The organism is Pseudomonas sp. TE24901 (assembly GCF_054058375.1).
In genome coordinates, this window is record NZ_JBSSAF010000022.1 from 1 (window position 1) to 57671 (window position 57671).

The following is a 57671-nucleotide window of genomic DNA, read 5'->3' on the forward strand; positions in this document are numbered from 1 at the left end:
CGTCGTTTGTCGCAGATTGGCTTGAAGGAAGAGTACCCAGGGACGACCAACCCGTTCCCTTGGATGAGCGAGATCATGGACTTGAAGAAAGAGAAAAACTTCTTCGAGACCCGTGTGATCGAGTACCAGACTGGCGGCGCGCTGAGCTGGGATTAATCATCGACGCGGATCCAGAATGTGGGAGCGGGCTTGCTCGCGAAGGCTATATGTCAATCGATGCATCCGGTGACTGACACACCGCTTTCGCGAGCAAGTCGAATCGTCGTACCGCCCTCCCACATTGGGACTGCGGTGCTCTCTAGATTTTGCAAGCAAGCCATTTATGCCCAATCAAACCATCAAGACCCCCTGCGTCGGCCTGTGCTCCACCGTTTACGGGGACCTGGTCTGCCGGGGCTGCAAGCGTTATCACCATGAGGTGATCCAGTGGAACGGCTATAACGCCGAGGAAAAGCAGGCGGTGTGGTTGCGCCTGGAGCAGTTGCTGGTGCAGGTCATGGCCAGCAAACTGGAAGTGTTCGACGCGCACCTGCTGCGCCAGCAGCTGGAAAGCCGCAAGATCCGCTTTGTGCCGCATCAGTCGCCATATTGTTGGGCCTACCAGTTGATTGCCCGGGGTGCGAGGGTGATTTCCAAGCTGGAGGCCTACGGTTTGGCATTGTTGCCGGAGTTTCGCGAGCGGCACCTGGCGGATTTGCGCGATGCGATTGACCGGGAGTTTTTCCTGTTGTCCGAGGCGCATTACGAACGCTATATCGCCCCAGGTTTCCTCAAGGACGCCTTCGGCCCTGCCCTGATTGCCACCTTCTAAGTCACACCACAAAACCCATGTGGGAGCTGGCAAGCCAGCTCCCACAGTTGATCTCTGCTGCTCAGAAGGTCCAGGACGGGTCACGCTCGGCCTGCAAGCCGTACCGTTCAATCGCCTCTTGGCACACCCTCGCGTCTAGGCTCCCCTGCTCTACCAACGCCGTCAGTGCCGCCAGCACGAGGTGATGGCGGTCCACCTCGAAGAAATCCCGCAGCGCCGCCCGTGTATCACTGCGTCCAAAACCGTCGGTACCCAGTACGGTGTAACGGGAGTCCACGTACGAACCAATCATCTGCGGCACCGCCCGCACGTAGTCCGACACCGCGATCACCGGCGCGCCCTGGGGCAAGCACGCGTTCACATGACTCACCCGCGCCGTGTCCTGCGGATGCAGGCGATTCCAACGTTCCACCTCCCGCGCATCCCGCGCCAATTCGCTGAAGCTGGTCACGCTGAACACTTCGCTGCTCACCTGCCAATCCTCCGCCAGCAGCTGCGCCGCTGCCTGGGCCTCGCGCACCAGCGTGCCAGAGCCGAGCAGGCGCACCTGGGCGTCGGCGGCGCCTTCCAGGCGATACATACCCTTGATGATCGCGGCCTCCACGCCGCCCGGTAGGCTCGGCTGCGGGTAGTTTTCGTTCATCAGGGTCACGTAGTAGAACTCATCCACATCGTGCTCCAGCATCTGGCGCATGCCGTGGTCGAGGATCACCGCGAATTCACCGGCAAACGCCGGGTCGTAGGCCCGGCAGTTCGGCACCGTCGCCGCCATGAGGTGGCTGCTGCCGTCCTGGTGCTGCAAACCTTCGCCGCCCAAGGTGGTGCGCCCGGCCGTGGCGCCCAGCAGAAACCCGCGAGCGCGCTGGTCGGCGGCGGCCCAGATCAGGTCGCCGACCCGCTGGAAGCCGAACATCGAGTAATAAATGTAGAACGGCAGCATGCGCAGGCCATGCACCGAGTAGCTGGTGGCGGCCGCGACCCAGGAACTGATGGCGCTGGCTTCGCTGATGCCTTCTTCGAGGATCTGCCCGTCGGTGGCCTCGCGGTAGCTTAGGATCGAGCCGATGTCTTCCGGCTCGTAGCGCTGGCCCACGCTGGAATAGATGCCGATCTGCTTGAACAGGTTGGCCATGCCGAAAGTGCGTGCTTCATCCGCCACGATCGGCACGATGCGCGGGCCCAGGGCCTTGTCCTTGAGCAAGTTAGTGAGCATGCGCACAAAGGCCATGGTGGTGGACATTTCCTTGCCGTCGGCCGCCGTGGCGAATCCGGCGTATCCCGTTATCGACGGCACCGCGACTGTTGCGGCCACCTGGCTGCGGCTGGGCACATAGCCGCCCAACGCATTGCGCCGTTGGTGCAGGTAACGCGCTTCCAGGCTGTCGTCAGCTGGCTTGAAGAAGCTCAAGGATTCGGTCTGTTCATCGCTCAGCGGCAACTGGAAGCGATTGCGGAAGGCGATCAGCGCGTCGCGGTCGAGTTTTTTCTGCTGGTGGGTGGTCATCTTGCCCTGCCCGGCCTCGCCCATGCCGAAGCCCTTCTTGGTCTGGGCCAGGATCACCGTGGGCTTGCCCTTGACCCGGCGTGCCGCGTGGTAAGCCGCGTGAATCTTGACCATGTCATGGCCGCCGCGCTTGAGGCGGTCGATCTGCTCGTCGCTCATGCCTGCCACCAGCGCCTTCAGGGACTCGCTTTGGCCAAAGAAGTGCTCGCGGTTGTAGGCGCCGTCTTTGGCCGCAAAGGTCTGGAATTGCCCGTCGACGGTATCTGACAGGGTGTTGACCAGCGAGCCGTCGATATCCTGGGCGAACAAGGCGTCCCAGTCCGAACCCCAGACCAGTTTGATCACGTTCCACCCGGCGCCGGCGAACAAGGCTTCCAGTTCGTCGATGATCCGCCCGTTGCCGCGTACCGGGCCGTCGAGGCGCTGCAGGTTGCAGTTGACCACCCAAGTCAGGTTGTCCAGGCCTTCGCGGGCGGCCAGGGTCAGGGCCGACATGCTTTCTGGCTCGTCCATCTCGCCGTCGCCGAACACGCCCCACACATGGCGGTCGGTGGTGTCCTGCAAGTTGCGATGCTGCAAGTAGCGCATGAAGCGCGCCTGGAATATCGAGCTGATGGGGCCTATGCCCATGGAACCGGTGGGGAACTGCCAGAAGTCAGGCATCAGCCACGGATGAGGGTAACTGGACAGCCCCCGTGCGCCGACCGCAGGGCCACCGATTTCCTGGCGATAGTGGGCCAGGTCGCTCTCGCTGAGGCGCCCCTCCAGAAAGGCACGGGCGTAAATCCCCGGTGCCGAATGCGGCTGGTAGAACACCAGGTCGCCGCCAAAGCCCTCGTTGCGCGCGCGGAAGAAGTGGTTGAAGCCCACTTCGAACAAGTCCGCCGCACTGGCGTAGCTGGCGATATGGCCACCCAGTTCGCCATAGGCCTGGTTGGCGCGCACCACCATGGCCAGGGCGTTCCAGCGCACCAGCGAAGCCAGGCGCTCTTCGGTGGCCAGGTCACCGGGGAATGGCGGTTGCTGTTCGACGCTGATGCTATTGATGTAAGGCGTGCCGTGGCGTGGTTTCCAGTCGATGTGCGGGGCGCTGCCTTCACGGGCCAGCAGGTCGAGGATCTGCCGGGCCCGGGCCGGCCCGGCGTTGGCCACCAGGGACGCCAGGGCGTCGCGCCATTCGTCCAGCTCTACCTGATCCACTGCTGTGTGATTGACTGCACTCGCAAAACCGTTCATGGGCACCTCCGGGCTTTTTTTCCAGTTTATGTCGGTGCCAGAGGATTATTTGCCTGTTATCAGGCGCAGCTCACAGCTTTTTGAGCATGAATCACTGCCAACTGGCTTTTTTCCAGCACGTTGTGCTCAAGCACCCCAAAAGCCTGCAACTGTGTTTAAAATGCCGCCCGCTCAATGACTGACGCTCAACGATGACCCCAGACGCACTCGCCACCCTGCACGCTCACCTCGCCACCGCCCTGGCCACGCCACCAGACGAAACCCGTCGCCTGTTCCACGGCCGTGGCCGTTGCTGGCCGGGCCTGGAACAACTGACCGTGGACTGGTTGCAAGGCGTAGTGCTGGTCTCGTTGTTCAAGGAGCCCGAGGCGCAGCCACTGGAAGACCTGAAACAGCTGCTGCGCACGCAACTGGCCGATCACACCGTGGCCCTGCAACACCGCTACCTGCCGCAAAGCACCACCGAATGGCTGGTGGGCAACCCCGTCGAAGAGCTGATCATCACCGAAGGCGGCCTGCGTTACCTGATCGACCTGGGTAAAAAACAGAATAGCGGGCTGTTCCTCGACATGCGCTACGGGCGCAACTGGGTGCGCGAACAAGCCAAGGGCCAGCGCGTGCTCAACCTGTTTGCCTACACCTGCGGGTTCTCCGTGGCGGCCATCGAAGGTGGCGCCGAGCATGTGGTGAACCTGGACATGGCCCGTGGCGCCTTGAGCCGCGGCCGTGACAATCACCGCCTGAACGGTCATGACCTGAGCCAGGTCAGTTTCCTGGGCCACGACCTGTTCAAGTCCTGGGCCAAGGTCACGCACAACGGCCCTTACGACCTGGTGATCATCGACCCACCGTCCTTTCAGAAAGGCAGTTTCCTGCTGACCAAGGACTACCAGCGCGTACTGCGCCGCCTGCCGGATTTGCTCACGCCACAGGGCACGGTACTGGCCTGCATGAATGACCCGGCCCTGGGTGAAGACTTCCTGATCGACGGCGTGACCCGCGAAGCACCGGGCCTGCGCTTTATCGAACGGCTGCAAAACCCGCCGGAATTTCCTGATATTGACCCGCAAAGTGGCTTGAAGGCCTTGGTGTTCCGCCAGGGCTGATGCCGAATCGTCCTACGCTTGCTACGCTAAGTGATACACCGGGGCGGTGAACCTTATCCCCCCCTTCCCGGTCGATACCTGCATTCCCCGGCCAGACTCGACGGCGTTACGTTGTCGGCTGCCCCGTTTCACCTTTTGGAGAACCGCCCGTGATATCGACCCTGCATGTAGCCAGACTCAAAGCCTGGGGCGCCCACGGCTTCACCGCCACCGGTGTGGTACTGGCCTTTCTGGCCACCCTGGCGCTGCTGGAAAACTCGCCCAAGGCCTGCCTGCTGTGGCTGGGCCTGGCGCTGGTGGTCGATGGCGTCGACGGCTCCCTGGCACGCCGGGTCAACGTCAGCACCGTGTTGCCGAGCTTCGACGGCTCGGTGCTGGACCTGGTGATCGACTACCTGACCTATGTGTTCATCCCGGCGCTGTTCATCTACCGCTACATCGACCTGCCCGACTTCACTCACCTGTTCACGGTGTCGGTGATTTTGGTGTCGTCGCTGTTCTGTTTCTGCAACGTGAACATGAAGAGCAAGGACAACTACTTCGTCGGCTTCCCGGCGGCATGGAACGTGGTGGCGCTGTGCGTGTACATCATCCAGCCGGAGGCCTGGGTGACCTTGCTCACGGTGATCGGCCTGGCCCTGCTGACCGTGACGCCGATGAAGTTCCTTCACCCGTTCCGGGTCAAGCGGTTCATGCCAATCAACATCGCCGTGACCACGATCTGGCTGCTGTGCAGCTTCCTGATGGTAGTGGACTACCCGAACACCAACCCGTGGACGTTTGGGTTGTGGTCGCTGATGTCGGCGTATTTCCTGGGGATTTGCATCTGGCGTACGGCGCTGGAGTGGCTGGAAAAGCGTCACGGTTGATCGCAGTTACCCATGTGGGAGCGGGCTTGCTCGCGAAAGCGGTGTGTCAGTGAATGCATGAGGTGACGGACACACCGTATTCGCGAGCAAGCCCGCTCCCACATGTGGTTCTCGGTACCTCCGGCAGGTAAGATGCAGGCCTTTGGCGCAGCCCCTTCGCTGCGCACCTTGCCAAGAATAAGCCCTGCCCATGCCCTTCGAACTCAGCGTTGACCTCACCACCCTCGCCATCCTGGCGCTTGTCGCCTTTATTGCCGGTTTCATCGACGCCATCGCGGGCGGCGGCGGCCTGCTGACCACGCCGGCCCTGCTCACGGCCGGCATGCCACCGCACCTGGTGCTGGGCACCAACAAGCTCAGCTCCACCTTCGGTTCGGCCACCGCCAGTTTCACCTTCTACCGCCGCAAGCTGTTCCACCCGCGCCAGTGGGTGCATGCCATCGTCGGCACATTGATCGGCGCGTTGAGCGGCGCCGTGGTCGCCCACTACCTGCCCGCCGAAACCCTGAACAAAATGCTCCCGGTGATCGTCTTCGCCTGCGGCGTGTACCTGTTGTTCGGCGGCACGCCCAAGGCGCCGCTGGACGCCGATGCGCCGATCAAGAAGAAATGGCAATCCACCCAGGGTTTCGGCCTCGGCTTCTACGACGGCGTGGCCGGCCCGGGCACCGGGGCATTCTGGACCGTGAGCACCATGTTGCTGCACCCCATCGACCTGGTGAAGGCCAGCGGTCTGGCGCGCAGCATGAACTTCGTCAGCAACGCGGGCGCGCTGACGGTGTTCATCATCAATGGTTCGGTGGACTGGATCGTCGGCCTGGCGATGGGCGTGTCGGTGATGTGTGGCGCGTTCTTTGGCGCACGCAGCGCAATCAGCGGCGGCGCCAAGTTCATTCGCCCGGTGTTCATCACCGTAGTGCTCGGGCTGACGGTGCGCCTAGCCTGGCAGCACTGGTTCAGCGTGGCCTAAGCGACGGGCCAGGTAGAGGTCGATCAGGTAGCGCGCAATCGAACGTGACGCCGGCAACGGCGGCAGGTCGTGGATGCTGAACCACTGCGCGTCTTCGATCTCGTCGGCCTGGGGCACGATGTCGCCACCGGCGTATTCGGCATGGAAGCCCAGCATCATCGAGTGCGGGAACGGCCAGCACTGGCTGCCCATGTACTGGATGTTCTTCACCTCCACCTGCACCTCCTCGCGTACCTCGCGGATCAGGCAGTCTTCGGCCGACTCCCCTGGCTCGGCAAACCCCGCCAGCGTGCTGTACACCCCCGTCACAAAGCGTGGCGAACGGGCCAGCAGGATCTCGTCGCCACGGGTCACCAGCACGATCATGCTCGGCGAAATCCGCGGGTAGCTGCGCAGGTCACAGGCCGGGCAATGCATCGCGCGCTCGCGGGGCACCTGGACCATGGCTTGGCCGCAACTGCCACAAAAGCGGTGCTCGCGGGCCCAGGTACCGATCTGCGCGGCGTAGCCCAACACTTTGTACAGCGTGTGGTCGCCTTGCAGCATGAAGGCGCGCAGGCCCTGCCAACTGCAACCTTCCACCTCGGCAGCGGCGTCCAGTTCCAGCAGGTACACCGGCTCGCCGTCGAGGTGGCCGATGCCGTGCTCGGCAAACACCGCCAAGTCCTGGCGCTTGAGCCATTCCCGGGGGAACAGCGGGCCGTTGGCGTCATGCAAGAAGCCGTCGCGGCTACGGGCGACGGCCCAGCCGCCAGGGGTGTCGTTGTCCAGAAGTGTTGTGGTAATCCAGCCTGGGGTCATGTCAGTCAATCCACGAATTCGGGTTTCTGCTTACTCATGTGGGCCGCGATGGCCACGCGCAGGTCGTTGGATTGCAACATAGCCGAGTTCCAGGTGGCAACGTATTCCAGACCGTCATTGACTGTATGGTCACGCATGTAGCTGATCATGGCCTTGGTGCCGGTCACGGCAATCGGCGACTTGGCGGCGATTTCATGGGCGATCTCCATCACCCCGGCCAACAGGCTTTCCTGATCGGGATAGACGCGATTGACCAGGCCGATGCTGCGCGCTTCCTCGGCACCGAACTGGCGACCGGTATAGGCCAGTTCGCGCAACATGCCGTCGCCGATGATGCGCGGCAGGCGTTGCAGGGTGCCGACGTCGGCGACCATGCCGATGTCGATTTCCTTGATGGAGAACTGCGCGCCCTCGGCGGCGTAGCGCATGTCGCAGGCGCTGATCAGGTCGATCGCACCGCCGATGCAGTAACCCTGCACGGCCGCCAGCACCGGCTTGCGGCAGTTGTCGACGGCATTGAACGAGGCTTGCAGCTCAAGGATCTTGCGGCGCAGCAGGCGTGCGTTGCGGCCCACGTCCTTGCCGAATTCATTGGCCACCGAGGCCAGCATCATCAGGTCGATACCAGAGGAAAAATGCTTGCCGGCCCCGCTGAGCACCACAGCGCGCACGGCGTCGGTGTCTTCGACCCACTGGAAGATATCGATGATTTCGGTCCAGAACGCGGCGTTCATCGCGTTGATCTTTTCCGGGCGGTTGATCTGCACATGGGCAACGTTGCCGGTGAGTTCGACGACGAAAGCTTGGTATTCGGACATGGCAGTGATCCCTGACTGGCGAGTGATAAGGCCCGAACTATACCAAGGGTGCAGGACGGCGCATCGGCCAAAACCGGGACTGGCAAAGGTAATGAAATGTTGTGACGCGGCGCTTCATGCAGCGGCGATACATTTCACCCAAAGCAGGCGATTTATCGGCTATACAATCAGGGCCATTGCCTGGAGTTGTGTATGCCGTCCACGTTTCGCTCATCGTTGATACTGGCCTTGGTGGTCGTGCTGACCGGCATCGGCGCGGGGCTTGGCGGCATGCTCCTGGCGTTGCTGCTGCACGGTATTCAACACCTGGCCTACGGCTACAGCCTCGACAGCCTGGTCAGCCACGAAACCTTCCTGCTCGGCGTGACGGCGGCCGCCCCCGAACGGCGCTTGCTGGTGCTGATGGCGTGTGGCCTGGTGGCCGGGTTGGGCTGGTGGTTGATTTATCGCTACGGACGGCCGCTGGTGAGCATCAAGCAGGCGGTGTCGGAGAAGATGCCGATCATGCCGCCCAAGACCACCCTCGCCCACGCCGTGCTGCAAATCATCACCGTGGCCCTTGGCTCGCCGCTGGGCCGTGAAGTGGCGCCACGGGAAGTCGGGGCCTTGGCCGCCACCTGGTTATCGCAGCGGGCGCGACTCACCCCGCCCATGCATCGCCTGATCGTCGCCTGCGGCGCCGGCGCGGGCCTGGCGGCGGTGTACAACGTGCCGTTGGGCGGCGCGGTGTTCGTGCTGGAAGTGCTGGTGGGCGTGTTCAGTTGGCCCGCCGCGGTGATTGCCTTGGCGACCTCGGCGATTGCCGCTTCGGTAGCGTGGATCGGGTTGGGTGCCGAATCCCAATACGTGGTGCCGCACTTTGTGCTGAGCCCGCCTTTGATCGCCTGGGCCGTGGTCTGCGGGCCGGTGTTCGGGCTGGCGGCTTACGGTTTCACCCGGCTCACCGGTAGCGCCCGGGCGAATGCTGCACGGGGCTGGCGCTTGCCGGTGTTGTCAGTGATCAACTTCACGGTCATCGGCGTGTTGGCGATGTGGCTGCCGCAAATCCTCGGCAACGGCAAAGGCCCGGCGCAACTGGGGTTCGACAATGAACTGAGCATCGGCCTGGCCGCGTTGCTGTTGCTGGTCAAGGTGCTGATCACCACCAGCAGCCTGCGCGCCGGTGCCGAAGGCGGCCTGTTGACGCCCGGCCTTGCCAACGGCGCACTGCTGGCGATCATCCTCGGCGGCGCCTGGAGCCTGGCGTGGCCGGGCGTACCGTTGGGGGCGTTTGCGATCATCGGCGCGGCGGCTTTTCTGGCGTCCAGCATGAGCATGCCGCTGACGGCGATTGTGCTGGTGGCGGAATTCACCCGTATCGAGCATGACTTCCTGGTGCCCATCATCCTCGCAGTGGTGGGCGCGATGTGCGTGAGCAAGCTGTGCCAGCGCCTGGAAAGTACTGGAAAAAAACCGTCCTAAGTACCATCCTTCGCGCTTTAAGCCGCCCCACCTGCGGCGCTCGACGTTTAAAGGAAATGCCCATGCACGCCCAACCCCTCACCCCGGCCGAATTCGAATTCATCGAAGACACCCTGCTCAAATACGGCGACGACCATTCCGTGCTGAACCTGGCCGAACTCGACGGCTACTTCACCGCCCTGGTGTCCAGCCCGGCCCAGGTGGACGTGGCCGAGTGGTTCCCGGCGATCTGGGGCGGGCAAAACCCCGAGTGGGAAACCATGGACGAAGCACAGCGCTTCCTCGAACTGTGCGTGCGCCACCTCAACATCCTGGCCGAACAACTGGCCACCGATGCCAGCAGCTTCAAGGCCCGCTTCGACGAAACCGACCACCAGGGCCACACCGTGACCCTCGCCGAAGAATGGTGCTTCGGCTACATCCGCGGCGCCGCCATCGGCAACTGGCCAGAGCTGCCAGCCGCCCAAGCCGCAGAGCTGGAAAAAATCTCCTGGTGCGCCGAACAAGACAACTTCGAACTGCCCGCCGACCTGGATGTACAGGCGCATCAACAACGCGCCAGCGAAATCGAACCCGCAGCACGAGCGTTGCATGATTACTGGTTGGCAAAACGCTAACCGCCTGCGACCGAGGCGCCTGCATCGCCGGCAAGCCGGCTCCTACACAACCGCGTTTGCCTTTGCCTTTGCCTTTGCTCCACACCACTCAAGCCGGCTGTCAGGCCGCTGTGCTCTTGCTTTTGATCTTAGGCGCCCCATCAAACACGCTGGCCGTAATCCGGCAGGGATTTGGGGGGTAAACCGGCAGGGATGCCGGTTTAGCCGCCCCGCGCCATGGATGGCGCGTGGCGGCGGCCCCCCAAATCACTGTCGGATTACGGGCACACCGAGCCTGGGCGAGGTGCCGAGTGTTGGGGCAAGAGCCCTTTTGGTTACTTTTGGGGCTCTTTTCCAAAAGTGACCCGCTGTAAGAGCGGAACCATAAGCAGCCGTTACCGAAGAAATGGATATGTACACCATGAGGCCGCCATCGCAGGCAAGCCAGCTCCCACAGGTGGATTGATGCACAACCAGAAAATACCGGTGGCCGTTACCCCACGCTCGACAAGCACTGCATCTATACCCGATTATTCGAGTCCGCCCGTCGGCCACTCCGTGCCACCTTGCCTTGATCAGGAGCCCTGTACCTTGAGTTCGCAAAAAACCGTGACCGTTACACCGCCCAACTTCCCCCTCAATGGCAAGGTCGCGCCCCCCGGCTCCAAATCCATCACCAACCGCGCCCTGCTGCTGGCCGCCCTCGCCAAGGGCACCAGCCGCCTGAGCGGCGCCCTCAAAAGCGACGACACCCGCCACATGTCCGTGGCCCTGCGCCAAATGGGCGTGACCATCGACGAACCCGACGACACCACCTTCGTGGTCACCGGCTCCGGCAAACTGCAACTGCCCACCCAGCCCCTTTTCCTCGGCAACGCCGGCACCGCCATGCGCTTTCTGACCGCCGCCGTGGCTACCGTCGAAGGCACCGTGGTACTGGACGGCGACGACTACATGCAGAAACGCCCGATCGGCCCGCTGCTGGCCACCCTCGGCCAGAATGGCATCAAGGTCGACAGCCCCACCGGCTGCCCACCGGTCACCGTGCACGGCGTGGGCAAGGTGCAAGCCAAGCGTTTTGAAATCGACGGCGGCCTGTCCAGCCAATACGTGTCGGCCCTGCTGATGCTCGCGGCATGCGGCGAAGCCCCGATTGAAGTGGCATTGACCGGCAAGGACATCGGCGCCCGTGGCTACGTGGACCTCACCCTGGACTGCATGCGCGCCTTCGGTGCCCAGGTGGAAGCCGTCAACGACACCACCTGGCGCGTGGCCCCCACCGGCTACACCGCCCATGACTACCTGATCGAACCAGACGCCTCCGCCGCCACCTACCTGTGGGCCGCCGAAGTGCTGACCGCTGGCCGCATCGACATCGGCGTGGCCGCCCAGGACTTCACCCAGCCGGACGCCAAGGCCCAGGCCGTGATCGCCCAGTTCCCGAACATGCAGGCCACGGTGGTCGGTTCGCAAATGCAGGACGCCATCCCGACCCTCGCGGTGCTGGCGGCGTTCAACAACACCCCGGTGCGCTTCACCGAACTGGCCAACCTGCGCGTCAAGGAATGCGACCGCGTGCAAGCGCTGCATGACGGCCTCAACGAAATCCGCCCGGGCCTGGCTACCATCGAAGGCGACGACTTGCTGGTGGCCAGCGACCCGGCACTGGCTGGTACCGCTTGCAACGCACTGATCGACACCCACGCCGACCACCGCATCGCGATGTGCTTTGCGCTGGCCGGCCTGAAGGTGGCGGGCATCCGCATCCAGGACCCGGATTGCGTGGCCAAGACCTATCCTGAGTACTGGAAGGCCCTGGGCAGTCTTGGGGTTCAACTGAGCTACTGAGCACTAGGCGCTGGAAGGGGGAGGCCTTGCACATGAACATTCGCCAGCCCTGCCCACCCGGCGCCTGTGACTGCCAGCGCGAACAGCTGTTGGAGGCGCCGGGCACCGACCAGCGCATCCTGCAGCTCACGCGCCAGGAAGAGAAAAAACTGCTCGACCGCCTCGAAGACCTCAAGAGCCTGCAAGACCTGGAGCGCATGCAACAGCTGATGTACCAGCAATTGGGCATCCGCGTGCATGTCGCACCGGGGCACACCGAGGTCAAGAGCATGCGCGGGATCCAGATCATCATCGACGACCTGCCCGGCCTGTGCCGCAAGACCCGGCAATCGATCCCGGCCGCGATTCGCCGTGGCATGGAGAAGCGCCCGGAAATCGCCTACCGCCTGCTCGACGCCCACGACCTGTTTCGCGAAGGCTAATGCCCGCTACTCATTACCCCGCCCGCCGCCAAACGACCAGTCCTCTGGCGCCGTGGTGCTGATCACGATCATTACATCCTCAGGGTCGAGACCGATGCTTGCACTCAAACGCTGGGTCAGCACGTGGTAGAAACGGCGTTTGGTCACCGTGTCACGCGGCTTGCCACCAGTGATTGCAATCAGCACGTAGTCGGCACTGCGCGGGCCGCCCAGGTAATCAGCATCGACGAACAACTCCCCCGGCTCATGCTGGTGAATGACATGGAAACGATCCCCCACAGGGATCCCGAAGGTTTCCACCAGTGCGTCATGCAGGCCTTGGGAAAGGGCCCGTAGGTAATGGGCTGGCTTACCGCGTTGCAATGAGATGCGTGCGTAGGGCATGTGCAGCGCTCCGACAATTGAGTTGACGGGCAAAAATTAGCAAGCCAGGATCATTCCGAATATCAGATTAAACAGCAGCCACCATGCCGTTTTTATGGACGATTCGATGAGCCTCCCCACCTTTGATCTGGATGTACTGCGCACCTTTGTCCTGGGCGTGGAGCTCAATAGCTTTGCCAAGGCCGCAGACCGCCTGGGGCGATCAACCTCGGCGGTCAGTGCGCAGTTGAAAAAACTTGAAGAGCGAGTCGGCACGCCGGTACTCAACAAGTCCGGCCGTGGCCTGGCGTTGACGCCGGTGGGCGAAGCCGTGCTGAGCCATGCCCGACGCCTGTTGGCACTCAACGACAGCATTTTTGATGCCCTCAACCAGACCCGTACCGAAGGCACACTGCGCCTTGGCGTACAGGAGGATTTCGGCGAGCGGGTACTCAGCGATGTGCTGCGCAGTTTCGCCCAGCTTTACCCAATGATCAGCCTGGAAGTGCGGATTGCGCGCAATGCCGAACTGTTAGCACTGGTGGACGGCGCCAAGCTCGACCTGGCGCTGACGTGGGCCACCACGCACGTCTCGCCCTACGTCACGCACCTGGGGCAAACCGCCATGCACTGGATCGGTCCCCGCGACAAACCGATGCTGCCACGTAGCTCCCTGGCACCGCTGCCGCTGGTGATGTTCGACGCACCTTGCGTGTTGCGCAGCGCCGCCACCGATGCGCTGGACCGTGCAGGCATTTGCTGGCGAATCGCACTCACCAGCCCGAGTGTCGCGGGCATCTGGGCCGCCGTGGAGGCCGGATTAGGCGTGACATTACGCACGTCAATGGGTTTGCCGCCCGCGCTCTGCAAGCTGGACGACCTGCCACCCGTGCCATCGTTGGGGTACGAATTGCACCGCAACCGCCAACAGCCCAGCGAGCCGGTGACGCAGTTGGCGAGGTTGATCCAGCGCAGCCTGGAGAAGCATCTGCTTTAGGCTTTTTCCAGCACTTCAGACTGCGCAAAAAGCCGTCGCCCCAGGTTTTCTGCTGTGTTCAGGTGCGCAAGGGCCGTTCCCGACTCCGATTCCAGCAGCAACTCAGACGTCACTACGTGCGCCCCGCAGTAATCAAAAATCCCGTAGTCGATCTGGGTGCCCATGGCCTTGGCATAACCGTGGCGTTCAAACGCGCTTTCATCAGCGGCGCCCAGCGCCAGCAGGTGCACCTGCAAGTGCCGCAGTTTTTTCACCACCGGGGTATCCGGGCCGTAATCGATGGCCCAGCCATTGACGAACACGCGGTCGACCCAGCCCTTGAGCAATGCCGGCATCGACCACCAATAGATCGGGAAGGCCAGCACCAGCGCGTCGGCGCGGTCGATACGCGCCTGTTCGGCGAGCACGTCGGCGGGAGCCGTGGCGCGGGTGCGGTGCACTAAATGGTCGGCGGCGCTGTAGCGCGGGTCGAAACCTTCGGCGGCGAGGTCGGCGATTTCGTAGGTGTGGCCTGCGGCGGCGAGCCCCGTGGCAACGTGTGCGGCCAGGCTGTGGGTGAGGGATTGCGGGTCGTGATGAGCGACAACGATGAGTGCATGCATGACAGTGGCTCCCTTTCGGCTTAAGCTACGATTAGTAAGTTACGCCGATTAAGTTACTTTTGGTATATAAGCATGTCAAGCAGTGAATCCCCTGCCCCACGCCGTCGCCTGACCCGCGAAGACCGCCTGCGCCAACTGTTGGATGTGGCCTGGCAACTGGTACGCGACGAAGGCACCGAAGCCCTGACCCTGGGCCGCCTGGCCGAACTGGCGGGTGTGACCAAGCCGGTGGTCTACGACCATTTCGTTACCCGTGCGGGCCTGCTGGCCGCCCTCTATGAAGATTTCGACGGGCGCCAGAACCAGGTCTTCAGCGATGCCATCGAAGCCAGCGCGGCCACCCTGGATGACCGCGCCTGGGTGATCGCCTCGTCCTATGTCGATTGCGTGTTGCTGCAAGGCCGGGAGATTCCCGGGGTGATCGCGGCGCTGAGCAGTTCGCCGGAACTGGAAACCCTCAAGCGCGAGTACGAGGCGATCTTCTTGGCCAAATGCCGCGACGCGCTGTCGCCGTTCGCGGCGGCTGGCAGCGTGTCACAGGCCGGCCTGCGCGCCATGCTCGGCGCGGCGGAAGCCTTGTCCCACGCGGCGGCCAGTGGCGAAATCAGCCGTGAAGAGGCGCAACAGGAGTTGCTGGCGACGATCCTGGCGATGGTCAATCGTGCGCGCGGTTAAATAATTATTCACGGGCGAGGAATAAAGCGGCGCGGCGGGTGTTTACCTGAGTACGGCGTGTGAATACAGCACATGGCCAGTACCCAAACCAGAAAAGACCCAGGAGTTTGACATGCTGAACAAACGCTCCCTTGCTGCTGCCATCCTGATTGCCTGTGCTTCGTCCATGGCCTTCGCCGCCCCTGCCAAAATCGCCGACAGCGCCAAAGGCAAAGTGCTGGTGGACAGCAAAGGCATGACCCTTTACACCTTCGCCAAAGACAGCGCCGGCAAGTCGGCCTGCAGCGGCCAATGCCTGGCCAACTGGCCGGCGTTCACCGCCTCGGCCGCCGCCAAGGATGCCGACGGCTACACCGTGATCACCCGTGACGATGGCAGCAAGCAATGGGCCTACAAGGGCCAGGCGCTGTACACCTGGGTCAAGGACAGCAAGCCGGGCGACATCACCGGTGACGGCGTTGGCGGCAACTGGAACCTGGCCAAGCCATAAGCGACCCCCGCCCCTGTAGGAGCCCGCATGCGGGCGATAGCGAATTTGAGGGCGCCATCGCCGGCAAGCCGGCTCCTACACGAATAAACCTTATACACCCGATCGCCCGCAAGCCGGCTCCTACAGGTTTTGTATGAAGCGTTGGGCTTTGTGTGTGAGCTGGTCGAGGTGGCGATCACGCTGTTTCTCGGCGTCCACCATTGCGCGCTTGCCGTGCTTTTGCAGCAGGTAGGTGTGGATCTGCCGCACTTCCAATGAGCTGTAGATCGACGCCACATCCAGCACGCCCATCAGGCCATTCGTTGCGTAATCCCGTGTGTTCATCAGCACCTGGGTACCCCGCGCGCCGCGCACTTGAAAGCCCATGGCCTCGAACGCCGGCACCTTCTCCACCGCGCAGGCCAGTTCGGCGTGGGGGTAGCGCGCCAGCACGTCTTTCAGCATCGCCCGTGCCACACCCTGGCGCCGCTTGCCGGCCTGCACGGCCATGAATGCAATGCCGCACGCCTCGGGATCGTCCTTGACCGGCAGGTACAGCACAAAGCCGATGACCTGTTCCGGGTCCTGGGTGTCGGTGGCCACCACCAACTCGACCGCAATGCCCTTGGCACCGCCCAGCGCCTCCAGGTACAGGTGCACCTCAAAGCCGATCGCGTATTGGTAGATGTTGTACAGCAGGTTGCTCGGCGGCAGCGCCACGCTGCTGATGTCGGTGAGGTTGTCCACCACCATCTGCAGGATCTGGCCGTTGATAGGCTCGGGGCACGGGGTGGTGTAACGGGTAAGGCTGAACATGCAGATTCCTGGGAGTTTCACGTCAAGACAGCGGCGATTGTACCTGCTGCAGCCCGCATACCTCACGTAAACATCCGCGCAACCAGCGATGGGCCAGGTCGGCATCCAGGCGCGGGTGCCAGAGCATCGCCACCGTAAACGTGGGGAGCACCAGCGGCAGGGCGAAACTGTGCAGGCCTTCGCGTTGGTGGACGGTGTAGCGCTCGGGCACGCTGGCGATCAGGTCGGTGTCCCGTGCCAGTGCGATGGCGGTGGAGAACCCGGCCACGATGGTACTGATCTGTCGCGGCATGCCTTGGGACTCAAGCACGTCATCGATCTGCCCTCGCGCCTGGCCACGGCGGGAGACGTACACGTGCTGCCCCTCGGCATAGCGCCGAATGCTGACAGTCCCCTGGCTCAGCGGATGCCCGCTGCGCACCACGCCGATCACGCGGTCACGGAACAGCGCCTGGGTCAGCACCTCGGGATTGGCACTGGCGTCCACCACACCGGTCTCCAGGTCGACGCTGCCGTCGCGCAGCAAGGCGGTGTCCTTGTCGGTTTTAGTGACGAAGCGCAGGCGCACCCCAGGGGCCTCCCGGGCGATGCGCGCGAGCAATGCCGGGCCGAAGTTTTCGACGAACTCTTCGCTGGTGCGCAGGGTGAACGTGCGCTCGACCCGGGCCATGTCCAGGGACTCTGCGGGCCGCAACACCGCCTGGGCCTCCTGCACCAGGCGGCTGACCTGCTCACGCAATGCCACCGCCCTGGGCGTCGGCACCAGGCCACGACCCGCGCGCACCAGCAACGGGTCGCCGGTGGTCTCACGCAGCCGCGCCAAGGCCCGGCTCATCGCCGACGGGCTCAGGCGCAGACGCTCTGCGGCGCGGGCGACGCTGCCTTCGGCGAGCAACACGTCCAGGGTGATCAGCAAATTCAGATCGGGCATCACGACTCCTCATCAGGCGTTTTATGCAGGTATTCACTGCATACCCGGCGTCTTCCGCCATGTTAGGCCACGCCGTAGAGTTGTGACAGTCGCGTTCACTCAAGGAATTCCCTATGCACACGGTTTCACGAGGCGCCCTTGTCAGCCTGTCCCTGTCCATGTTGCTGGCCGCTCTGGGCACCAGCATCGCCAACGTCGGGTTGCCAGCGCTGGCCCACGCGTTTGACGCCTCGTTTCACGCCGTGCAATGGGTGGTGCTGGCCTACCTGCTGGCGATCACGGCGGTGATTGTCAGCGCCGGCAGCCTGGGCGATCGACTGGGCCGTCGGCGTGTATTGCTCGCCGGTTTGTTGTTGTTCGCCGTGGCGTGCGGGCTGTGCGGGCTGGCGCAGTCCCTGCCATGGCTGGTGATGGCGCGTGTCCTGCAGGGCCTGGGCGCGGCGGTGATGATGGCGATGACCCTGGCCATGGTCGGCGACACCGTGACCAAGGAACGCATCGGCCGGGTGATGGGTTTGCTCGGCACGATGTCGGCCGTGGGGACTGCGATGGGGCCAAGCGTGGGCGGGATGCTGCTCAGTTTGTGGGGTTGGCAAGCGTTGTTCCTCGTGGGCGTACCCTTGGGCCTGCTGGCCGCTGCCCTCGCCTATTGCTACCTGCCGGTTGATCGCCAGCCGGGGCATCGGCCCTCGGACGAACGCTTCTGGTCCCCGCTGAAAAACCCTTCCTTGCGCGTCGGCCTGGTCATCAGTGCGCTGGTGGCCGCGGTGATCATGACCACGTTTGTGGTGGGGCCGTTTTATCTGTCTCGGGGGCTGGGGCTCGATCCAGCCTGGATGGGCCTGGCCATGGCCGTCGGGCCTTGTGTGGCCGCACTGAGCGGTGTGCCCGCCGGCCGTTGGGTGGACCGGCTGGGCAGCCAACGTATGACCCTCGCGGGGCTAGGCGTCATGGTCCTCGGCGCCCTGCTGCTGTCCCTGGTCAGCGGGCTGCCGGCCTACCTGGGCTCGCTGGTGTTGCTGACCACCGGCTACAGCCTGTTCCAGGCCGCCAACAACACTGCCGTGATGAGCGATGTAGAGGCCTCACGTCGTGGCAAGGTCTCCGGCCTGTTGAACCTGTCTCGCAACCTCGGCTTGATTTTCGGCGCATCGGCCCTGGGTGCGGTGTTCGCCTGGGCCACTCCAGATGTCACCCATGCCCTGCCACAATCAGTGGCCTACGGCCTGCACACCACCTTCGCCGTGGCGCTGGGCATGATCCTGCTGGCGGCGGGGATACGACACAAATATTGACAAGTTAAAATCGTAACGACTATTGTCTGACAACCTGATCACCAAGGCAGTCCCATGCTTGAGCTCCAACGCCCCGATTCGCTCGTCGTCCGGGTTGTCAGTGCCATCCGCGCAGAAATCGACTCCGGCCAACTGCCGCCCGAGTCGCGCATGCCCACCGAACAGCAACTGGCTGAACAACTCAACGTCAGCCGTTCCGTGGTGCGCGAAGCGATTGCCCAGCTCAAGGCCGATGGCGTGATCACCGCGCGCCGGGGCCTGGGCTCGTTCATTTCGCAGACACCGGCCGGTACGGTGTTCCGCTTCCCCCAGGCCGACGGCCGCCGCCCCGACCTGGCGCAGATGTTCGAAGTGCGCCTGTGGATCGAAACCCAAGCCGCCTCGATTGCCGCCCAGCGCCGCGATGATGCCGACCTGCAGCGCATGAAAAGCGCCCTACAGGCAATGCAGGACAACCGCGACAACTTCGAAGCCGCCGCCATCGCCGACGTGGAGTTCCACCGCGCCATCGCCGACGCCAGCAAGAATGATTACTTCGTGGCCTTCCACGACTTCCTGCGCAGCCAATTGGCCAGTGCGCGCAAGACCGCCTGGGAAAACTCGGCGTCACGCTTTGTCACAGGCTCCGCCGACGCCACCCAAGAACACCAGGCGCTCTACCAGGCCATCGCCGACGGTGACGCTCAGCGTGCCGCCGCCAGCGCCGAAGCACACCTGCGGGCTGCCGCGCGCCGCCTGAGCCTGGAGCTGCCAGCCACCCATTGATCCTTTAAGTAGCGTGTCCATGGACACGCCATTTTTTTAACAAAAACATTAGTCTGACAACCTGATAAGCAGACCAAAATGTGCAACCTTAGAGACTCCGCATCATGATTCACGACTATTGCATCATCGGCGGCGGCATCGTCGGCCTGGCCACCGCCATGGAACTGCTCAAGCGCAAACCCGGCGCGTCCCTGGTGATCCTGGAAAAAGAGTCGGTGCTGGCCAAGCACCAGACCGGCCACAACAGCGGCGTGATCCATGCTGGCATCTACTACGCACCCGGCAGCCTGAAGGCCGACCTGTGCAAGCGCGGCGCCGAACAGACCAAGCAGTTCTGCACCGAGCACGGCATCAAGTTCGAGGTGTGCGGCAAGCTGCTGGTGGCGTCCAATCCGCTGGAAATGCAACGCATGGAAGCGCTGTATGCGCGCGCTCAGCTCAACGGCATGAAGGTTGAGCGGCTGGATGCCGACCAGTTGCGCCAGCGTGAACCGAACATCGTTGGCCTGGGCGGGCTGTTTCTCGACGCCACCGGCATCGTCGACTACCGCCAGGTGTGCGAGACCATGGCTGAGGTGATCCGCCGTCGCTGTGGCCAGATCTGCCTGGACCGCACCGTGACCGCGATCCGCGAAGACACCGACAAGGTCACCATCAGCACCCGCAGCGAAACCTGGCAGGCGCGCCACCTGGTGGTGTGTGCAGGCTTGCAGTCGGACCGCCTGGCGACCCTCGCCGGGATCAAGATCGACCATCAGATCATCCCGTTCCGGGGCGAATACTTCCGCCTGCCGCCGGAAAAAAACAACATCGTCAACCACCTGATCTACCCGATTCCCGACCCGGAGCTACCGTTCCTCGGCGTTCACCTCACGCGCATGATCGACGGCAGCGTTACCGTCGGCCCGAATGCCGTGTTGGGCCTGGGCCGTGAGAATTACCGCAAGTTTTCGGTGAACTGGCGCGATGTGGCGCAGTACGCCAGCTTCCCGGGGTTCTGGAAAACCATTTGGCAGAACCTCGGCTCGGGCACCACCGAAATGAAGAATTCGCTGTTCAAGTCCGGTTACCTGGAGCAGTGCCGCAAGTACTGCCCATCGCTGACCCTCGACGACTTGCTGCCCTATGAAGCGGGCATTCGCGCCCAGGCGGTGATGCGCGACGGCAGCCTGGTACACGACTTTTTGTTCGCCCAGACCGCGCGAATGCTGCACGTGTGCAACGCGCCCTCGCCGGCCGCCACGTCAGCCATGCCCATCGGCGCGATGATCGCCGACCGCCTATTCACCCCCGCGTAACACCCGGCACCAAACGTCCATTTGACAATAACTATAAAGACTCAGAAGGAAGTAACGCATGACGGCCCCCGCCTCCATCCCCAGCACCGAAACGCCCGAGCAAACCCGCAAGCGCCTGCGCAAAGTCGCGGCCGCCACCATCTTTGGCTCAATGCTGGAGTGGTACGATTTTTACCTCTACGCCACCATGGCCGCGATTGTGTTCTCGAAGATCTTCTTCGATAACAGTGATCCGAAGACCGCCACGCTGATGGCCTTTTCCACCTTCGCCATCGGCTTTATCGCACGCCCGTTCGGCGGCATTCTGTTTGGCTACCTGGGCGACAAGTTCGGTCGCAAGCAAGTGCTGGTGCTGACCTTCTGCCTGATGGGCGTGTGCACCACGCTGATCGGCCTGATCCCCAGCTACGCCTCCATCGGCATCTGGGCGCCGATCGTGCTGGTGTTTATCCGCATCATCCAGGGCCTGGGCGCCGGTGCCGAGTTGTCGGGAGCGGCGGTGACGTCCTACGAGCACGCCTCCCAAAACAAACGCGGCAGCCAGGGTGCCTGGCCGGCACTGGGCCTGAACCTGGGCTTGCTGCTGTCCTCGCTCACGGTTTACCTGCTGACCATCAACGGCAACGAGTTCCTGCTGGCCGGCGGCTGGCGCATCCCGTTTGTGTGCAGCATCGTGCTGGTGGGCGTGGGCCTGTGGGTGCGCCGCAGCATCCCGGAAACCCCGCAATTCAACGAGCTGAGCAAGGCCGAAAGCAAAGCCAAGGCATCACCGCTCAAGGCCTTGTTCAAGAACGACCTGAAGGGCCTGGCGGTGGTGTTCTTCGTGGCGATTGGCTACAACGCCCTGAGCTACATCTTCAAGACCTTTTCCCTGGCCTACCTCACCCAGTTCAAAGGCGTGGACGTGCACGTCACCTCGCTGTCGGTGACCATCGCCAGCCTGATCGCCATCGTCGCCGTGCCCTGCTTCGGCTGGCTGTGCGACAAATGGAGCAGCAAGACCGTGTTGATGCTCGGCGGGGTGTGCTCGCTGCTGTTCGCCTACCCGTTCCTGGCGCTGCTCAACAGTGGCGAAAGCCTGATGATCTACCTGGCCATTGGCGTGGGCACCGGCATCCTGGCGCCGATGATGTTTGCGCCACAGGGCTCGTTCCTGAGCCGTCAGTTCCCGACCCAGACCCGCTCTTCGGGCTTTGGCACCGGGCGTGAAATCGGCACCGCCATCGCCGGTGGCCTCGCGCCATTAGGGGCGCTGTCGATGGTGGCGGCCTCAGCCACTCACTCCACTGATGGCGTTGTGATAATCCTCGCGGTTTCGGCCCTGCTGGTGGTGGTGTTTGCCTTGTGCGATCAGGGCCGCAAACACTCGGCATTCAAGAACTGAGGAAAAAAGTTCGGACCAACGGGTGCATGGACGCACCTACATCGCGCATCATGGGCACTTTCAAGCTCAAGGGTAACGTCCATGCGCGTTCTGTCATTGATGATGGGTCTTACGACGCTGGCCGCCAGTTTGGTGTTCTGCGCCAGCGCGATGGCGAATGAAGAAAGTCAGTTGGTACAACAGATCAACGATTACCGCAGCCAGGTACAGCGCTGCGGCAACCAGGGTTCCCAGGAACTGCCGCCGCTGGCCAGCGACACCCGGCTCGTGCTGCCCGCCACCAACGTTGGCGACCTGCAGCAGGCCCTGGCCCGTGCGGCCTACCCGATGGTCAATGTGCAGGCCATCAGCCTGTCGGGCCCCAAGGACGCGCAAGCGGCGATGAAGGCCGTGCGCGAAAGTTTCTGCCGCGTAGTGCTGGACCCGCAGTTTGTCGACATCGGTGTGAGCAACAGCGGCCAGGACTGGCGCATCGTACTCGCCCGCCCGCTGCTGTCCAGTGGCCTGGGCGATTGGCAGACCGAAGGCAAGCAACTGCTCGGCCTGATCAACGCCGCCCGTGAACAGCCGCGCCAATGCGGCACCCAAGCCTTTCCCGCAACCACCCCGCTGTCGTGGAACGACGACCTGGCCAATGCCGCCAACAGTCACACACGCAACATGGCCAACGGCAACTTCTTCGACCACCTCGACCACGACGGCCGCACCCCGGGTGACCGCGCCGAACTGGCCGGATATATCGCGAAGAACATCGGCGAAAACATCGCGGCTGGCCTGGACACCCCGCGCAAAGTGGTGGACGGCTGGCTGGCCAGCCCGGGCCATTGCGCCAACCTGATGAACCCGCAATTCCGTGAGCTGGGTGCCGCCTATGCGATGGACCCCAAGAGCGATGCAGGGATTTACTGGACGGGGGTTTTTGGCGCGCAATAATGGATTTGCAGAAGCCCCACGCCACCGAAGCATCAAATTGATATCATTCGGAAAATCCCGCTGAACTGCTAGCGGGCATTCCGGTCTGTTGCTTGTCAGGCCGCCCCTTCCAGGCGTTGAACCGACCGAGGCGAACAAGGTGTTTTCCCAATGATGAATTGGCTGCAAAGCAGCAGCGACATGGCTGAGCGCGTTCGCCAGCATGATTGGGCCGCGACGCCCCTGGGCCCGCTGGAACACTGGCCCGATGTCCTCAAGACCACCGTGGCCTTGTGCTTTGCCTCCAGCTTCCCGCAGTCCATCGCGTGGGGCCCTCACCTGACCATGCTCTACAACGACGCCATGACCCCGATCCTGGGCGACAAGCCCTATGCGCTGGGGCGTCCGTTCAACGAGGTCTGGCGTGAAGCCTGGGAAGAGGTCAGCCCCATTGCCCAGGCGGTCTTCGAAGGGCACGCCACCTATGTCGAAAATTTCCCGTTGGTGATCGAGCGCGGCGCCGGGGCCGAACAGGCCTATTTCACCTTTTGCTACAGCCCGATCCGCGACTCCCAGGGCAAGGTCGTGGGCCTGCTCAATACCGTCACTGAGACCACCGCCACCGTGTTTCTCACACGCCGTCTAGCGGTGCTGGACGCCATCGGCAGTGCGGTAGCCAATGCCATCGATGCCGAAGCCATCATGACCAGCACCACGCGGTTGCTGGCCGAGCACCTGCACGTGTCGAACTGCGCGTATGCCGACATGGACGACGACCAGGACGGCTTCACCATTCGCGGCAACTGGGCCGCGCCCGGGTCACCCAGTATCGTCGGGCGCTACAGCCTGGCGTCGTTCGGCGAGTTGGCCGTGCGCCGTTTGCGCGCAGGCGAGCCCCTGGTGATCCACGACAACCGCGTGGAATTCGCCCCAAGCGAAGCCGCCAGCTACCAGGCCCTGGGCGCCTTGGCGACGGTGTGCTTTCCGCTGATCAAGGACGGGCACCTGACGGCGCTGATGGCGGTGCATCACAAGAACGCCCGTGTGTGGTCGCCTTACGACCTGGCCTTGGTGGGCGAAGTCACCGAGCGCTCCTGGGCGCATATCGAGCGCGTGCGCGCCGACGCGGCAGTGCGCGACGGGCTGACGGCCATCACCGAATTAAACGCCACCCTGGAGCAACGGGTAGAAGAGCGCACCACCGCGCTGACCCAGGCCGAAGCCGCCCTGCACCAATCACAGAAACTCGAAGCCATCGGCCAATTGACCGGTGGCGTGGCCCATGACTTCAACAACCTGTTGACCATCATTCGCTCGTCCATGGACTTCCTGCGCCAGCCCGGGCTGTCCGAAGAACGCCGCCAACGCTACATGGGCGCCGTCTCCGACACCGTCGAGCGGGCCAGCAAGCTCACCAGCCAACTGCTCGCCTTCGCCCGTCGCCAACCGCTGAACCCGGAAGTCTTCGACGTGAGCCTGCGGGTCAAGAACATCGGCGAAATGCTCGAAAGCGTGACCGGTGCGCGCATCCACGTGCAAATCGAACTGCCTGCCACGCCGTGCCATGTGCGCGTCGATTCCAGCCAGTTTGAAACCGCCCTGATCAACATGGCCCTCAACGCCCGTGACGCCATGGACGGCCAGGGCCAACTGACCCTGCGCGTGGCCAGCGTGCCGGCCTTGCCGCGTATTCGCGGGGAGGCCGAAGTGCGCCAGCCGTGTGTGGCCGTATCCCTGGCCGACACCGGCAGCGGCATTCCCGGCGACAACGTGGAGCGCATTTTCGAGCCGTTCTTTACCACCAAGGCCGTGGGCAAAGGCACCGGCCTAGGCTTGTCCCAGGTGTTCGGGTTTGCCAAGCAATCGGGCGGCAACGTCGACGTGGCCAGCACCCTCGGGCGCGGCACGGTGTTTACCCTGTACCTGCCCGAAGTGGCGCCTCCCACTGTGCAACCGCCTGCGCAACCCGAGGAACACGCCCCGCTGCCCGACACCACCCTGCGGCATATCCTGATCGTCGAAGACAACCTGGAAGTGGGCCGCTTCGCCAACCAGATCCTGCAGGACCTGGGCTACCAGACCACCTGGGCCACCGATGCCGAACAGGCACTGGCGCTGGCCGGGGAGGATGCCATGGCCTTCGACGGGATTTTCTCGGACGTGGTGATGCCAGGCATGACCGGCGTGGCGATGGCCAGGCTGATGCGCCAACGCCGCCCGGACCTGCCGGTGGTGCTCACCTCGGGCTACAGCGAAGAGTTGGCCGACAGCGGCTATGAAGGCTTCGAGTTCCTGGCCAAGCCCTACTCGGCCGAGCAGGTGGCACGGGCACTGGCCAAGTCAATGGCCCGGGACTGAGCCCTACTCCGCCACCGCCACCTGATTGCGCCCCAGGGCCTTGGCCCGGTACAGCGCCTTGTCGGCGGTGTTCATCAAGCTGTGCAGGTCCTGGTCGAGGCTGCGGGTGGTGGCCACGCCCAGGCTGGCGGTCAGGCCGTGCACAGGTTCGGCGGCCAGGCCGGAAATCGCCTTGATCAGTTGCTCGGCGATGTCGCGGGCGGTTTCCAATGAGGTGTTGGGCAACAGCACGGCAAACTCTTCGCCACCCAGGCGGCCATACACGTCGGCCTGGCGAAACGACGCACTGATCACCCCGCCAATCTGGCGCAGTACCTGGTCACCCGCCTGGTGGCCGTAGGTGTCGTTGATGTCTTTGAAGTGGTCCATGTCCATCATCAGCGCGCTCAACGGCTGTTGGTTGTGCCGGCATTGGGCGTACAACAACTGGGCATGTTCGAAGAAGGCGCGACGGTTCATCAGCCCGGTAAGCTCGTCGGTCTGTGCGGCGCGGGTGGAGATGTTGTGAGCGCGTTCCATCTGCCGGGTCAGGCGGAAGGCTTTTTCCAGGGCATCGGACAATTTGCGCGTGGCGCTGACCACAAAGGTCGAGAACACCAGCACCGCCACCGCCACGCCCACCTGCATCGGCGACGGCTGAAACAGCAGCCACAGCGTGCACGGCAGTAACACCAGGCCCATGGAACCCAGGGTCATGTAGCGATAGGCGGAGTAACAGGACACCGCGCTGACCGACATGCCCACGGTAAACAGCATCACCAACACCTGGGACACGCGGTCGTCGGTGGGCATCACGGCCAGGGCACCCAGGCCCCACACGCCGGCCGACAGCATCAACGTGACCCAGTAGCGGCGCTCCCAACGATCGGGAGTGCGTTCGATGTTCGGGCAGCGGAACCAGTCCATGAACATCTTGAGGCGCAGCAGCGAGGTGACCGCCAGCACCACCATCCAGATCAACATCACCTGATGATCAAAGCGGTCCCAGCACAGCCAGCAGAGCATGGCGGCGCCCAGGTAACTGCCGAAAATGGCGGCGAACGACTGACGAAACAGCTGGTGCAAACGGTCCGTTCGCACCTGCTCCTCGATAAAACAATCCTGGTCCCGCCCACGCCCAAGGCCGTTCATGAAATCCGCCTGCTTCGACTGCCACGACAAAGGCGCCATTGTGGCACCCTGCCAGCACCCTGAACAACTGAATCACGCCAGATAGAGGCATTGTCTGGTTTTGACCGCCTGAATAACCCCCGGCTTCAGCATAGACGACGGCGCGATGCTCAGAACACTTGAGCCTCGCCATTGACCGTTGCATCGATCCAGCGTGGCGTCATGGGATCGCTCCAGACCGACTGCGGCGGTGTCTTCCCGTTGCTGATCAGGATTCGCCTGCCCGAGTGGCTCCACTCCTGCATCCGTGCCTTGAACCGGACCGGGTAGTCCACGGCCGGGCAGGTGATACCCGCCCAGGGGTCGACCACCCAGGCGTCCGCCCACTCGGGCCCGGTAAACCCTTGGCTGCGCGGTGATCCAGGCGGGCCACCGACAATAGCAAACGTATGCCCGGGTACTTGCGCGATACGGGCGTTGCCGCCACTGACGTTGATCGTATCAACCGCGACCTTGGCCATCTGGTCGCAATTACCGGCCCCGGTCTTGAGCACAATTTCGGAGTAATTGGGCGCATTCGTTCGCGTATACAGCCACCCCACGGTTTCCGAGGCACTCTGATTGCGCACGTGTTCACCCGGTTGGCCGGGCACCTGTTGATTGGCGGAGCGTATGCCCGTGGCGTCAAACTGATCGTCCACTGCCTTCTTGCCACCTTGCGCATACACGCCGTTCTGCTGCTCGGGTGTCAGTTGTGCGAAGTCCGCGGGCTTCTTGATGGGCTCAAGCCGGATCGGTTTTGCCGCGACCACCACTTTCCCCGGATTATTTCCGCTTGCGTAGACAGCCATCAAAACTTCACGCCGCTTCTCGACCGTCAGCCCGCTGAGTACCTTGACCAGATGGTCGATTTCCGCCGGTGACAGGGGATTCTCCGCCAGGATTTTATTGATCAGGGTCTCAATGCTCGGCAAAACCACCAGTTGGTTGTTGGGTGTACCCTGCGCCACGTAGCCATGGAGGTCCTTGAACTGATCGTGTTGGCGAATGAAGTCAGCGTCTACCGGGTCATTACGGGTCAATCGATGGAAATCCAGGGTGTCGGAACCCGTGAGCTCGGCGTAGTAGTGAACGCCCGTGTCGCCCTCCACCACCACGTACTGCTTGCCACCGTGGTCGACCTTGACCCCTCTGACAACACGCTGGTCATGGCTCAGATCGCTGATCGCGTCCATCTTCACCACCACGGTGTCCTGGTTCAGCGCCCGGGGCTGGCCAAAGTCATCAAAACCAAAATCCGGTTCGTTGACCCGTGTGCCGCTCGTGTGAGGTTTGTAGGTGATAGGCTGTCGAGTCGCGATCGGCAAAAGCTCCTGGTTACCCACCTCGTTGACCCGATATAACCGATGTTCATGCACCACAGTACGCGGCCTGTTGGCCTGCCCTGCCATAGGAATCAATCGGCGATGCTCAAGCGCTTGGGCATCCTGGAAAACCGGCGTACCACCAGGCTCGATGAGCTTGGTGTAACACAGGTCGTCCACGTCTCGCTTTGACCGCTTGCCCACCGCGCCGCAGGTCAGTGTAAAACCGTCCAGCGGCCCTGCCTGCTCCGGACCGCCCACCTTGATCAGCTTGTCGGGGTTGCGCGGGTCAAAACGAAAGACGTCATCGCCGACCACCACGTCGGTGTGATGCTGCCTTTTCAGTACACGTACCTGGTCGCTGGAGATGCCATCAGGGACCCTGACCGTTCCCCCTTCGGGCAAGCTCCTCGTGGTGAGAGGCAGGTCGGGTGTGACCTCATAACGGCCCTTGCCAGGCGGTTTGAACGACAATGACTGCTTGAACTGCGCAGCACCCGCCTTGATTCTGCTGATGTCTGCGGGTTTGAATGTGAGCGACTTCCCGCCTTTGAAGTTTATGCCATGCAGTACCGGATCGAGCGGGTTCAGGTTGTGGCCCACGGACACCCCGAACTGCTTCACCAGAGGCGCGAACTTCGGTAAGAGCCCTCGCAGGGTGAGCCGTCCCGCGCCAGACAACACGCGCACCGTGCCTGACGCCAACCGGCCGGCCGGGCCGGCGAAGGTGAAGAGCCCATCCACCACCAGGCCCAGAATGCCGTCCTTGGTCCGTCCGTTGACGAGATCCTCAATGCCACTCCAAAACGGGATAAAGAACTGCCCCACACCCTTTATCCGCTCCCAGAACGCTTGGTCATTTTTGTGCGCCGAGCTTTTGCGGTCAGGGTCAGACGCGGCCCACTCCTGCAATTTGTCTTCGTTGACATAGAACAGGCCTCGACTGATTGCCACTGCGATTTCTTCAGAACGGTTGGACGTCAGTGTACGGGGTACTGAGTCTTTCGACGGGCTGGTAGGAGCAGGAAAGTGCGCAAGCTGTTGAGGCACCACGATGCTGAAACTTTTCGGTCGTGGCCCCTTGCCGGCCTTGAAGTCAATCCACGCTTGCTTGAACGCCGCCCTGCCTGTGCGGCTATTGCGTACAACAATGGATTCGGACGCAGCCCCATCGTCCGAGTGTTCGATGGAAACAAAGTCCTTTGTGTAGTTTTTTTCTGTCGGATCGTACGACTCCAGGACCGGTTTCAGATCATCACGACGCCGGGCAATCCCTTTCACCGGATTCATTTCATAGTAATGGGTCTGCCCTTCGTACACCGCCTTTATCAGGAAGCCCGGGCGCGTCAAAGCCGCCTTCTTGTCGTCATCGGTCTCCGTGTCGGAGCCAGGCTTGACCCTGAGGGCATACAGCGTGACCTCACCCCTCTCGATTGCCACCCGATCCTTGAATGGAAGCTGGGCCAGTTGGCTGAGCACCACCCGGGCGTAGCCTGCCTTGGCTTGGGTCAGATAGCGCCCAAACTCGCTCTCAAAGCGGTCCTCATCGTAAACCGGGTACTCATAGACCGCGTCAGACGGCCTGATTTTCTCGCCATTGAGGTGTCGATACAGCGCAAAAAAAGGACTGATCAGCGACAACACCTCAGTGCGCGAGGTGCCCTTTTCCATCCGCTCAAAATACTGCTTGCGCATCGGCACATCGGTGGCCAATTGCGTGGTGGCTTCTACGATGTCACTCACATGTTCATCAAACACCAAGACAGCATGCTGAATTTCATCCTGGGAATACTCGTCTTTCTGCGGGATCACGCCCTGCGCTGTCGCCCACTCCAGAATGGCCGGAATGCGCGTCGCGGTGATGAGCCCGCGCTGTTCGTCCGTGGTCGCCTGTTCGCTCAGCTTGCCGGGCAAGTCAACCAGCGCCTGGAAACTCATGCGGCGTGCCGAACCCGGTTCAATCATTTCAGCCAGCGCGACACCGTGCTTGAAATTCACCCAGACAGCGCTTCCTTGATACGGCAACGCCTCAGGGATATCCGCCACGGCGAACTCAGCTGGCAAACTCGGTTTAAGAATGTAAGCAGCCAGGTGCGCTTCAAGGGGGGACAGTTTCTTCGCATCCACCAGATGCTGGTGAAGGCTTGCGCTGATAGACCCATAGCTTTGCCCCCACAGATCACGAGAGGTCAGGTCGAATCCCGCGACGTGTCCAGCCTTGCGCCCGGTTAATGGGTCCAGGCTCAAGGCGATGGCTTTCATGACCAGCCGCACCTTGACGGCCGGGGAAATAACGTCATTCAGCGAGAACTCGGCACCGCCCAGTTTCTTCAGCAACGTTTGAAGCAGTCGTTCTGCATTGGGCGACTTGAGAATCAGCGCCAACAGTACGGCGGGTGTGTCCTTGGCCTTTTCCAGCGCTTGCGCCGAGAGGCCTTCGGTCAGATAGCTGAGCAACGGTTTTTTGCGTGCCACCTCTGTTTCATTGACGACCTCAGCAATAGCACCCTCGCTACTCTCCTGCAGCAACGCATCGACCCGAGTGGAATCGTCATCCAGGCCCAGGGATATTTCACTGCGGGTATTTTCCACGGCATGAATCGCTGCTTGCACCTCGGCAGGCGTTCGTGGGTTCGACGGAACAACGCCGTAGAACTTGAGCATAGTGTCCAACTGGTTAGTGCCCGGCGCAGTCACACCGGTAGTCGGTACGAGCGACGATTGCTTGCCGAGCACCACATGGACTTTTTGCGCATCAGGAGTGCCTTTGCCTGCCTTCAGCTCGTGCAACACTTTCAACATCTGATCAAGGTCTGCCAGCCTTGCACCCACCGCGTCAGGCTGAGCCGGGTTGCGCGCAGTCGATAACGGCTGGGCTTTTGCGGGAGAAGCTAAAGGTTTTTCAGGCAGCAGCTTGCCGTGAGCGGTCAAGGGAGTTCCGGGTGCTCTCAACTGGACAGACGTCATGGTGTTTTTTCTTCTCTGGATTGGCGTTCACGGACCCAGCGAAAAAGCGAGCAGAGCTGAAAGAACTGCGCCTTATTGCCGACATCCTTGTGTGGAAGCCGCGTAGGAAAATGTTCCAGAGATATTTGTGACAATCCAAGTCAACATTCGATGGCACAAAACGACAGCGGGCCATGCAGCGCGATACAACCGCTGCACAGCCCGTGAGTGCCTGCTGGCCAGTATTGGCGGTTATTCGGGTCGCAGGATCAACACCCCCAGGGGCGGCAGATTCAACGACAACGACACAGGCTGCCCATGCTGCGGCTCGTCCTGGGTGAAGACATCCCCACCATTGCCGTAATTGGAACCTGCATAAGTGTCCGCATCACTGTTGATCACCTCACTCCAACGCCCGGCAAATGGCACGCCGACCTTGTAGGCCTCCCGCGGCACCGGGGTAAAGTTGGCGACCACCAGCACCGGCCGACCATCCTTGCTCCAGCGCAGCCAGGCGTAGACGCTGTTGATCGCGTCATCGCCGATCAGCCACTGGAAGCCCTGGGGCGCGTCGTCCTGCTCGTGCAGCGCCGGCTCTTCGCGGTACAGGCGGTTCAAATCGCCTACCAGTTTTTGCACGCCTTTGTGTTCGGCGTATTGCAACAAGTACCAGTCCAGTTGCTGGTCGTGGTTCCACTCGCGCCATTGGCCGAACTCGCAGCCCATGAACAGCAGCTTCTTGCCCGGGTGCATCCACATGAACGCCAGGTAGGCGCGCAGGTTGGCGAACTTCTGCCAACGGTCGCCGGGCATCTTGTCGATCAGCGAATGCTTGCCGTGCACCACTTCATCGTGGGAGATCGGCAGGATAAAACGCTCGGACCACGCGTACACCAGGCCGAAACTCAGCTCGTTGTGATGATGGGCGCGGTACACCGGGTCTTGCTGGATGTAGTGCAGCGAATCGTGCATCCAGCCCATGTTCCACTTGTAGTTGAAGCCCAGGCCACCCTGCTGGGTTGGCTGGCTCACACCGGGCCAGGCCGTGGATTCTTCGGCAATCACCAAGGCGCCGGGCGCTTCGAGGGCAACCACGTCATTGAGGTGACGCAAGAAGTCGATGGCCTCCAGGTTCTCGCGGCCGCCATGGCGGTTGGGCACCCACTCACCGGCTTTGCGCGAATAGTCGCGGTAGAGCATCGAGGCCACTGCATCCACGCGCAGGCCGTCGACGTGGAAATGCTTGAGCCAATGCAACGCCGACGCCAGCATAAAGCCATGCACTTCGGTGCGGCCCAGGTTGTAGATCAGCGTGTCCCAGTCCTGATGAAAGCCTTCCAGGGGGTTGCCGTACTCGTACAGCGCGGTGCCGTCGAACTGCGCCAGGCCGTGGGTATCGGTAGGAAAATGCGCCGGCACCCAGTCAAGGATCACACCGATATCCGCCCGGTGCAGGGCGTCGACAAAGTAGGCAAAGTCTTGCGGCGAACCAAAACGCGCAGTCGGCGCGAATTGTGACAGTGCCTGGTACCCCCAGGAACCGCCAAACGGGTGTTCCATGATCGGCATCAGCTCGACATGGGTGAAGCCCAGTTGCTGCACATAAGGGATCAAGCGCTCAGCCAGTTCACGCCAGTTGTATTGGCGCGCCACTTCACCCGCCTCGTCCAGCTCGGCCTGCCAGGACCCCACGTGCAACTCGTAGATCGACAGCGGTGCGGTGTGCTTCTGTTTCTCGACCCGGGCCTGCATCCACTCATGGTCCTGCCAGTCAACCTGCAGCGGTTCGGCGACCTTTGACGCAGTGTCGGGGGGCAATTGCGTGGCCAGCGCCACCGGATCAGCCTTGAGCGGCAAAATGCCGTGGCTGCCGAGGATCTCGTATTTGTAGGCTGCGCCCGGTTGCAGGCGTGGGATAAAGATCTCCCACACGCCCGACGGATGCCGCAGACGCATGGGGTGACGGCGACCGTCCCAGATATTGAAGTCGCCCACCACCGACACCCGCCGCGCATTCGGTGCCCACACGGCAAAGCGTACGCCCTGCACGCCATCGACACTGGTCACCTGAGCGCCCAGGCAGCTGCTGAGGTCTCGGTGGTTGCCTTCGGCAAACAGGTACAGGTCCATTTCACCCAAGAGCAATTGGCTGAAACTGTAGGGATCTTCGGTGATCTGCTCGCCACCGGCCCACTGGATTTTCAGCAGGTAGTCCTGGCGCGCACTGAAGTGGCCGACAAACAAGCCCGGCACTTGGGTCGCATCAAGGCTACCGATGTGCTCGCCACTGTCGCGCGCCAGTACCTGGACGCTCAAGGCTTCCGGCAGGAAGGCACGGATGAACTGGCCGCCCTGCTCGTCATCATGGGGCCCGAGAATCGAGAACGGGTCATGGTGTTCGGCGCGTACCAGCGCCTCGACATCCTTGGCTGCCGGTAATGCAGTCAACTTCGGTTGCAGCGGTTCTTTATGTGTAAAGCTCATGACGTCTCCCCACCGCGTGCAGTTTTCGATATAGGTGCTTTCTCTGTAGAGACCATCCCGCTCAGCAAGCCATGCAGCCCTTGCAGGGGCACCGGCAACCAGGTCGGGCGGTTCTCCGCTTCGTAGGCCACTTCATACGCGGCCTTCTCCAGGCTGAACAACGTCAGCGCTGCGTCCTGGCCTTTGGCATCCTGCCAGTCATGCGCCAGTGTAGACGTAGCTGCCTGATAAGCCTGGATAAATGCCTCGCGCGCCTCTTTCAAGTAACGATCGGTTACGCGTTTGCGCGCCAGGTCTGCCTCGGGCGAGTGATCCACACCCTGCACATTCAGGGCCATGGCCGCCGCGTAATCAAACGAACGCAGTACGCCACTTACATCTTTATAGGGGCTGTGCTTGCCACGCCGCTCATGCAACGGGCGCGCAGGCTCCCCTTCAAAGTCGATCAGGTAGGCATCGCCCTGCACCACCAACACCTGGCCCAAGTGCAAGTCGCCATGCACCCGGATACGCAGCCCGCCTTTCGTGGCTTTGGCCAAGGCCTGCACGTAACGGCCTATGGCTTTTTCCTGGACCAGCAATTCACTGACCAACGCCTGATCCGCGGGGTTCAACCGGGTTTCATGAAGTTTGAGTAATTGCAGCGCACGGTCCAGTTGCGCGCCCACATCCCGGGCCCAGGCCTGGGTGTCCTTTGCCGTGGTCACTTGCGGCGCGAAGTCCTTGTTCGGCGTGCTTGCGCCCAAGACGACATGCATTTCCCCCAGGCGTTGCCCCAGCAAACCGGCAAAGTCCTTTAACTCGCCAAGGGCGTTGTAGTGCTGTTCCTGCTCGGACATCGCCTCGGCCAGCTCATCCCGAATCGCCCGCTCCAGGCTGTTCTGGGTCCAGGCCCACGCGTCACCCTGGTTGCTCAGGTAACCCTGGGCAATCATCAGCAGGTTGTCCTGCCCTTGCTCGTCACGTCGGACCACCGAGCCCATCAGCGGCGAAATATTCGGGTAGCCCGCCTCGGTCAGGTAAGCGCTCATTTCCAGTTCAGGGTGCACGCCGCTGGCCACTTTACGAATCAACTTGAGCACCAGGCTCTCCCCCACCACCACCGAGCTGTTGGATTGCTCGGCCGACAGGTAACGCACCTGCGCCTCATCGGTCAGTTGCAACGCCGCCAGGTGCGGTGTGGCGGCAAAGCGCAAGGGGCCATCGCTCGAATCAATCACCGTGCCGGCTTGCAGGCCCTGGATGACCGCACGAATAAAGTGCTCAAGGCTGAAGGCATCGGTCACCAGCCCGACCTGGCGCGTGCGCCGTACCCGGGCCAGCGCCAATTGCTGGGGCAAGGCGCTGGTGAATTGATCCTCTGCCAGAAACCCGAAAGGCAGTTGGTAACGATTGACCTGCCCCGCGCTGGTCACCTCGATTTCACTGAGCAATACAGGATGCTGCGGGTCACCGAACCGCACACCGTAGGCGATGTGCACGCGCTCGATAGCCGCGTCCTTGCCGGCAAACCAGCGTCGCTTGGGCAGCCAGGCCGGCAGCGAGGTTTGCTCGAGGGTGTCTCGGCACGGTGCTTCCAGGAGTTCTTCCATACGCTTCTTCAGTACCAGGGTGGTGAAATCCGGCATGCTCTGGGCCGGTTCCACGTGCCAGCTGGGCATCTGGTTTTCCGCCGCCAGCACGAACCAGTAAAACCCATAAGGCGCTAACGTCAGCAGGAAATTGAGCTGGCCGATGGGCGGGAAGGCATTCCCGCCGAGCATCTCCACCGGCACCATGCCGGCGAAGGCCGACAGGTCCAGTTCGGCCGCCTGGGCGCTGCGGGACACGTTGGCCACGCACAGGATGATCTCGGTACGGCCGTCGTCCCCGGTGAATTCACGGGTGTACGCCAGGATGCGGCGGTTGCTCGGCGAGAGCATTTTCAAGCTGCCCCGCCCGAACGCCTTGGATTGCTTGCGCACGGCGAGCATGCGTCGGGTCCAGTTCAACAGCGAGTGCGGGTCCTGGGTCTGGGTCTCGACGTTGACCGATTGATAGCCATACAACGGGTCCATGATCGGCGGCAGCACCAGGCTGGCTGGGTCGGCACGGGAGAACCCGCCATTGCGGTCGATAGACCATTGCATCGGCGTGCGCACGCCATCGCGGTCGCCCAGGTAGATGTTATCGCCCATGCCGATTTCATCGCCGTAATACAGGGTCGGCGTGCCGGGCATCGACAGCAGCAGGCTGTTGAGCAGTTCGACACGCCGACGGTCACGCTCCATCAGCGGCGCCAGGCGCCGGCGAATGCCCAGGTTGATCCGCGCACGACGGTCGGCGGCGTAGTAGTTCCACAGGTAGTCGCGTTCCTTGTCGGTAACCATCTCCAGGGTCAATTCATCGTGGTTGCGCAGGAAGATCGCCCACTGGCAATGGGCAGGAATTTCCGGGGTCTGGCGCAGAATGTCGGTGATGGGGAAGCGATCTTCCTGCGCCAGGGCCATGTACATGCGCGGCATCAGCGGAAAGTGAAACGCCATGTGGCACTCATCGCCGTCGTCGCCTTTTTTGTCGCCAAAATAGAGTTGGGTGTCTTCGGGCCACTGATTGGCTTCGGCCAACAGCATGCGGTCGGGGTAATGAGCGTCGATCTCCGCGCGGATTTGCTTGAGAACGTTATGGGTCTCAGGCAGGTTTTCGTTGTGGGTGCCATCACGCTCGATCAGGTACGGAATGGCATCCAGGCGCAGGCCGTCGATGCCCATGTCCAGCCAGTAGCGCATCACCGACAGCACGGCCTCCATGACTTTTGGGTTGTCGAAATTCAGGTCCGGCTGGTGGGAATAGAAGCGGTGCCAGAAGTACTGGCCGGCCACCGGGTCCCAGGTCCAATTGGACTTTTCGGTGTCGAGAAAAATGATGCGGGTGCCGTCGTACTTCTGGTCGTCATCGGACCACACGTAGAAGTCCCGCGCCGCCGAGCCGGGCTTGGCCTTGCGCGCCCGCTGGAACCAGGGGTGCTGGTCGGACGTATGGTTGATCACCAGCTCGGTGATCACCCGCAGACCACGTTTGTGGGCCTCGGCGATAAAGCGCTTGGCGTCGGCCAGGGTGCCGTAGTCGCTGTGCACGCCCTGGTATTCGGCGATGTCATAGCCATCGTCGCGCCGTGGCGAAGGGTAGAACGGCAGCAGCCAGATGGTATTCACGCCCAGGTCGGCGATGTAGTCCAGCTTGGCGATCAGCCCTGGAAAATCACCGATACCGTCGTTATTGGCGTCGAAATAGGATTTGACGTGAACCTGGTAGATCACCGCGTCCTTGTACCAGAGCGGGTCTTTGATGAAGGTGGAGGGTGTGGGTTTCTTCGCCATTGGAAACTCCTGGAATTCTCTGACATTGGCTCGATGGAGCACGGTCAATGTGGGAGCTGGTTTGCCTGCGATGGCAGTGTGTCAGGGCCAGAAATGTTGGCTGATAGACCGCCATCGCAGGCAAGCCAGCTCCCACAGGGGTTCTCTATCGGGCTCAGGAAACGGTGATGCGCCAGATACCGAACGGCATATGCGGCTCGATGCGCATCCACTGGGTCTTGCCGTACCAGGTCCAGCGGTGGCCGTTCATCAGGTCTTCGCCCTGGGTCTGGGCATCGTCGGGCAGGCCCAATTCCCACAGCGGCAACTCGAAATTCGCTTCCTGGGCGTTATAAGGATCCAGGCTCACCGCGACGAGAATGAAGTTGCTGCCATCCTCGCTGCGCTTGCCGAAATACAGGATGTTGTCGTTCCACGCGTTGTATAGCTTGAGCCCCAGATGGGTCTGCAAGGCCGGATTTTGCCGGCGGATGCGGTTGAGCTGGGCGATCTCGGCAATGATGTTGCCGGGGGCGGTAAAATCCCTGACGCGGATCTCGTACTTTTCCGAGTCCAGGTATTCCTCTTTGCCCGGCACAGGTGCGGCTTCGCACAGCTCAAAGCCTGAATACATACCCCAGAGGCCCGAGCCCAGAGTGGCCAGCGCCGCGCGGATCAAGAAACCCGGGCGGCCAGATTCGTGCAGGAAGCCTGGGTTGATGTCCGGGGTATTGACGAAGAAATTCGGCCGGAAGCATTCGCGCCACGGCGACTCGTTCAACTGCGTGAAGTATTCGCTCAGTTCGGCCTTGGTATTGCGCCAGGTGAAATAGGTGTAGCTCTGGGAATAACCGACCTTGCCCAGCCGCGCCATCATCGCCGGCGTGGTAAAGGCTTCCGCCAGGAAGATCACCTCCGGGAACTTGGCACGCACGTCGCTGATCAGCCATTGCCAGAACGGCAGCGGCTTGGTGTGCGGGTTGTCGACGCGAAAGGTCTTCACGCCCTCTTCCACCCAACCCACCACGATGTCACGCAACTCGGTCCACAGGCCTGGAATCGCGTCTGCCGCATAGAAGTCGACGTTGACGATGTCCTGGTATTTCTTCGGCGGGTTTTCGGCGTATTTGATCGTGCCGTCCGGCCGCCAGTTGAACCAGCCCGGGTGCTGCTTGAGCCACGGATGGTCCTGGGAACACTGGATAGCAAAATCCAGAGCGATTTCCAGGCCATGCTCGGCGGCGGCCTTGACCAGGCGGCGAAAGTCATCGCGGCTGCCCAACTGCGGGTGAATCGCCTCGTGGCCGCCGTCCTCGCTACCGATGGCGTAGGGGCTGCCCGGGTCGTCCGGCCCGGCCGTGAGGGAATTGTTGCGGCCCTTGCGGTGGCTGCGACCGATGGGGTGGATCGGCGGGAAGTACAGCACGTCGAAGCCCATGTCATGGATCATCGACAGGCGCGACTGCACGTCATTGAAGGTGCCGTGACGGGCCGGATCGTCGGTGATCGAGCGGGGAAACAGCTCGTACCAACTGGCAAATTGCGCAGCCGTGCGTTCCACATCGATCGGGTACACGGTGCTGATGCTCAAATAGGCACGGTGATCGGCCTGGGTCATCAGGTGTGCACTGTCTTCGTGCAGGAACTGCGCAACCTGCTCGGTTTCCAGCAGGCCGGAGAGTTCGTGGTGCAACAGCATCAGGCGGTCGCGCAGTTCGTTTTCGCTGCGCTCGGCGGCCTGCAGCACCAGGCTGCGGCCCTCCTGCAACTCCAGGCTGACTGGCACACCGGCCTCGTGTTTCTTGCGCAGTTCATAGCAGAAGCTGGCGAAGGTATCGATCCAGGCTTCGATGCAAAATTCATGGGGCCCCAGTGCTTCGACGGTAAACCCGCCCTCCCAGCCATTGTTGCCCACGTCGGTCATCACCACGCTGTGCCAGCTTTCATCGCGCAGTGGGCGCCAGCGGATCAAAACAGAGAGTGTGTCATGGCCGTCGGCGAACACCTTGCTGGTCACATGAACCCGTTGGCCAATCACGGCCTTGACGGCAAATTCGCCGCCGTCGATCACAGGCGTGGTGCTTTCGATGGCGATCCTGGGCAGCAGCAAGGCCTGGGACAGCGGCAATATGGAATCGTCTGGAGCCAGTGTTTCAGCAGTCATCGAGCATCTTCCCCTTACGCCCTGTGGACGCTCTTTGCTTGATCCGGATTCTGATACGGCGGTGCTCTCCCTGAGCGGGCCGTCATAGGTCCGAGCCTGAGCCCCGGTTAAAAGTTCAGGTGGATGTGCCGCCATTGAGCGGGGAATCAATTCGCCGCAGCGGCTGTCCACCGATAGAGCAAAGCACAAAGGAGGCCACACTGATGAATATCCCGATCCCGGCTGAAACGCCGGACCCGAATATCGACAACCCGACCCTGCCGCCGAGCGAACCGGAGCCGATTCCGGAGAAAGAGCCGCCTGAAAACGAGCCGCCTGCGGTAGAGGAACCCCCAAAGACGATGCCGCCCGTCATCGTTTGAATCATTGATAGACTCAGGGGTTCGATGCTCGGCACCGGCCCCTTTTTCAGCACCTGCATATGAGCGCCGTCCTTACACCACAATTAGCGAAATGCCTTACAGCACTGTCGGTCTATACCCCGTTTTACCATGATTCGACGTCCTTATACTCGGGTGCGTAAACGCTCTGGTCAGGTTGCTGGCAGTAGCGTTTTGTTGAACTCCTACGAGGCCAAAACGATGTCGACCATCAACCCGCATTACGCCCCCCCTGCCGGTACTGGGCAAAACACCAACGTGTCGCCACGTCACCCATCACCACCCGCCAATCTCCCGAATTCAACACCGAGTTCTGGCCCAGACTGGTCGACACCGCCCACGCAGCCTGCACCGGGAAAAGCGGATAAGACCGTCAATGAATTGAACGCGTTGCTGACCCCGGAAAATATCGAAGAGCTCATGAACAACCCCGACTCGGACAAGTCGCGTACGATCCTCGCCCAGCTCCGCCCACTCATGACCCAAGCCAATATCAGCCAATGTTTGCACGGTCCAAATGCTGAAGCGAACGCCAAGGTTCTTGAAAGAATTGGCGAGCGTCTAGACAAGAACAAGCTCGAAGCCAGCCAGAACTCATGCCTCAAAGGGTTAGGTGATAACTACCTGCATCAGGCAAAATACAGAAATCTTGAAATGTTATTTAAAGCATTCGATGCAGAGCTTGGCGATTTCGCCAACTTTTTAAGCAGCTCGAATGAAAACCTGAAGAAACTCAAGACGCGCATGTTCGGGACAAGGGCGAACACCAAAGAGTTGAACGATTTCGGTGGCCATCTGAGCAAAGGTAAAATCGAAAAGATGCGACGCGAACGCTCAGGTGGCCAAAGCTGAGTCAATGCTTTAAACCCTGCTCACGGTTCCTTTTCGAGCAGTTTGACGATCCTCGGCATCAGGCTGAAGACCGCCAGGGCCAGCAACGTACTCAGCACCGCTGTCGACTCGCGCCCCAGCCCCGCCGCCACACCGATGGCGGCGGTCATCCACAACCCGGCTGCGGTGGTCAGGCCCTTGACGTGCTGTCCCGCCTCATCCTCCTTGCCCTTGAGGATGGTGCCAGCCCCGAGAAACCCGATCCCCGCAATCACGCCCTGCAACACCCGGCTCATGGCATCCGCCTCGCTGCCGGACATCTGCGGCACCAACACAAACAGCGCAGCTCCCATGGCCACCAACATGTGGGTGCGCACGCCGGCCGCCTTGCCCTTGCTCTCTCGCTCAAACCCCAGGATGCCACCCAGCACGGCTGCAATCAGCAGGCGCACGGTAATCTGCGTCAATTGCCGAGCATCACCGATATCGGCGAATTCGGCCTGCAGGGTTTGCCACACTTCATGCCACCAGGCGTCCATGGATGCGCTCCTTTTTCATCAGTGATAAGCGGTGGACAGCGGCGACCGCCAGTCAGTTGCCTGGAACGCTTGGCGACAGGCTGGAACCTAACGATTACCAGCCTATAAAAAGGAGCTTGTCATGCCTGTACGTATCGAAAGCCACACGTGCCGTTTCAAGGTCGATGAAACCGGCGAGGAACAAAGCCTGCCCGCTGAGCAGGTGACCGTCGGCACCGACAGCGACAAAGCCATGTCCTTCGTGCAACTGGGCGCGGACCGGGTTTATATCACCGAAGCCGAGGCCGACGCCCTGACCGTGGCCGGCGCCAAGGACGGACGCAAGCACCTGAAGGCCACGAACAGTGATTCGGTGATTTGATTGATCTGTATCAGCACTTGCGCAAACAGCCTGCACCCCACGCGCCACGGGGTGCAGCACATTGTCGCAGGTGGTGAGGCGCGCCTTATCTGATCCGCTTTTTATCGTGATAGCTGAGTCTGTTCTGCAAACAGAGCGCCGTTCATAGTTCATCTGCCTGATGGAGGCTGATGAGCGAACGACCATGAGCGAAAGAATCCCCGTCCGAACCGTGGAAATCCATGAGCCTGCGCACCCAAAGAAGGTGAAGGCCAACGCCAGCGACACCCTGATCCATACCCGCAGTTTTACCGGCCTGTTCCGCACCTTGCGCGTCAGCGGTGCAGGCTTTCTGTTCCTGGCCTTCTTCGGCACGGTGTGGCTGAACTGGGGTGGGCGCCAGGCCGTGCTGTGGGACCTGGCTGAAAGCAAATTCCACATCTTTGGTGCCACATTCTGGCCCCAGGATTTCATCCTGCTGTCGGCCCTGCTGATCATCTGTGCCTTCGGCCTGTTTGCGATCACCGTGTTTGCCGGGCGCGTGTGGTGTGGCTACACCTGCCCGCAAAGCTCGTTCACCTGGCTGTTCATGTGGTGCGAAAAGGTCACCGAGGGTGAACGCAACCAACGCATCAAACTGCAGGCCGCGCCCTGGAGCCTGAACAAACTGGCGCGGCGTTCGGCCAAGCACACCTTGTGGCTGGGCATCAGCGTGCTCACCGGCCTGACCTTCGTCGGCTATTTCACCCCGGTGCGGCCCCTGGCCGCCGAATTACTGACCTGGCAAATGGGCGGCGTGAGCCTGTTCTGGGTGCTGTTTTTTACCGGCGCCACCTACCTCAACGCCGGCTGGCTGCGCGAAGCGGTGTGCATGCACATGTGCCCTTACGCACGGTTCCAGAGCGTGATGTTCGACAAGGACACCCTGACCATTTCCTACGATGCCGCCCGTGGCGAAAACCGTGGCCCGCGCAAACGCGAGGTCAAGCCCGCCGACGTCGGCCTGGGTGACTGCATCGACTGCCAGTTGTGCGTGCAAGTGTGCCCCACCGGTATCGACATCCGTGACGGCCTGCAAATGGAGTGCATCGGCTGCGCCGCCTGCATCGACGCCTGCGATTCGATCATGGACAAGATGGGCTACGCCCGTGGCCTGGTCAGCTACACCTCCGAACATCAGTTGCAAGGTGGCAAGACGCACCTGCTCAGGCCACGCCTGATCGGCTACAGTGCGGTGCTGTTGGTGATGATTGCGGCACTGGTGGTGGCGTTGATCGAACGGCCGATGGTGTCGCTGGACGTGACCAAGGACCGTGGCATGTTCCGTGAGAACAGCCAGGGCCTGATCGAGAACATCTACAGCCTCAAGGTCATCAACAAGACCCAGCAACGCCAGGACTACCGCCTGGAACTGGTGGATGCCGAAGGTTTCCAGCTGCAGGGCAAGACCGAGATCAGCCTGGCCCCGGGGGAAATCAGCGATGTGCCGGTGTCGGTGGCGCTGCTCGCCGACAAGCCGGCGAGCAGTTCGCAGACCCTGCGCTTCAAGGTCACCGATGTGGATGAGCCGTGGATCTACAGTGCCGCCGACAGCCGCTTTGTGGCGCCATTGAACCGCTGAGGTCTATCCGAACCTGTAAAGATCCAACTGTGGGAGCGGGCTTGCTCGCGAAGGCGGCGGGTCAGTTTATAAATCAGGCGGCTGATACCCCGCCTTCGCGAGCAAGCCCGCTCCCACAATGTGTTCCGTGCACCTATTAAATTTTTGTTCAAGGCCCCCATGAAACGCTACGAAAAATTCGCCGATGACATCGCAGAACTGATCCGCTCCGGGGTGCTTGGCCCCGGCCAGCGCGTGCCGTCGGTGCGCTATGCCAGCCAGACCTATGGGGTCAGCCCGTCCACGGTGTTCCAGGCCTACTACCTGTTGGAGCGGCGCGGCCTGATCCGCGCACGGCCGCGTTCGGGCTACTTTGTGAATACCCATGCGCCCAGCCCGTTTTCCGAACCGGTGGTGAGCGAACAAGTGCACGAGTCCACCGAAGTCGATGTGAGCGAACTGGTGTTCTCGGTGCTTGACTCGATCAAGGACCCGAACACCGTGCCGTTCGGCTCGGCGTTCCCCAGCCCCATGCTATTCCCCCTGCCGCGCCTGGCCCGTTCCCTGGCCAGCGCCAGCCGCGAGATGGACCCGCGCCTGGTGGTCACCGACATGTCGCCGGGCAACCCGCAACTGCGTCGGCAGATCGCCCTGCGCTACATGGTCGGCGGCCTGATGCTGCCGATGGAAGAACTGCTGATCACCAATGGCGCCCTGGAGGCCCTCAACCTGTGCTTGCAAGCGGTGACGGAACCCGGCGACCTGGTGGCCATTGAAGCGCCGGCGTTCTACGCCTGCCTGCAGGTGCTGGAGCGCTTGAAACTCAAGGCCGTGGAAATCCCCGTGCATCCGCGCGACGGCATTGACCTCAACGCCCTGGCCCAAAGCCTGGAGCGCTACCCGATCAAGGCCTGCTGGACCATGACCAGCTTCCAGAACCCCATGGGCGCCATCCTGCCCGAAGCCAAGAAACAAGCGTTGGTAGAACTGCTGCGCAGCCATCAGGTACCGCTGATCGAAGACGACGTGTACGCCGAGCTGTATTACGGGCAGCAGGCACCCAAGCCGGCCAAGGCCTTCGACACTGAAGGGCTGGTGATGCATTGCGGCTCGTTTGCCAAAAGCCTGGCCCCGGGCTATCGCGTGGGCTGGGTGGCGGCCGGGCGTTTTGCGCAGAAAGTCGAGCGCCTGAAGCTGATGACGTCACTGTGCCCGTCGATGCCGGCCCAGGCGGCGATTGCCGATTACCTGCAACATGGCGGCTATGACCGACACTTGCGCAAATTGCGCTACGCCCTGGAAGAACAGCAAAGTGCGATGTTGGCGGCGATTGCCCGTTACTTCCCGGCGCAGACGCGGGTCAGCCAACCTGCCGGAGGTTATTTCCTGTGGCTGGAACTGCCGGAGCAGACCGACTCGCTGAAGCTGTTCCAGATGGCGCTGGCACAAGGCATCAGCATCGCGCCGGGGCCGATCTTCTCGGCGACCCAGCGCTTTCGCAACTGCATCCGCCTTAACTATGGCAGCCCGTGGACCGAGGCATCGGAGAAGGCGATGGAGACATTGGGGCGGATCGTGCGATCGTTTTAAGCCGGAACTGAGTCAAAGACATGGCCACACAGGTGGGCGCAGTCTTCTCTTATTGAAGAGTGCACCTTCCCTGGTTCAATGTTGAGTGTCCCACGAGCATGCCTATTCGCACCGACCTTATACCGCTACCCATCCCCCCCAACTACATGCGTGCAGCCGAACAGAAACAAGTACGCGAGATGACCGGCCCGGAGGGGCGCCCGGCCGGTGACCATCGTTCGGCAGAACGGATCATCGAACAAAGCCCGGTGCTGAAGCACTTCCTGGACAACCGGGACAACTACCACCTGATCGATGAATTGATGATGCAGATGGGTGACTGGACCGAGGCCAACCCTGACGCGGAGTCCCGGGCCAACGCGGCCTACGACCTGAACAAAGTCTTGCGTTTCATCGACAACGTCGATGATCGCACCCTCAACTGCAGCCGAAACCGCAATGGCTACATCGACGGTTTTTGCGCGAATGGCTATGGCACCGCCGATAACTCGGAGGTCCGCCTGCTGCAGGCCTTTTCCTATAAAGGCTACGAGGTACTGCGCTACCTACGGACCTGATCATCCACGCCCTTAACGACCTCCCCCCAGATCCAGAAAGGTGCCGGTGGTATACGAGGCTTTGTCCGACAGTAGCCAGATAATCGCCTCGGCCACTTCATCCGGGCGCCCGCCGCGCGCCATGGGGATGCCCGACTCGAGTTTGCTGACACGGTCCGGGTCGCCGCTGAGGGCGTGGAAGTCAGTGAAGATATAGCCAGGGCGTACGGCATTGACCCGAATACCCTCGCCCGCCACCTCCTTGGACAGGCCCACGGTGAACGTGTCGAGCGCGCCTTTGGAGGCGGCATAGTCCACATATTCGCCCGGCGAACCCAGGCGTGCCGCCACCGACGACACGTTGACGATACTGCCGCCCTGCCCGCCGTGCTTGGGCGACATGCGCAGCACCGCATGCTTGGCACACAGGATCGGCCCCAGCACGTTGGTCTTCATGATCTTGAGAATGCGGAACTCGGACATCTCATCGACCCGCGACTTATGCCCCACGGTACCGGCATTGTTGACCAGTGCGGTGACCCGGCCCAACTCGGCGTCGACGCGGTTGAACAGGCCGATCACTTCATCTTCGATACTCACGTCGGCGCGCACAGTGATCGCCTGGGCGCCCAGCGCACGGACCTGCTCCAGCACGCGATGGGCCGCCTCTTCGTCAGACTGGTAGTTGATGCAGATGCGATAGCCCTGGCGTGCCGCCAGCAAGGCCGTCTCGGCGCCAATCCCACGACTGCCACCGGTGATGATGACGACTTTGTCCATGCGTGTGGTCTCCTGATTCAACCTGAGAGAAAGGGTTGGATCCAAGAATACCCGTCACGCACGGCTTTTGTCAGGGGCTACGGCGTCTTCGGCGCGCTGGATATCGGCCATGAACCCGTCCGCCGGCAACGGGTGCCCCAGCAGATAGCCTTGTAGGGAATTACAACCCAGGCGCGTCAGGAAATTCTGTTGCACATCGGTCTCCACACCTTCGGCCACGATACGCAGGCCCAGGGCCTGGCCCAGTGCAACGATGGCCGAAACGATGGCGGCGTCGTCACTGTCGTGCTCCAGGTCGCGCACAAAGCCCCGATCGATCTTCAACTCGTTGGCAGGCAGGCGCTTGAGGTACATGAGGCTGGAGTAACCGGTGCCAAAGTCATCGATGGACAGATCGACGCCCATGTCGGAGAGCTGTTGCAACACTGTCATGCTCGCGTCGGCGTCGCTCATGGCGGTGGTCTCGGTGATTTCCAGGGTCAGGTTGTTGGCCGGCAACTGATGGCGCTCCAGGGCCGAGGCCACGCTCTTGACCAACCCCGCGTGACAGAACTGCAAGGCCGACAGGTTCACTGCAATGCGCCAGTCTTCATAGCCCTGGGCGTACCACAGGGCCATCTGGCGACAGGCTTCGTTGAGCACCCATTCGCCAATCGGAATGATCAACCCGGTCTTTTCCGCCAGTTCGATGAACATCGCCGGCAGCAACAGCCCCTGCTGCGGGTGCTCCCAACGCAGCAACGCCTCAGCCCCCACGGCGATGCCACTGACCGCGTCGAACTTGGGCTGGTAATACAAACGAAATTGCTCGTGCTCGACAGCATTGCGCAAATCCTGCAACAGTTGCAGTTGCTTGCGCGCATTGGTGTTCATCGAGACGTCGAAGAAGCTGTAGCCGTTTTTGCCCATGCCCTTGGCGTGGTACATCGCGGCGTCGGCGTTCATCAACAGTTCCTGGGGGTTGCCACCGTTGCCCGGGAACAGGGCGATGCCAACACTGGCGGAGATCTTCAACTCGTGTTCGGCGACACTGAAGGCCCGGTTGAGCAGGCCCACCTGACGCTCGGCCAGGCCCATGGCATCGTCGGGCTGGCCCAATTGCACCAGCAGCACGAACTCATCGCCGCCGATACGCGCCAGGGTGTCCTGGCCCCGCAGGTCTTCGCGCAGGCGCAAACCGACTTCACGCAGCAACTGGTCACCCATGTGGTGACCGAAGGCATCGTTGACTGGCTTGAAGCCATCCAGGTCGATAAACATCAACGCAAAGCAACCGCCCTGCTCTTTCACCGCTTGGATCGCTTGTTGGATACGGTCGGCCAGCAACGTGCGATTGGGCAGCCCGGTGAGCATGTCATGCAGGGCCAGGTGGGTCAGCTCCTGGTTGGCCAGGGTCAGGGAATCGGCCAGCACCGCAGTGCGGGCTTCCAGGCGGGCGTCGAGCAACGAGGTCAGCAGTGCGATGATCAATACCGCCAACGAGGTCACCAACACCAGGTTGTCCAGGCCTTTACCGCTCAAGCCGGTCAGCGCCGCGCCACAGAAGCTTTCATCGGCAAACCGCGCGGCCGCCATGCCGGTGTAATGCATGCCCACGATGGCCACGCCCATCACCACCGCCGCACCGCCGCGCAACAGGCGCACGTAGGGCGTGTTGCGACGCAGGTTGTGGGCGATCAACAGCGCCGCGCCGGACGCCACCACGGCGATCAACAATGAGGCGCCAAACAACGTTGGGTCGTAGTCGATGCCGGGAGTCATGCGCATGGCAGCCATGCCGGTGTAGTGCATGCTGCTGATGCCCGCGCCCATGACCAACGCACCAAACGCCAGTTGCCAGGCGGGCAAGCGCGGCTGATTGATCAGCCATAACGCAAAGCCGCTGGAGAGCACCGCGATCAACAACGACAGTGCGGTAATGCCCAGGTCAAACCCGAGGGCGAACGGCAGGCGCAACGCCAACATGCCGATAAAGTGCATGGACCACACGCCCACGCCCATCGCCACGGCCCCGCCGGTCATCCACAGGTACACCGCGCGACCTTTGGTGGTCGCGATACGGCCGGCCAGGTCCAGGGCGGTATAGGACGCCAGGATCGCGACGAACAAGGAGATCACGACGAGAGAGGGAGAATAACTACCGATGAGCATGGGACTTCTCAAAACCGACGGGCCTGAAAAGCCCGTGCCAGGTGGCAAAGCGAGCGATTGTAGCGAGAATAATTCTTGTACAGTTGATTTATTAGCGTATAGCCATTACTGGCATTTTGACGTCAATCTACCGACTTAAATTCAGCGCAAATCCAGCGCCGAATGGAGTCCAAATGTGGGAGCGGGCTTGCTCGCGAATGCGGTGTGTCAGTCACTGAATGTATTGACTGAACTGCCGCATTCGCGAGCAAGCCCGCTCCCACATTGGCTTCGAGTTCACACTTAATCGTTGTCTTTTGCCGATGTGTGCCCATCCCAGCCACCGCCCAACGCGGCGATCAGTTGCACACTGGCCACCAATCGAGTCTGCAGCAGGGTCAGCACTGTGCGCTCGTTGCTCAGCGCCGTGGCCTGTACGGTGACCACATCCAGATAGGCGATCAGCCCGGCCTTGTACTGGTTCTGGGTCAGGCGCAGGGATTCACGTGCAGCGGCCAGCGCTTCGTTGCTGACCACGGCCTCGTCTTCCAGCACCTTGAGCTGCACCATGTAGTTTTCCACTTCACGGAAACCGTCGAGCACGGTCTGGCGGTACTTGGCCACGGTTTCGTCATAGCTGGCAATGCTGCGGTCGACTTCAGCCGAACGCTGGCCGCCGTCGAACAGGGTCATGGCCAATTTGGGCCCCACCGACCAGAAACGGTTCGGCAGGCTGATCCAGTCGGCGTAGGTGCTGCTCGAATAACCACCGGCCAGGCTCAGGGTCAGGTCCGGGTAGTAGGCGGCCTTGGCCACGCCAATATTGGCGTTGGCGGCGATCACCGAACGTTCGGCCGAGGCGATGTCCGGGCGGCGCTCCAGCAACTGCGACGGCAGGCTCGCCGGAATCTGCGGCAACGCCGGGATGCTTTGGCTGACGGCCAGGTTGAAGTTGGCCGGCGCCTCGCCGATCAACACCGCGATGGCGTTTTCCAGCTGGGCGCGCTGCCAGATCAGGTCGATCAGGCTGGCCTGGGTGGTCTTGAGCTGGGTTTGCGCCTGGGCGATGGCGTCCTTGCCGGAAATGCCGGCGCGGTATTGGTTTTCGGTCATGGTCAGCGAACGCTGGTAGGCGTCCAGCGTGGCTTGCAGCAGACGGGTCTGTTCGTCCATGACCCGCAGTTGCAGATAGTCCTGCACCAGTTCCGATTGCTGGCTCAGGCGCATCGCCGCCAGGTCCGCCGAGCTGGCTTCGGCCGTGGCTTCATTGGCTTCCAGACCTCGGCGCAGCTTGCCCCAGACGTCGGCTTCCCAGCTCACACCCAGCTGGGCATTGAGGGTGTCGCGGATCCCGCTGCTGGAACTGCTCAGGCTGGCGTTACTGCTGCCGGTGCCCTGGCTGGCGCGGGTTTTGCCGGCGCTCAGGTCCACGGTCGGGAAAAACGCGCCACGGGCACTGCGCACCTGGGCCTGGGCCTGGCGAAAGCGCGCTTCGGCCTGGGCGACGGTCTGGTTGGATGTATTCAGGCGCACCACCAGGTCATTGAGCTGAGGGTCGCCGTAGAGCTCCCACCAGGCGCCACGGGCCAGGGAGTCGCTGGGGCTGGCTTGGCGCCAGCCCTGGGCCTCCTTGAATTGCGCGGGCTCGATGACTTCCGGGCGTTTGTAGTCGGGGCCGATGGCGCAGGCGCTGAGCAACAGGGCCAACCCGACAGTTGGAACGAGTTTACTCGCCAAGGTGGTCAACGATAGCGTGCTCAATCGGGAGGTACGCGGTGCCTGGGCGTTTTTCGCCGGCAAGCCGGCTCCTACAGGAAAATGCATCGGAGCGGCAAACAGATGCAGTGCATTGGCGGGTGTTGAATCGGTCATAGCGCAGTGTCCAAGGCAGCATCGGTCCGCACGCCGCGCCAGGCATTGAAGCGATGGCGTGCGCGGTCTAGATAGAGGTAAACCACCGGGGTGGTGTAAAGGGTCAGGATCTGGCTGAACACCAGGCCACCGATAATGGTCAGGCCCAGGGGCTGGCGCATTTCGGCGCCGTCGCCAGCGCCGAGCAGCAACGGCAAGGCGCCGAGGATCGCCGCCAGGGTGGTCATCAGGATCGGCCGTAGACGCAGCAGGCAGGCACTGCGGATCGATTCCAGCGGGCTCATGCCGTCGTGGCGTTCCAGTTGCAGTGCCAGGTCGATCATCAGGATCGCGTTTTTCTTCACCACGCCAATCAACAGGAACAAGCCCAACAGCGAGATGAGGCTGAACTCACCGCCCAACAGGTAGATGGACAACAGCGCCCCCACCCCCGCCGACGGCAAGGTGGACAGGATGGTCAGCGGGTGAATGTAGCTTTCGTACAGAATGCCCAGCACCAGGTACACCGCCACCAGCGCACCGAGGATCATGAACGGCTGGCCCTTCTGGGTCGCCGCGAACGCATCGGCGGTGCCGGCCATCTTGGCGATCACGTCTTCCGGCAAGCCCACCTTGGCCACCGCCCGTTCGATGGCGGCCATGCCCTGCTCCACCGTGACGCCAGGCGCCATGTCGAAGGCAATGTTCTGCGAGGCGAACTGGCCCTCATGGCGTACGGTGTCATCGGCCAGGCTGTTTTCATAATGGGCGATGGTCGACAGCGGAATCCGCGCGCCTGTCGACGTGATGACCTGCACCTGGTTGAGGGTGATTGGGTCCTTGGCATAAAGCGGATTGACCTCCATCACCACCTGGTACTGGTTGAGGCTGTCGTAGATGGTCGAGATCTGCCGCTGGCTATAGGCGTTGTTCAGCACCGAGGTGACCATGGCCATGTCCACCCCGAGGCGCTTGGCCTGGTCGCGGTCCACGATCAGCGTGACCTGCGCCGCGCCGCGCCCTTCACGGGCGTCGATGGCAGTCAGCTCAGGCAGCGTATGGAACGCGGCCACCACCTTCGGGTACCACTCGCGCAAGGCCGCCAGGTCACCGCTCTGCAGGATGTAGGAATACTGCGCGCTGCTTTGGTCACGGCTGCCACCAAATTGCAGGTCCTGGTCGGCCATCAGGAACAAGCGCCCACCCGGCACCAGCGGCACGTCCTTGCGCAGGCGCTCAATCACCGCCTGGGCGGAAATCTTGCGTTCGCTGATGGGCTTGAGGCGCACCAGCATCACCGCGTTATTGGTGCCGTTGTTGCCACCAATAAAGCCGGCCACGCTGAGCACCGCAGGGTCCTTGAGCACGGCCTGGCGAAAGGTTTCCATCTTCGGCTGCATCACGCCGAACGACAGGCCGTCGTCACCGCGCACAAAACCGATCAACTGTCCGGTGTCCTGCTGCGGCATGAAGGTCTTCGGCACCACCACATACAGTGCGACGTTGACGCCAATGGTCAGCAGCAGGCTGAGCAACGTCAGGCGTCGGTGGCGCAGCACCCAGTCGAGGCTGGTGGCGTAACCGGCCACCATGCGGTCGTTGACCTTCTGGCTCCAGCGCTGCAGGCCGGTCATCTGGCCCTTGATATGCGGCTTGAGCCAGCGCGCGCAGAGCATCGGGGTCAGGGTCAGCGACACCACCAGCGACACGATGATCGCCGCCGACAGCGTGATGGAAAACTCGCGGAACAGATTGGTGACAATCCCGCCCATGAACAGGATCGACAGGAACACCGCCACCAGCGACACGTTCATCGACAGCAAGGTAAACCCGACTTCCTGGGCACCCAGGTACGCCGCCTTCATCGGCGGCACGCCTTCGTCGATATGCCGGGAAATGTTCTCCAGCACCACAATGGCGTCGTCCACCACCAGGCCGGTGGCCAGGATCAGCGCCATCAACGAGAAGTTGTTCAGCGAGAAGCCGAACAGGTACATCACCGCAAAGGTTCCCACCAGCGACACCGGCACCGCCAGGGTCGGGATCAGCGAGGCGCGGAAGTTGCCCAGGAACAGGTACACCACCAGGATCACCAGCGCGACGGCAATCAGCAGGGTCATCTCGGCTTCATGCAAGGTCGCGGTGATCACCGGCGAGCGGTCCATCGCCAGGCTCAGCTTGACGCTGCTCGGCAGTACGGCCTGCAAGGCTGGCAATTGCGCCTTGATCTGCCGCACGGTCTCGATGATATTCGCGCCGGACTGGCGGTTGATCACCAGCAGCACCGCCGCATCATTGTTGAAGAAGCCGCTGTTGTAGCGGTCTTCCACGCCGTCGCTGATCTTGGCCACATCCCCCAGGCGCAAGGCGGCGCCGTTCTGGTAGCGAATCAGCAGCGGTTCATAGTCCTTGGCCTTTTCCAGCTGGTCGTTGGCCTGGATCTGCCAGTTGCGCTCGCTGTCTTCCAGGGAGCCCTTGGGCCGACGCTGGTTGGCGTTGGCAATGGTATTGCGCACGTCGTCGAGGGCCACGCCGTACTGGTCGAGAGCCTTGGGCTGCAACTCGATGCGCACGGCGGGCAATGAACTGCCGCCGATCTGCACTTCACCTACGCCCGGCACCTGGGACAGGCTCTGGGACAGGATGGTCGAGGCCAGGTCATACAGCTCGCCCTTGGGCAGCACGTCCGAGGTCAGCGACAGCACCATGATCGGCGCCTGGGACGGGTTGATCTTCTTGTAGGTGGGCATGCTGCGCATACCGCTGGGCAACAGGTTGCGCGAGGCATTGATCGCCGCTTGCACTTCCCGCGCCGCGCCGTTGATGTCGCGATCGGAGTCAAACGCCAGGATCACCCGGGTGGAGCCCTGGCTCGACGAACTGCTCATGGTGGTGATGCCGGCAATCGAGCCGAAGGAGCGCTCCAGCGGCGTAGCCACGGTAGACGCCATCACCTCGGGGCTGGCGCCGGGCAAGCTGGCCGACACCACGATCACCGGAAAGTCGATCTGCGGCAGCGGCGAGACCGGCAACAGGTTGAAGCTCACGCCGCCCAGCAACATGATCGCCAGGCTCAGCAGCATGGTAGCGACCGGCCGGCGAATGAAAGGTCCGGACAGGTTCATGACTCAACCGGCTCCAGGCTTTGCGGCTCTTTGCGCCAGCGCCGGCCCAGACGATCGAAGTACAGGTAGATCACCGGCGTGGTGAACAGGGTCAATACCTGGCTCACCAGCAGGCCGCCGACCATCACCAGGCCCAGGGGCTGGCGCAACTCCGCGCCGGAACCGGTGGCCAGCATCAACGGCACTGCGCCGAACAAGGCTGCCAGCGTGGTCATCAGGATCGGCCGGAAGCGCAACAGCGCCGCCTGGTAGATCGCAGTCTGCGGGTCCAGGCCCTGGTTGCGTTCAGCGTCGAGGGCGAAGTCGATCATCATGATCGCGTTCTTCTTCACGATACCGATCAGCAGGATGATGCCGATGATCGCGATCATGCCCAGGTCATTGCCACTGAGCAGCAGCGCGAGCAAGGCCCCCACGGCGGCGGAGGGCAAGGTCGAAAGAATGGTGATCGGGTGGATGTAACTCTCGTAGAGCACGCCGAGCACGATGTACATGGTAACCACCGCCGCCAGGATCAGCAGCAAGGTGCTCGACAGCGAGGCTTCGAACGCCTGGGCCGCGCCCTGGAACTGGGTCTGCACGCCCACAGGCATGCCGATGTCCTTCTGGGTCTGGTTGATCAGTTCCACGCCTTTGCCCAGTGCCACGCCGGGGGCCAGGTTGAACGACATCATCACTGCCGGGAACTGGCCGATATGCGCGACCGCCAACTGCGCCTGGCGCTGCTCCACATGGGCCAGGCTCGACAGCCGCACCTGGCCGCCGTCGGTGGTTTTCACATGGATCTGGTTCAGCGCGGCCGGGCCCAGGGTTTCGCCGGATTGGGCCTGCAGCACCACGCGGTACTGGCTGGCCTGGGTGTAGATCGTGGAGATCTGCCGTTGACCAAAGGCGTCGTACAACGCATCGGTGATGGTCGACACACTCACGCCCAGGCGCGAGGCCGCGTCGCGGTCGATCACCAGGAACACCTGCAAGCCCTTGTCCTGCAGGTCGCTGGCCACGTCGGTGAGTTCCGGCAATTGGCTCAACGCATGCACCAGCTTGTCACTCCACAACGCCAGCAGGTCAGCGTCGGGCGAGGACATGCTGAACTGGTACTGGGTACGGCTGACGCGGTCTTCGATGGTCAGGTCCTGCACCGGCTGCATGAACAGGCGGATGCCCACCAGTTTGTCGATTTCCGGCTGCAGGCGCGTGATCACCTGGGCGGCGCTCAAGTCGCGCTGGCCGTGGGGCTTGAGGTTGATCAGCAAGCGACCGCTGTTGAGGGTGGCGTTATCACCGTCCACACCAATATAAGAAGACAGGCTTTCCACGGCCGGGTCGGCCAGGATGATCTTGGCCAGCTCCTGCTGACGCTGGCTCATGGCCGCAAAGGAGATCGACTGGGGCGCCTCGGAAATGCCCTGGATGACGCCGGTGTCCTGCACTGGGAAGAAGCCCTTGGGCACCACCAGGTAGAGGAACACGGTGAGGCCCAGGGTGGCGATGGCCACCAGCAGGGTCAGCGGCTGGTGCTTGAGCACCCACTGCAATTTGCGCCCATAGGCTTCGATCAGCCAGTCGATCCACGCGCCGCTGGCCTTGTAGAAGCGGCCCTGTTCTTCTTCCTTGGGCTCACGCTTGAGCAAGCGCGCGCACATCATCGGCGTGAGGGTCAGGGACACCACCAGGGAAATCAGGATGGCGACTGCCAGGGTAATGGCAAATTCGCGGAACAGGCGCCCGACCACGTCAGCCATGAACAGCAACGGGATCAATACCGCAATCAGCGACAAGGTCAGGGACACCAGGGTAAAGCCGATCTGCTTGGCGCCCTTGAGCGCGGCCGCCAGCGGCGTCTCGCCTTCCTCGATGTAGCGGGAGATGTTCTCCAGCATCACGATGGCATCGTCCACCACGAACCCGGTGGCGATGGTCAGGGCCATCAGCGTCAGGTTGTTGATGGAGAACCCCGCCAGGTACATCACGCCAAAGGTGCCCACCAGCGACAACGGCACGGCGATGGATGGGATGATGGTGGCACTGAAACGGCGCAGGAACAGAAACGTCACCATCACCACCAGGGCAATGGCGATCAGCAATTCGTGTTGTACATCGGTGACCGAGGCGCGGATGGTCTGGGTACGGTCGGTGAGTACCGCCACGTCGAGGCCGGCCGGCAGGTTGTCGGTGATGCTCGGCAGCAGCGCCTTGATGCGGTCCACCACCTCGATCACGTTGGCACCCGGCTGGCGCTGGATATTGAGCAGCACGGCCTGGTTTTCATTGGCCCAGGCGGCGAGGCGTTCGTTTTCGGCACCGTCGACGATCTGTGCCACGTCCTTCAGACGCAGCGGTGCACCGTTGTTGTAGGCCAGGATCAGCTCGGCGTACTGCTGGGGCGAGACCAACTGGTCGTTGGCATCGAGCATCGACACCCGGGTGGGGCCGTCAAAGTTGCCCTTGGGCTGGTTGACGTTGGACGCGGCGATCAGGGTGCGCACGTCCGACAGGTTCAAGCCATTGGCCGCCAGGGCTTCCGGGTTGACCTTGATGCGCACGGCCTGGCGCTGGCCACCGGCGATGCTGACCATGCCGACGCCGCTGATCTGCGCAATTTTTTGCGCCATGCGTGTGTCGACCAGGTCATTGAGCTTGGGCAACAGCATGGTCTTGGAGGTAATGGCCAGGGTCAGCACCGGGGTATCGGCCGGGTTGACCTTGTTGTACACCGGTGGCGCCGGCAAGTCCTTGGGCAGCAGGTTGGTGGCGGCGTTGATCGCGGCCTGCACCTGTTGCTCGGCGACATCCATGTTGATGTCGAGGTTGAAACGCAGGGTCAGCACCGAAGCGCCGCCCGAGCTGGTGGACGCCATCTGCGTCAGCCCGGGCATTTGCCCGAACTGGCGTTCAAGGGGCGCCGTGACCGCGCTGGTCATCACGTCCGGACTGGCGCCGGGGTACAGGGTCATCACCCGGATCGTCGGGTAGTCCACCTGGGGCAGTGCCGACACCGGCAACAAGCGATACGCGATGACGCCGGCCAGGACAATGGCCAGCATGCTCAGCGTGGTGGCAACCGGGCGAAGGATAAACAGCCGCGACAGGTTCATGAACCGACCTTTTGCGCCTTGCCGGCGCTGGCGCCGGTCTCCCCTTTCGCCGCAGGCTTGCCTTGCAGGTGCTCGGTCGGGGTGGTCGGCACTTCACTGCTGTCATTGACCACTTCGATCTCGCTGCCGTCCTTCAAACGGTCGGTGCCTTCCAGTACCACGCGGTCGCCCGCGGCCAGGCCTTCCTTGATCACGGTGTTGTCGCCATCGCTGTCGCCGATCACCAGGGGCTGGACCTTGACCTTCTTGTCGCCATCGAGCTTGTAGACAAAGGTGCCGTTGTTGCCGAACTGGATGGCAGCAGACGGTGCCAGCACCGCGTTGTGCAGGGTATCGGCGAGCAAATGCACGTTGACGAACTGGTTGGGGAACAGCGCCTGGTCCTTGTTATCGAAACGGCCTTTGAATTTCAGGGTGCCGGTGGTCACGTCGATCTGGTTGTCGAGGCTTTGCAGCACGCCGCTCGCCTGCTGTTTCAGGTCGCCTCGGTCCCAAGCCTCCACGGGCAGCTTGTTGCCGGCGTGGTAGCGGGTGAGCACGGTGTCCAGGGTGTTTTCCGGCAGGGTGAAGACCACGCTGATGGGCTGGGTCTGGGTGATCACCGCGAGGAAGGTGGTGTCGTTGGCCGCCACCAGGTTGCCCACATCGACCTGACGCAGGCCGACACGGCCGCTGATCGGCGCGCGGATCTTGGTGAATTCGAGGTTGAGCTTGGCGTCGTCCACCGCGCCCTGGTTGGTCTTGACCGTGCCCTGGTATTGCAGGACCAGCGCTTCGGCGGTGTCCAGGGTCTGTTTGGCGATGCTGTCCTGGGCATACAGGTCGCGGTAACGCTGCACGTCGACCTGGGCGTTCTTCAACTGCGCCTGGTTCTGCAACAGGGTGCCCTGGGCCTGGAGCAACGCGTTCTGGTAGCTGCGCGGGTCGATTTCCGCCAGCAGGTCGCCGGCCTTGACCATCTGCCCTTCTTCAAAGGCGATCTTCACCAACTCGCCACCCACCCGGCTGCGCACATTGATGGTATTGAGCGCCGTCACCGTGCCCAACGCCTTGTAGTACACCGGGAAGTCACCCAATACCGCCGGCGCCACGCGCACCGGGATCGGGCCAGTGGAGCCACCGAAACCCGGGCGCATCATCCCCGACTTGCCGGCGTGCCCGGCCGGTTTCTTCTCGGCGGCATCCTTGTGGCTGGCGGGCCAGTATTTCCAGCACAGGCCGGCGATAACCAGCAGCACGAGCAGGCCGAACAACCAGCGGCGGGAATTGCGGGGGGAGGATTGCATGGAATGATCAACCATTGGGCGCGAGAGCTTCTTCTTTGGGAGGCTGAAAGATAAGCACTGGTGCGCATTAAGAAAAGCGCCTTTACCGGCTATTTACCTTGGGCTTACAACTTTTAACTTCTGACCTTAGTCCATTCGCTAACGGGCTAAGCACTTGAGCGACAAATAAAAACGGCCTGGACTAGGCCAGGCCGCAATCATGCAGCACGCGTGTTACTGCAAAACGACAGTAATGCGCTGAAACAGTTACTTCAAAACAGCCAGGGCTGCTTCGTAGTTCGGCTCTTGGCCGATTTCAGCAACTAGCTCGCTGTGCAACACTTTGTCGTTTTCATCCAGCACGACGACAGCGCGAGCGGTCAGGCCCTTGAGGGCGCCTTCAGCAATGGCCACGCCGTAGTCGACGGCGAATGCCGCGCTGCGGAAGTCGGACAGGTTCTTCACGTTTTCCAGGCCTTCAGCGCCGCAGAAGCGCGCCTGGGCGAATGGCAGGTCGGTGGAGATGCACAGCACAACGGCGTTGTTCAGGTCGTTGGCCTGGGCGTTGAACTTACGAACCGACGTCGCGCAGGTCGGGGTGTCGACACTTGGGAAGATATTCAGCACTTTGCGCTTGCCGGCAAAGGTGGCCAGGGTTGCGTCCGACAGGTCGCCGGCGGTCAGGGTGAAGTCTGGCGCCTGGGAACCGACTTGCGGCAGATCGCCTTCAACCTGGATCGGGTTGCCACGGTGGGTGACTTGAGCCATGAACAGAATCCTTATGCTGGGTTTAGTGAAACGAATTCGAGAGGCCGAAGTTAACCACAAAGTGCGGTGGCTACCTATCGCTGCGCACAAATTCTCATGCCGGTGGTTGTGGTTTAATTGCGCGC

At 62.1% G+C, this 57671-nt stretch carries 43 protein-coding genes and 1 pseudogene; 24 read left to right on the top strand and 20 right to left on the bottom strand.

Annotated elements, in window-relative coordinates; all coding sequences use genetic code 11:
* Together ACVWVP_RS29130 and ACVWVP_RS29135 are read left to right on the top strand one after the other, a co-directional pair.
* A pseudogene (locus ACVWVP_RS29130) lies at window positions 1-156 on the top strand (ribonucleotide-diphosphate reductase subunit beta); the annotation flags it as partial.
* A 166-nt stretch (window positions 157-322) separates the two neighbouring features.
* Entirely contained in the window at window positions 323-811 is a 489-nt protein-coding gene (locus ACVWVP_RS29135) for a DUF1289 domain-containing protein (RefSeq protein ID WP_178923409.1), read from the top strand.
* 61 nt (window positions 812-872) lie between these two features.
* Here ACVWVP_RS29135 and mdeB read toward each other — a convergent pair whose 3' ends face one another.
* Window positions 873-3551, bottom strand: a complete 2679-nt coding sequence (gene mdeB / locus ACVWVP_RS29140; protein ID WP_457409494.1) for an alpha-ketoglutarate dehydrogenase — start codon at window positions 3549-3551, stop codon at window positions 873-875.
* A 191-nt stretch (window positions 3552-3742) separates the two neighbouring features.
* Between mdeB and ACVWVP_RS29145 the strand changes: the two genes are divergently transcribed.
* From ACVWVP_RS29145 to ACVWVP_RS29155, 3 genes are all read left to right on the top strand, one after another.
* Window positions 3743-4657, top strand: coding sequence for a class I SAM-dependent methyltransferase (locus ACVWVP_RS29145; RefSeq protein WP_178923405.1), 915 nt, complete (start codon window positions 3743-3745; stop codon window positions 4655-4657).
* Between the two features lie 149 nt (window positions 4658-4806).
* Entirely contained in the window at window positions 4807-5526 is a 720-nt protein-coding gene (gene pcsA, locus ACVWVP_RS29150; RefSeq protein WP_178923403.1) for a phosphatidylcholine synthase, read from the top strand.
* Between the two features lie 190 nt (window positions 5527-5716).
* Window positions 5717-6496 (top strand): TSUP family transporter, encoded by a 780-nt coding sequence (locus ACVWVP_RS29155; RefSeq protein WP_457409497.1) that lies wholly within the window; start codon window positions 5717-5719, stop codon window positions 6494-6496.
* Here the strand turns inward: ACVWVP_RS29155 and nudC are convergent.
* Window positions 6464-7297, bottom strand: coding sequence for an NAD(+) diphosphatase (gene nudC / locus ACVWVP_RS29160; RefSeq protein WP_457409500.1), 834 nt, complete (start codon window positions 7295-7297; stop codon window positions 6464-6466). The two genes, ACVWVP_RS29155 and nudC, sit on opposite strands and share 33 nt — an antisense overlap.
* 5 nt (window positions 7298-7302) lie before the next feature.
* Window positions 7303-8115: a crotonase/enoyl-CoA hydratase family protein gene (locus tag ACVWVP_RS29165; RefSeq protein ID WP_457409503.1), complete on the bottom strand. Its 813-nt coding sequence runs from the start codon at window positions 8113-8115 to the stop codon at window positions 7303-7305.
* A 192-nt stretch (window positions 8116-8307) separates the two neighbouring features.
* Here ACVWVP_RS29165 and ACVWVP_RS29170 point away from each other — a divergent pair, with 192 nt between their 5' ends.
* The 4 genes from ACVWVP_RS29170 (at window position 8308) to ACVWVP_RS29185 (ending at window position 12442) form a co-directional block, all read left to right on the top strand.
* Window positions 8308-9576, top strand: a complete 1269-nt coding sequence (locus tag ACVWVP_RS29170) for a chloride channel protein (RefSeq protein WP_178923394.1) — start codon at window positions 8308-8310, stop codon at window positions 9574-9576.
* 62 nt (window positions 9577-9638) lie between these two features.
* Entirely contained in the window at window positions 9639-10193 is a 555-nt protein-coding gene (locus tag ACVWVP_RS29175; protein WP_457409506.1) for a UPF0149 family protein, read from the top strand.
* 570 nt (window positions 10194-10763) lie between these two features.
* The gene (gene aroA / locus ACVWVP_RS29180; protein ID WP_176998345.1) at window positions 10764-12020 is read left to right on the top strand and encodes a 3-phosphoshikimate 1-carboxyvinyltransferase; all 1257 of its coding nucleotides are present in this window, start codon (window positions 10764-10766) and stop codon (window positions 12018-12020) included.
* A gap of 32 nt (window positions 12021-12052) precedes the next feature.
* A complete protein-coding gene (locus ACVWVP_RS29185; protein WP_259171214.1) occupies window positions 12053-12442 on the top strand; it encodes a hypothetical protein in 390 nt (129 codons plus the stop codon).
* Between the two features lie 6 nt (window positions 12443-12448).
* Here the strand turns inward: ACVWVP_RS29185 and ACVWVP_RS29190 are convergent, their stop codons facing one another.
* Window positions 12449-12826 carry a tautomerase family protein gene (locus tag ACVWVP_RS29190; RefSeq protein ID WP_259171213.1) on the bottom strand — a complete coding sequence of 126 codons (378 nt, stop codon included), beginning with the start codon at window positions 12824-12826 and terminating at the stop codon, window positions 12449-12451.
* A gap of 106 nt (window positions 12827-12932) precedes the next feature.
* Between ACVWVP_RS29190 and ACVWVP_RS29195 the strand changes: the two genes are divergently transcribed.
* Window positions 12933-13802 carry a LysR substrate-binding domain-containing protein gene (locus tag ACVWVP_RS29195; protein WP_178923384.1) on the top strand — a complete coding sequence of 290 codons (870 nt, stop codon included), beginning with the start codon at window positions 12933-12935 and terminating at the stop codon, window positions 13800-13802.
* On the opposite strand, the gene ACVWVP_RS29200 is transcribed toward ACVWVP_RS29195, so the two are convergent.
* Window positions 13799-14404, bottom strand: a complete 606-nt coding sequence (locus tag ACVWVP_RS29200; protein WP_178923382.1) for an NAD(P)H-dependent oxidoreductase — start codon at window positions 14402-14404, stop codon at window positions 13799-13801. The two genes, ACVWVP_RS29195 and ACVWVP_RS29200, sit on opposite strands and share 4 nt — an antisense overlap.
* Before the next feature lie 72 nt (window positions 14405-14476).
* Here ACVWVP_RS29200 and ACVWVP_RS29205 point away from each other — a divergent pair, with 72 nt between their 5' ends.
* On the top strand, window positions 14477-15079 hold the full coding sequence (locus ACVWVP_RS29205; protein WP_178923380.1) for a TetR/AcrR family transcriptional regulator: 603 nt from the start codon (window positions 14477-14479) through the stop codon (window positions 15077-15079).
* 112 nt (window positions 15080-15191) lie between these two features.
* Entirely contained in the window at window positions 15192-15569 is a 378-nt protein-coding gene (locus ACVWVP_RS29210; protein ID WP_176998349.1) for a COG4315 family predicted lipoprotein, read from the top strand.
* 120 nt (window positions 15570-15689) lie between these two features.
* Here the strand turns inward: ACVWVP_RS29210 and ACVWVP_RS29215 are convergent, their stop codons facing one another.
* A complete protein-coding gene (locus ACVWVP_RS29215) occupies window positions 15690-16364 on the bottom strand; it encodes a GNAT family N-acetyltransferase (protein WP_457409513.1) in 675 nt (224 codons plus the stop codon).
* A gap of 22 nt (window positions 16365-16386) precedes the next feature.
* Window positions 16387-17295, bottom strand: a complete 909-nt coding sequence (locus ACVWVP_RS29220; RefSeq protein WP_259171209.1) for a LysR family transcriptional regulator — start codon at window positions 17293-17295, stop codon at window positions 16387-16389.
* A 113-nt stretch (window positions 17296-17408) separates the two neighbouring features.
* Here ACVWVP_RS29220 and ACVWVP_RS29225 point away from each other — a divergent pair, with 113 nt between their 5' ends.
* The 6 genes from ACVWVP_RS29225 to ACVWVP_RS29250 all read left to right on the top strand — a co-directional run bounded on the left by ACVWVP_RS29225 (window position 17409) and on the right by ACVWVP_RS29250 (window position 25307).
* Window positions 17409-18590, top strand: a complete 1182-nt coding sequence (locus tag ACVWVP_RS29225; protein WP_457409517.1) for an MFS transporter — start codon at window positions 17409-17411, stop codon at window positions 18588-18590.
* Between the two features lie 54 nt (window positions 18591-18644).
* Window positions 18645-19355: a FadR/GntR family transcriptional regulator gene (locus tag ACVWVP_RS29230; RefSeq protein ID WP_178923370.1), complete on the top strand. Its 711-nt coding sequence runs from the start codon at window positions 18645-18647 to the stop codon at window positions 19353-19355.
* Between the two features lie 104 nt (window positions 19356-19459).
* Window positions 19460-20653, top strand: a complete 1194-nt coding sequence (gene lhgO / locus ACVWVP_RS29235) for an L-2-hydroxyglutarate oxidase (RefSeq protein WP_259171206.1) — start codon at window positions 19460-19462, stop codon at window positions 20651-20653.
* Between the two features lie 58 nt (window positions 20654-20711).
* Window positions 20712-22037: an MFS transporter gene (locus ACVWVP_RS29240; protein ID WP_178923366.1), complete on the top strand. Its 1326-nt coding sequence runs from the start codon at window positions 20712-20714 to the stop codon at window positions 22035-22037.
* Window positions 22038-22118: 81 nt separating this feature from the next.
* Window positions 22119-22970 (top strand): CAP domain-containing protein, encoded by an 852-nt coding sequence (locus tag ACVWVP_RS29245; RefSeq protein ID WP_178923364.1) that lies wholly within the window; start codon window positions 22119-22121, stop codon window positions 22968-22970.
* A 150-nt stretch (window positions 22971-23120) separates the two neighbouring features.
* On the top strand, window positions 23121-25307 hold the full coding sequence (locus ACVWVP_RS29250; RefSeq protein WP_457409519.1) for an ATP-binding protein: 2187 nt from the start codon (window positions 23121-23123) through the stop codon (window positions 25305-25307).
* Between the two features lie 3 nt (window positions 25308-25310).
* On the opposite strand, the gene ACVWVP_RS29255 is transcribed toward ACVWVP_RS29250, so the two are convergent.
* The 5 genes from ACVWVP_RS29255 to ACVWVP_RS29275 form a co-directional block, all read right to left on the bottom strand.
* The gene (locus ACVWVP_RS29255) at window positions 25311-26477 is read right to left on the bottom strand and encodes a GGDEF domain-containing protein (RefSeq protein WP_178923360.1); all 1167 of its coding nucleotides are present in this window, start codon (window positions 26475-26477) and stop codon (window positions 25311-25313) included.
* A gap of 110 nt (window positions 26478-26587) precedes the next feature.
* Window positions 26588-30712 carry a hypothetical protein gene (locus ACVWVP_RS29260; RefSeq protein ID WP_457409521.1) on the bottom strand — a complete coding sequence of 1375 codons (4125 nt, stop codon included), beginning with the start codon at window positions 30710-30712 and terminating at the stop codon, window positions 26588-26590.
* Between the two features lie 267 nt (window positions 30713-30979).
* Window positions 30980-33211: a 1,4-alpha-glucan branching protein GlgB gene (glgB, locus tag ACVWVP_RS29265; protein WP_457409524.1), complete on the bottom strand. Its 2232-nt coding sequence runs from the start codon at window positions 33209-33211 to the stop codon at window positions 30980-30982.
* Window positions 33208-36570 (bottom strand): maltose alpha-D-glucosyltransferase, encoded by a 3363-nt coding sequence (gene treS, locus ACVWVP_RS29270; RefSeq protein WP_259171201.1) that lies wholly within the window; start codon window positions 36568-36570, stop codon window positions 33208-33210. The genes glgB and treS overlap by 4 nt, the downstream gene beginning before the upstream one ends.
* A 154-nt stretch (window positions 36571-36724) precedes the next feature.
* Window positions 36725-38713 (bottom strand): alpha-1,4-glucan--maltose-1-phosphate maltosyltransferase, encoded by a 1989-nt coding sequence (locus ACVWVP_RS29275; protein ID WP_457409525.1) that lies wholly within the window; start codon window positions 38711-38713, stop codon window positions 36725-36727.
* Window positions 38714-38916: 203 nt separating this feature from the next.
* On the opposite strand from ACVWVP_RS29275, the gene ACVWVP_RS29280 reads away from it, so the two are divergent.
* Together ACVWVP_RS29280 and ACVWVP_RS29285 are read left to right on the top strand one after the other, a co-directional pair.
* Window positions 38917-39075 (top strand): hypothetical protein, encoded by a 159-nt coding sequence (locus ACVWVP_RS29280; protein WP_259171199.1) that lies wholly within the window; start codon window positions 38917-38919, stop codon window positions 39073-39075.
* Between the two features lie 219 nt (window positions 39076-39294).
* Window positions 39295-39945: a hypothetical protein gene (locus ACVWVP_RS29285; protein ID WP_259171198.1), complete on the top strand. Its 651-nt coding sequence runs from the start codon at window positions 39295-39297 to the stop codon at window positions 39943-39945.
* A 20-nt stretch (window positions 39946-39965) separates the two neighbouring features.
* Here the strand turns inward: ACVWVP_RS29285 and ACVWVP_RS29290 are convergent, their stop codons facing one another.
* Complete coding sequence (locus tag ACVWVP_RS29290) at window positions 39966-40463, bottom strand: MgtC/SapB family protein (protein ID WP_457409530.1); 498 nt, start codon at window positions 40461-40463, stop codon at window positions 39966-39968.
* A gap of 121 nt (window positions 40464-40584) precedes the next feature.
* On the opposite strand from ACVWVP_RS29290, the gene ACVWVP_RS29295 reads away from it, so the two are divergent.
* The 4 genes from ACVWVP_RS29295 to ACVWVP_RS29310 all read left to right on the top strand — a co-directional run bounded on the left by ACVWVP_RS29295 (window position 40585) and on the right by ACVWVP_RS29310 (window position 44550).
* Window positions 40585-40824 (top strand): DUF3203 family protein, encoded by a 240-nt coding sequence (locus tag ACVWVP_RS29295; protein ID WP_178923351.1) that lies wholly within the window; start codon window positions 40585-40587, stop codon window positions 40822-40824.
* 184 nt (window positions 40825-41008) lie between these two features.
* Window positions 41009-42424, top strand: a complete 1416-nt coding sequence (gene ccoG, locus ACVWVP_RS29300; protein ID WP_259171196.1) for a cytochrome c oxidase accessory protein CcoG — start codon at window positions 41009-41011, stop codon at window positions 42422-42424.
* Between the two features lie 159 nt (window positions 42425-42583).
* The gene (mapR, locus tag ACVWVP_RS29305; protein WP_178923347.1) at window positions 42584-43993 is read left to right on the top strand and encodes a GntR family transcriptional regulator MpaR; all 1410 of its coding nucleotides are present in this window, start codon (window positions 42584-42586) and stop codon (window positions 43991-43993) included.
* 98 nt (window positions 43994-44091) lie between these two features.
* Window positions 44092-44550 carry a hypothetical protein gene (locus ACVWVP_RS29310; RefSeq protein ID WP_457409533.1) on the top strand — a complete coding sequence of 153 codons (459 nt, stop codon included), beginning with the start codon at window positions 44092-44094 and terminating at the stop codon, window positions 44548-44550.
* Window positions 44551-44562: 12 nt separating this feature from the next.
* Here the strand turns inward: ACVWVP_RS29310 and ACVWVP_RS29315 are convergent, their stop codons facing one another.
* From ACVWVP_RS29315 to tpx, 7 genes are all read right to left on the bottom strand, one after another.
* Window positions 44563-45309: an SDR family oxidoreductase gene (locus tag ACVWVP_RS29315; protein ID WP_178923345.1), complete on the bottom strand. Its 747-nt coding sequence runs from the start codon at window positions 45307-45309 to the stop codon at window positions 44563-44565.
* A gap of 54 nt (window positions 45310-45363) precedes the next feature.
* Window positions 45364-47460: a putative bifunctional diguanylate cyclase/phosphodiesterase gene (locus ACVWVP_RS29320; RefSeq protein WP_457409535.1), complete on the bottom strand. Its 2097-nt coding sequence runs from the start codon at window positions 47458-47460 to the stop codon at window positions 45364-45366.
* Window positions 47461-47742: 282 nt separating this feature from the next.
* Window positions 47743-49311, bottom strand: a complete 1569-nt coding sequence (locus ACVWVP_RS29325; protein ID WP_372339937.1) for an efflux transporter outer membrane subunit — start codon at window positions 49309-49311, stop codon at window positions 47743-47745.
* Window positions 49308-52415 (bottom strand): efflux RND transporter permease subunit, encoded by a 3108-nt coding sequence (locus ACVWVP_RS29330; RefSeq protein ID WP_178923341.1) that lies wholly within the window; start codon window positions 52413-52415, stop codon window positions 49308-49310. The genes ACVWVP_RS29325 and ACVWVP_RS29330 overlap by 4 nt, the downstream gene beginning before the upstream one ends.
* Window positions 52412-55513, bottom strand: a complete 3102-nt coding sequence (locus tag ACVWVP_RS29335; RefSeq protein ID WP_178923339.1) for an MdtB/MuxB family multidrug efflux RND transporter permease subunit — start codon at window positions 55511-55513, stop codon at window positions 52412-52414. Before ACVWVP_RS29335 ends, ACVWVP_RS29330 begins: the two co-directional genes overlap by 4 nt.
* Entirely contained in the window at window positions 55510-56814 is a 1305-nt protein-coding gene (locus tag ACVWVP_RS29340) for an MdtA/MuxA family multidrug efflux RND transporter periplasmic adaptor subunit (protein ID WP_178923337.1), read from the bottom strand. Before ACVWVP_RS29340 ends, ACVWVP_RS29335 begins: the two co-directional genes overlap by 4 nt.
* A 231-nt stretch (window positions 56815-57045) precedes the next feature.
* Window positions 57046-57546 (bottom strand): thiol peroxidase, encoded by a 501-nt coding sequence (gene tpx / locus ACVWVP_RS29345; RefSeq protein ID WP_178923335.1) that lies wholly within the window; start codon window positions 57544-57546, stop codon window positions 57046-57048.
* Between the last annotated feature and the right edge of the window lie 125 nt (window positions 57547-57671).

Excerpts from the sequence above, each read along its gene's own strand:
- ACVWVP_RS29135 (WP_178923409.1), top strand. The coding sequence starts at position 323 with ATGCCCAATCAAACCATCAAGACCCCCTGCGTCGGCCTGTGCTCCACC.
- mdeB (WP_457409494.1), bottom strand. The coding sequence starts at position 3,551 with ATGAACGGTTTTGCGAGTGCAGTCAATCACACAGCAGTGGATCAGGTA.
- ACVWVP_RS29145 (WP_178923405.1), top strand. The coding sequence starts at position 3,743 with ATGACCCCAGACGCACTCGCCACCCTGCACGCTCACCTCGCCACCGCC.
- ACVWVP_RS29155 (WP_457409497.1), top strand. The coding sequence starts at position 5,717 with ATGCCCTTCGAACTCAGCGTTGACCTCACCACCCTCGCCATCCTGGCG.
- nudC (WP_457409500.1), bottom strand. The coding sequence starts at position 7,297 with ATGACCCCAGGCTGGATTACCACAACACTTCTGGACAACGACACCCCT.
- ACVWVP_RS29165 (WP_457409503.1), bottom strand. The coding sequence starts at position 8,115 with ATGTCCGAATACCAAGCTTTCGTCGTCGAACTCACCGGCAACGTTGCC.
- ACVWVP_RS29170 (WP_178923394.1), top strand. The coding sequence starts at position 8,308 with ATGCCGTCCACGTTTCGCTCATCGTTGATACTGGCCTTGGTGGTCGTG.
- ACVWVP_RS29175 (WP_457409506.1), top strand. The coding sequence starts at position 9,639 with ATGCACGCCCAACCCCTCACCCCGGCCGAATTCGAATTCATCGAAGAC.
- ACVWVP_RS29185 (WP_259171214.1), top strand. The coding sequence starts at position 12,053 with ATGAACATTCGCCAGCCCTGCCCACCCGGCGCCTGTGACTGCCAGCGC.
- ACVWVP_RS29190 (WP_259171213.1), bottom strand. The coding sequence starts at position 12,826 with ATGCCCTACGCACGCATCTCATTGCAACGCGGTAAGCCAGCCCATTAC.
- ACVWVP_RS29195 (WP_178923384.1), top strand. The coding sequence starts at position 12,933 with ATGAGCCTCCCCACCTTTGATCTGGATGTACTGCGCACCTTTGTCCTG.
- ACVWVP_RS29200 (WP_178923382.1), bottom strand. The coding sequence starts at position 14,404 with ATGCATGCACTCATCGTTGTCGCTCATCACGACCCGCAATCCCTCACC.
- ACVWVP_RS29205 (WP_178923380.1), top strand. The coding sequence starts at position 14,477 with ATGTCAAGCAGTGAATCCCCTGCCCCACGCCGTCGCCTGACCCGCGAA.
- ACVWVP_RS29210 (WP_176998349.1), top strand. The coding sequence starts at position 15,192 with ATGCTGAACAAACGCTCCCTTGCTGCTGCCATCCTGATTGCCTGTGCT.
- ACVWVP_RS29215 (WP_457409513.1), bottom strand. The coding sequence starts at position 16,364 with ATGTTCAGCCTTACCCGTTACACCACCCCGTGCCCCGAGCCTATCAAC.
- ACVWVP_RS29220 (WP_259171209.1), bottom strand. The coding sequence starts at position 17,295 with ATGCCCGATCTGAATTTGCTGATCACCCTGGACGTGTTGCTCGCCGAA.
- ACVWVP_RS29225 (WP_457409517.1), top strand. The coding sequence starts at position 17,409 with ATGCACACGGTTTCACGAGGCGCCCTTGTCAGCCTGTCCCTGTCCATG.
- ACVWVP_RS29230 (WP_178923370.1), top strand. The coding sequence starts at position 18,645 with ATGCTTGAGCTCCAACGCCCCGATTCGCTCGTCGTCCGGGTTGTCAGT.
- lhgO (WP_259171206.1), top strand. The coding sequence starts at position 19,460 with ATGATTCACGACTATTGCATCATCGGCGGCGGCATCGTCGGCCTGGCC.
- ACVWVP_RS29240 (WP_178923366.1), top strand. The coding sequence starts at position 20,712 with ATGACGGCCCCCGCCTCCATCCCCAGCACCGAAACGCCCGAGCAAACC.
- ACVWVP_RS29245 (WP_178923364.1), top strand. The coding sequence starts at position 22,119 with ATGCGCGTTCTGTCATTGATGATGGGTCTTACGACGCTGGCCGCCAGT.
- ACVWVP_RS29250 (WP_457409519.1), top strand. The coding sequence starts at position 23,121 with ATGATGAATTGGCTGCAAAGCAGCAGCGACATGGCTGAGCGCGTTCGC.
- ACVWVP_RS29255 (WP_178923360.1), bottom strand. The coding sequence starts at position 26,477 with ATGGCGCCTTTGTCGTGGCAGTCGAAGCAGGCGGATTTCATGAACGGC.
- glgB (WP_457409524.1), bottom strand. The coding sequence starts at position 33,211 with ATGAGCTTTACACATAAAGAACCGCTGCAACCGAAGTTGACTGCATTA.
- treS (WP_259171201.1), bottom strand. The coding sequence starts at position 36,570 with ATGGCGAAGAAACCCACACCCTCCACCTTCATCAAAGACCCGCTCTGG.
- ACVWVP_RS29275 (WP_457409525.1), bottom strand. The coding sequence starts at position 38,713 with ATGACTGCTGAAACACTGGCTCCAGACGATTCCATATTGCCGCTGTCC.
- ACVWVP_RS29280 (WP_259171199.1), top strand. The coding sequence starts at position 38,917 with ATGAATATCCCGATCCCGGCTGAAACGCCGGACCCGAATATCGACAAC.
- ACVWVP_RS29285 (WP_259171198.1), top strand. The coding sequence starts at position 39,295 with ATGTCGACCATCAACCCGCATTACGCCCCCCCTGCCGGTACTGGGCAA.
- ACVWVP_RS29290 (WP_457409530.1), bottom strand. The coding sequence starts at position 40,463 with ATGGACGCCTGGTGGCATGAAGTGTGGCAAACCCTGCAGGCCGAATTC.
- ACVWVP_RS29295 (WP_178923351.1), top strand. The coding sequence starts at position 40,585 with ATGCCTGTACGTATCGAAAGCCACACGTGCCGTTTCAAGGTCGATGAA.
- ccoG (WP_259171196.1), top strand. The coding sequence starts at position 41,009 with ATGAGCGAAAGAATCCCCGTCCGAACCGTGGAAATCCATGAGCCTGCG.
- mapR (WP_178923347.1), top strand. The coding sequence starts at position 42,584 with ATGAAACGCTACGAAAAATTCGCCGATGACATCGCAGAACTGATCCGC.
- ACVWVP_RS29310 (WP_457409533.1), top strand. The coding sequence starts at position 44,092 with ATGCCTATTCGCACCGACCTTATACCGCTACCCATCCCCCCCAACTAC.
- ACVWVP_RS29315 (WP_178923345.1), bottom strand. The coding sequence starts at position 45,309 with ATGGACAAAGTCGTCATCATCACCGGTGGCAGTCGTGGGATTGGCGCC.
- ACVWVP_RS29320 (WP_457409535.1), bottom strand. The coding sequence starts at position 47,460 with ATGCTCATCGGTAGTTATTCTCCCTCTCTCGTCGTGATCTCCTTGTTC.
- ACVWVP_RS29325 (WP_372339937.1), bottom strand. The coding sequence starts at position 49,311 with ATGACCGATTCAACACCCGCCAATGCACTGCATCTGTTTGCCGCTCCG.
- ACVWVP_RS29330 (WP_178923341.1), bottom strand. The coding sequence starts at position 52,415 with ATGAACCTGTCCGGACCTTTCATTCGCCGGCCGGTCGCTACCATGCTG.
- ACVWVP_RS29335 (WP_178923339.1), bottom strand. The coding sequence starts at position 55,513 with ATGAACCTGTCGCGGCTGTTTATCCTTCGCCCGGTTGCCACCACGCTG.
- ACVWVP_RS29340 (WP_178923337.1), bottom strand. The coding sequence starts at position 56,814 with ATGGTTGATCATTCCATGCAATCCTCCCCCCGCAATTCCCGCCGCTGG.
- tpx (WP_178923335.1), bottom strand. The coding sequence starts at position 57,546 with ATGGCTCAAGTCACCCACCGTGGCAACCCGATCCAGGTTGAAGGCGAT.